We start from the raw sequence: 57,149 nt of genomic DNA, 5'->3' as shown, positions 1-57,149 counted from the left end.
CGATTTCGCCCCCGTTGGTGGTATTGCCGCCATCGCAGGGTTGATCTTTGTGGCGCTGGTAGGCTGGCGCCTGATCCCACAGCGCGACACCGGTGCAGGCAATTCCGAAGCCCAGCTGGCGGACTACATCGCCGAACTCACTGTGCCAGAAGGATCAGAGCTGATCGGTAAACGATTGGGCGCCTTCGACAAAGAGGCCGAACAGGCTGATATTGCCATTCTGGGGCTGATCCGCGATGGCAAACGCCGCTATGGCCGTGCTGCCGGCTCCCTGCTGAAGGCAGGCGATGCGCTGGTGATCGAAGCCACCCCTGAAGCCCTGGATGAATTCCGCACCGCTCTGAAGCTGGATTTTGCCGACGCCGCGCGCCAGGAAAAGCTGACAGCCGCAGGCGAAGGTCTTGAGCTGATCGAGGTGGTGGTGCCGGAAACCGCCCGCATCAATGGTCGCTCGGCGCAATCCTTGGGGCTGGCCTGGCGACAAAACACCGTTTTGCTGGGTTTGTCCCGCCAGGGGCGGCGCATGACAGACCATATCCGCCAGAGCGAAATCGAGGCCGGAGATATCCTGTTGCTGCTCTGCCCGCGCGACCACGGTGCCGATGTCACCGAATGGCTGGGCTGTCTGCCGCTGGCAGAACGCGGCCTTGCCGTTACTGCCAATGACAAGACCTGGGCCGCGATCGGGTTGTTCGCCTTGGCCGTATTGGCCGCCTCTCTGGGGCTTATCTATCTGCCGGTGGCGCTGGGACTGGTGGTGGTTGCCTATGTGTTGACCAAAATCCTGCCAGTCGCAGAAATCTATGACCACGTGGAATGGCCGGTGGTGGTGCTTTTGGGGTCGATGATCCCGCTGGGGGCTGCGCTGGATGCTTCGGGCGGCACGGCGTTGATTGCCACCGCCCTGATCGACCTTACGCAGGGGTTGCCCTCTTGGATGGTTCTCACAGTGCTGATGGTGGTGACGATGACGCTGTCGGATGTATTGAACAACACTGCCACTGCCATTGTCGCCGCCCCGGTCGGCATTCAGATGGCCAATACGCTTGGAGTGTCCCCGGACCCATTTCTGATGGCAGTGGCCGTTGCGGCCTCGGCGGCCTTCCTGACCCCAATTGGCCACAAGAACAACACGCTGGTACTTGGCCCCGGTGGCTATCACTTTGGCGATTATTGGCGGATTGGCCTGCCGCTGGAAATTCTGGTCATTGCGGTCTCGATCCCCTCGATCCTGTTGTTCTGGCCACTGTGAGCGCCCCTTCCGCCTGATGGCAGCACTGATGACCTGACGGCAGTGTGCTATCGGGGAGCGAAAGAATTGCCCCAAAGCACAACCTGCGCATAGGCTGTAGCTCACAGCAGGATTTGGAGGCACAAATGGCGGACGGTTCGCAAAACAGCGCAGATGTGATCATTGTCGGGGCCGGGCTCGCCGGCTTGACCGCCGCCTGCGAGCTTGGTGATCGCGGCAAGCAGGTTATCCTGCTGGATCAGGAACCCGAACAGTTTTTAGGCGGCCAAGCCCACTGGAGCCTTGGCGGCCTGTTCATGATTGACACACCCGAGCAACGGCGCATGGGGGTGACCGATTGCCATGATCTGGCCCGACGCGATTGGGAAGGCAGTGCCCAGTTTGATCGCGACGAGGACCACTGGCCCCGGCAATGGGCCCGCGCCTATCTTGATTTTGCTGCCGGAGAAATGCGGCCCTGGCTGCATGACATGGGGATGCGCTGGTTCCCGGTGGTAGGCTGGGCCGAACGCGGTGGCAGCACCGCCGAAGGCCACGGCAATTCCGTCCCGCGCTTTCACGTCACCTGGGGCACTGGTCCCGGTGTCGTTGCCCCTTTTGCCCGCCGCCTGCAGGCCCATATCAGTGCCGGGCGGGTCAAAACCCGGTTCCGTCATCAGGTCAGCCATATCATTATTCAGGCCGGTGAAGTCAAAGGTGTTTCCGGCGAAGTGCTGGCTGCGGATAGCGCGCCGCAGGGCGCACAGACCAACAGACAGGAGATCGGCGAATTCGAAGTCTACGCGCCCTCGGTGATCATCGCCTCTGGCGGCATCGGTGGCAATCTGGATCTGGTGCGCAAGAACTGGCCGCGCGACCGTCTGGGCGAGCCACCCGAAAACATGGTTGCGGGTGTGCCCTTCCATGTGGATGGGCGGATGATCCCTATCGCAGAAGCCGCAGGTGGCCATGTGATCAATGGCGACCGCATGTGGCATTATACAGAAGGGCTGCGCAATTGGGATCCGATCTGGCCCAACCACGGTATTCGCATCCTGCCAGGCCCTTCGTCGATGTGGTTCGACGCCCTGGGCGACCGGCTGCAGGCCCCCTGCCTGCCAGGGTTCGACACGCTGGCAACCCTGAAAGAGATCCTGAAAACCGGACATGACTACAGCTGGTTTGTGCTCAGCCAGAAGATCATCGAAAAAGAGTTTGCCCTGTCAGGATCGGAACAGAACCCCGATCTGACCTCTGGCAAATGGATGGAGGTGATCCGGTCCCGCCTGCTGTCACGCGGTGGTGCCCCGGCCCCGGTCGAAGCTTTCAAAAAGCATGGCGCCGATTTTGTTGTAGCTGAGACCCTGTCCGAGCTGGTCTCGGGCATGAACCGAATTGGCAAGGTGCCCCTAGATGAGACGCATCTGCGAAGCCAGATCGAGGCCCGCGATGCCCAGATGGACAATCCCTTTTCCAAAGACGCACAGGTCATCGCCATCAATGCCGCCCGCAATTATCGCGGCGACCGGCTGATCCGCACCGCCAAACCACATCGTATTCTGGACCGCAAAAACGGCCCGTTAATTGCGGTGCGCCTGAACATTCTGACACGCAAGACGCTGGGCGGCTTGCAGACCAATCTCGACAGTCAGATGGTTGGAGCAGATGGCGCAGCGGTTCCAGGCCTGTTTGCGATTGGCGAAGCTGCGGGGTTTGGCGGTGGCGGCTATCATGGCTACAATGCGCTGGAGGGTAGTTTTCTTGGCGGCTGCATATTCTCAGGCCGTCAGGCCGGACGATCAGATATCATCGCCTGAAAGTGAGGGCGTAGTTACTAGATCCGCTCCCAAGGCATCGCCTCCCTGTTCAAAAGCCAGTGGTTAACAGCGCACAAAGCCCTCCCACGCAGATGCGGCCATCTTGTTGAAAGGCTTTTCCCTTGGGCCCGGCGCCGTGCCGCTGCGCGGCGGCTAGCTTTTGCAGGCTGCGTCGTCTGCACACGCTCTCTTCAGCGATCGGTTTTTGGGTGTCAGTTTATCTGTGGGACGAGACGTACCAGGATATCAGCGTGATCCTTCATCTCGCCTTGCACCTTGGGCAGCACAGGCACCACAGTGTCGCTGACGAACACCAGCTTGCCTTGAACAGTTACCCGGGCGGAAACCGCATAGCTGTGCCCCGGTAAGATCTCCCGATCATGAAAGCTGAGATGATAGCGCGCAGGCACCCCCAACAGAGGGTATTCTGCCGCTGCAAGCAGCGGTGCAGGCGCATCCGCGATGGTTACATCGCGTAACTCCACCCGCAGACGGGCCTTGGGCGGAACGGCGATCCGCTCATGATAGGTGACGGAGCCTGACAGCTCTCCGGCCAAGACCCGTGACACCAGCGCTATGGTCAAAGCAAGCGCCAGAAGTCCCACCAGGAACCCACGTCTGAATGTCATGGAACTGCTCTCCCTCACTGACACGCCTCACGAACTGGCCTCTGCGGCAAGCTTATTTGTGGCAAAGCGTTTAAAATGATATGGGAACGGGGCTCGTCGTTTACACCCAGCACATTGAAATTTCGGCGAAGTTTTGCCCATAGGCAATCCATGCAACACGTTTAGCTACGGCGCTGGCTTACTGATAAGTCCCTTCCTACAACGGCCAGAGAAAGGGAATGATCGCCGAGGCCAAAAGCCCGATGCTGAAGTTCAACGGAATACCGACACGCAGGAAGTCGGTGAATTTGTAGCCGCCGGGGCCATAAACCAGCATATTGGTCTGATAGCCAATCGGGGTCGCAAAAGAGGCCGAGGCCGCAACCATGACCGCCACCACCAGCGGCCGGGGGTCCACCCCCATCGCCTGTGCCAGACCTACGGCAATAGGAGTCACCACCACCGCCACCGCGTTATTGGACACCAGCTCTGTCAGCACCGAGGTCAGAAGATAGATCGCCCAGATTAGAACGAAGGGTGGCAACCCCGTCAGGGACGGTGCGATGGCATTGGCAATCAGGCTCACCGCTCCGGAGCTTTGCAGAGCGGCACCAATGGCCAGCATGGAAAAGATAAGCGCCAGAAGTCTTCCATCAACAAAGGAAAACGCCTCGTCCGCATCGATGCAGCGGGTGATCAGCACCAGAGCAACCACAATGACCGAAAGCATCAAGATCGGCGCGACCCCCAGTGCTGCCAGCGCCACGATCGACAACAGGCCGACAATGGCCAGCGGCGCATGGCTGCGCCGATAGGCGCGCTGGGTCGGCTGTGAGACATCCGCCATATCCGTATCTGCCGCCAGACGCTGGATATCACCTGGCGCTCCTTCCAGCAGCAGCGTGTCACCAACGCGGACTACCAAATCATCGAGCTGCACACCAATATTCTGATTGCGCCGATGCACGGCCAGTACGTAAACCCCGTAACGACGGCGCAGACGCATCGCCCCTAGCGAGCGTCCCACCAGCCGACAACCCGGTGTGATCAAAACTTCAACCGTCTTGGTCTCGACCGCTGAAACCTGATCCACCCGCTTCAGCTCCTTGTTGGTCTGCAGGCTTAGAAGTTCGGTCATCTCAGTGCGCAAAACGACGCGGTCGCCAACCTGCAGCTCTACACCTTTCAGGTTACGCCGCAGCGAAATGTCACCGCGCACAAGGTCGATCAGGCGCACACCAGGGCGTTTGAACAGTTGCACCCCGGTGACTTCACGGCCAATCAGATTACTCTCCGGCGGGATCACCGCTTCGGTAAAGAACTTCATCTTTGACCGGTCACTCAGCAGGTTTGCCATACTGTCGCGATCCGGCAGCAGACGTGGCGCGATGAAACGCAGATAGATCATTCCCCAGACGACCAGCACCAGCCCCAGTGGCGTCACCTCAAAGATGGAAAACGGCGCCAACCCCTGCGCCCGTGCCACCCCATCCACCAACAGGTTGGTCGAGGTGCCGATCAGGGTCAGTGTGCCACCCAGAATGGCCGCGTAGCTGAGCGGGATCAGCATCTTCGAAGAGGAAACCCCAAGCGTGCGTGATATCTGTACAAACACCGGTATCATCACCACCACGACAGGTGTGTTCGAAACCACAGCCGAGGCGGTGACCACAAAGACCATCAACAAAGCAATCGCGCGTTTCGGGCTGACCTCTGCCTGTTTGCGCGCGCGCCGTAAAAGCATCCAACGCCCCGGTCCGCACCAGCGCGCCCATGATGATGAACATGGCGGCAATGGTCCACGGTGCCGGGTTTGCCAGCACCGCGAGGGCGTTTTCGTAAGGCAGTACACCGGTGATCAACATCAGCGAGACCCCGGCCATGGCGACCACTTCGGTGGGGTAGATCTCGCGCAGGAAGGCCACAAACATAAGGCTGACAATGGCCAAAGTCAGGATCGCACTGCCGTTTTGGGAAAAGTTGATCAGATCCATACGTGCCGACTGCCTTCAAATTGGTGCCGAAGCAAAGCACCGCTGGAAAACCAGCAGGCCGCTCCGACCAGCGATGAGTTTCCCCCATCGCCCAAGGCGGAGCAAGCGTTTCATGCCAGGACAGGCTCCCTGTCCCGGCATGAAGGACTTTTACAACAATTCCGGACTGTTCCAGGAAAGATCATCTCAAATTTTCGCCAGGTGAAGATCAGCTTTGCGGCCCGGATGGCTGCAACAGCCCCCCATTGCGCACCATATGAATTTCCTTGGCTTCGCCAGTGCGGTCATCTGTGACCACCAATGCGCCGGAAAGGGTTGCTTCGCCTTCAGCCGGGGTAAAGCGGCTTTTGGGCATGCCAGTCAAAAACCGGCGCATCGGCTCGGCCTTTTCCATGCCAATGACCGAATTGTAGTCACCGCACATACCCGCATCCGTCAGATAACCGGTGCCATTGGACAGGATCTGCGCGTCCCCCGTTGGAACATGAGTATGCGTGCCCACCACCAGCGAGGCGCGCCCATTGCAGAAATGCCCCATAGCCATTTTCTCCGAGGTCGCTTCGCAGTGCATGTCAACAATGATGGCCTGTGCCAGCCCGCCACGCGGATGTGATTTCAGCACCGATTCGACCGCACCAAAGGGATCATCAAAGGCGCGTTTCATGAAGACCTGCCCCAGCGCCTGTGTCACCAGCACCTTGCGTCCACCAGGCGCGTCAAATAGCCGATAGCCGCGTCCAGGCGCGCCCTTGGCAAAATTCAATGGTCGGATGATACGCGGCTCTTTCTCGATGAACTGCAGCATGTCCTTTTGGTCAAAGGCATGATCGCCCAGCGTCAGGCAATCAGCCCCCGCATTCAGCAACAGCTTGGCATGATCCGCGCTGAGCCCCATGCCATTGGAGGCATTTTCGCCATTGACCACAACAAAGTCGAGCCGCCATTCCTGCCGCAGACGGGGCAGGTTCTCGGTGATGGCGCGGCGCCCGGCGCGGCCCATCACATCGCCTAGAAACAGAATTCGCATCTGCGTTTCCTAGGCTGCGCAAGGCCGCAGAACAAGAGGTTGCCGCCAGTGCCACAACGCTTTTTGCAGCAATTGATGCGTTTTCCGCCGCCGCGAGCCAAGGATCGCCTAGTCTATCATCCTGTCTAGTGGCCAAATTGCAGGATACGGCTCTCAGTTATCACCATATCCAGCGGCTGGTCTGTCGCCTCCAGCGGCAGTGCTTCGGCCTCTTGTGCATCAAAGGCAAAACCGATCGCCAGCGTCGGGCGTTTGCTGCGCAGCAGCTCCAGCGTGCGGTCATAAAAGCCACCGCCGTATCCAAGTCGCCCCCCCTGAACATCAAAGGCCACCAGCGGCACGATCAGGATTTCCGGCTCAAAATAGTCATCGACCAGCGGCACCTTGGCGCCAAAGGGCCCGTCGCGCATCTCGCCCTCCGGTTGCCAGCGGCTGAATTTCAACGGCATGCCCTTGCCCTGAATGACGGGTACCCCGACAGGGCCGTGGGCTGCGGCTTCGGCCATGGCGGGCAGCGGCTCGATTTCGGTGCGGATCGGCACAAAGCCTGACAATGGCACGCCGCGATAGCCCGCAATGACCTCGGAGAGGTGCCCCGCCGCGCCGGGGATATTGAGATCAAAGGCAGTCTTGCGCCGTGCAAAAGCTGCCTTGCGGGCCGCTGACTTTATCTCGGTAAGGTCGCTCATGGTGGTCTCCTACAGCAGTACCAAGGCCGCGAGGCCCAGAAAGGCAAAGAAACCAACCACATCCGTCACTGTCGTCACAAAGGCGCCGGAGGCCAGCGCCGGATCGATCCCCATCTTCTCAAGTAGAACAGGGATCACCGTACCTGCCAGCCCAGCGACGACCAGATTGATCACCATTGCGGCAGCGAGCACCCCGCCCAGCGCGGGTGAGCCAAACCACATCACCCCTACAAGCCCCATAAAAAAAGCAAATATGAGCCCGTTGACCAACCCCACCAACACCTCACGCCGGATCACCCGCCAGACGTTCGATCCGGTAAGGTCACGAGTCGCCATGGCGCGAACCGCGACGGTCAGCGACTGGGTTCCCGCGTTCCCCCCCATGGAGGCAACGATCGGCATCAATACGGCAAGGGCCACAAAACTGGCAATTGTCGCCTCAAACTGGGCAATCACGGCAGAGGCCAGAATAGCTGTGAACAGATTGACCGCAAGCCAGGGAAAACGACGTTTGGTGGTCTCTATCACCCTGTCTGCCAGTGAGCTCTCTTCGCCCACACCGGCCAGGCGCAGGATGTCCTCTTCGTGGCCTTCATCCAGCACTGCCATGGCGTCATCAATGGTAATGACCCCGGCCAGACGCCCTTCGGCGTCGACCACCGGCGCAGAAATCAAGTGGTACTGATTGAAGGCATAAGCGACATCTTCTTCGTCCTGATCTGCGGGAATGACCTGAAAGGTCTCCTCCAACAGTTCCAACAGCGGCACCTCGCGCTTGGTACCCATGATCCGGCCAAGGGTCACATTACCAACCGGATGCAGGCGTGGGTCGACCAATATCATATGATAAAACTGTTCTGGAAGATGCTCGGACTCGCGCATGAAATCAATGGCTTGGCCAACATTCCAGTGATCCGGCGCCATCACCACTTCGCGTTGCATGAGACGGCCGGCGGAATTCTCCGGGTAGCTGAGAGATTGCTCTACCGCGACCCGGTCGGAGTCTTCCAGCGCATCAAGGATGACTTCCTGTTGCGGCTCTTCCAGATCTTCGAGCAGATCAACTACATCGTCGGTTTCCAGATCCCGCACAGCATCGGCAAGGACCGTCGGGTTGAGGGTCGAAATCACCTCTTCGCGGATGCTTTCATCCAGTTCAGATAGAATCTCACCGTCGAATTCGCGATCAAAAAGCCGGATCAGGCGGGTCCGGTCATGGCTATTGATCTGCTCCAGAAGGTCAGCGATATCCGCCGCGTGCAGATCCTCCATCAGTGCCGTAAGGCCCGCCTTGTCGTTGCGATCCACCGCAAACAGGATCCTGGCGACGAGTTTTCTGTCTAGGATATAGCCATCATCTTTGGACTGATCACTTCTGAGGGTATCGTCGCCTGTGCTCATTTGCTGCCCTTTGATAAGATTGGTTGCAAAATAGAAGAAGCAGTTACCGGAAAACAATGACAATGACATAATTTACCGACGTACCTGCGGCGCGTATCCTGAGCGGCGCGATTTGGCAAGAAAAGGAAACCCCGAATGCCCGGAATGCAGTGTGATTTCATCCTTCGCGGACATGTGCTGTCTTTTCAGGGCTCGCCATTTGCCAGCGCCCAGCCAGAGGCCGCCACGCGCCTGTACGAGGCCATGGCGATCAGCGACGGCAAGGTTGCAGGCCTTGGCACATTGGCTGAAATGCAGGCCCTTCTGCCGCAGGCAGACGTCATTGATCATGACACCAAACTGATCTTGGCCGGTTTTGTCGATGCCCATGTACATTTCCCCCAGACCGCGATCATCGCCAGCTGGGGCAAACGGCTGATCGATTGGCTGAACAGCTATACCTTCCCCGAAGAGATGCGCTTTGGAGATCCGGGCTATGCAGCTGAGATTGCCAATCGCTATCTGGATCTGACAACGGCCAATGGCACCACCACGACCTGTAGTTTCTGTACCATCCATCCCGAAAGCGTCGACGCCTTTTTCACTGCAGCCCAGGCGCGCGGCCAGCGCGTGGCGGCAGGCAAGACCTGTATGGATCGCAATGCCCCCGAAGGGCTGCGCGACACAGTGCAGTCCGCCTATGACGACAGCAAAGCCCTCATCGAACGCTGGCACGGTGTGGACCGTCTTGAATACGCCATCACGCCACGCTTTTCCCCCACTTCGACGCCAGATCAGCTGGCGGCTCTGGGCGCACTTTGGGCTGAACATCCCGATTGCCTGATGCAGACCCATCTGAGCGAGCAGGTTGATGAGATCGAATGGGTCAAATCGCTTTTCCCACAGGCCCGTGACTATCTGGATACCTACGAGGAATTCGGCCTCTTGGGGGCGCGCGGTCTTTATGGTCATGCCATCCACCTGGAAGAGCGCGAACGCCACCGGCTGCGCGACTTTGGCGCCGCGCTGATACATTGCCCGACCTCGAATACCTTCATCGGGTCCGGCCTGTTTGACATGGGGGGCCTCATGGCCGAGGGCCAGCGGATTGGTCTGGCCACAGATACCGGTGGTGGCTCCAGTTTTTCGATGCTGCGCACCATGGCCGCCGCCTATGAGGTCGGCCAGCTGCGCGGCAGGCCGCTACATGCGGCAGAGCTGATTTGGCTGGCAACACAGGGATCGGCCAGAGCACTGCGCATGGAAGACAAGATCGGCAATATCGCCCCTGGCATGGAGGCGGATCTGGTAGTTCTTGATCTGGCCTCCACCCCAGCAATTGCCCAGCGTGCGGCCCGCGCCGAGGATCTGTGGGAAGCCGTTTTTCCCACTCTGATGATGGGCGATGACCGCGCAATCACCGAGGTCTGGATCAACGGGCAGTGTGTCTGAGACTGAAAACTAGTCTCGGCCCCTAGCATTCGGCCTGTCGCTCAAACTGGCTGTTCAGCTTAGCAGCCAGGACGCGCCAGAACCATGACCCAGATATTGCCGACTTCGCGCACCAGCGCAAAGTCTGTGACCTCTGGATGCAACATGTTTCTGCGATGCCCCAGGGACTGCGCCCAGCTGGTCAGGACTTTGGCGAGGCTTGGCTGGCCTTTGGCGATGTTTTCAGCCGCGGCACACCAGCGATAGCGCGCCGCGCGTACCCGATCACCAATGCGGCTGCCATCGCTCCCTTGGTGAGAGAAAAAACCGCCCCGCGCCATATCCTTGGCGTGGCGGCGTGCTGCTTTTTCCAGTTTGCGCGAATAGCTGAGCGGTGCCAGCCCGTGCTTCACCCGCAGTGCATTCAGACCCGCCATGGCAGCGTCGCGGTTCGGCCCTGCCGCAAGGGCAGAACCGGCAAAGAGCAGCAGGCAGGGGATCAGGAGAATGATCGTCCGAATGGACTTCCGCATGTTATCCCCCTTCGGCCAGCTTTAGCGCCAGACGGTGATGATGCTCCAGCAGGCGCGGCGGATCCAGTGTGGTGACCTGCCCATCGCGAACCACCGAGCGGCCCTCGACGATCAGGTGACGCACCTGGTTTGGTCCTGCCAGCAGCAAGGCTGCGGGATCCCAGCTGCCACTGGAGGCAACACCTGTCACATCCCAGATCGCCAGATCGGCACGTTTTCCCGGGCTAAGCCGACCACAGTCGGGTCGCCCCAACACATCTGCCCCGCCCCGGGTAGCGATCTCCAGCGCCTCATAGGCGCTCATGGCGTCAGCGCCCTGAGCCACACGCTGCAACAGCATGGTCTGGCGCGCCTCACCGACCAGATTTGCCATGTCATTGCTGGCAGAGCCATCGACGCCCAGGCCCACCGGCACGCCCGCATCCCGCATCTGGCGCACCGGCGCAATGCCCGACCCCAACCGACAGTTGGAACAGGGGCAATGCGCCACACCGGTTCGGCTGCGGGCAAACAGATCGATCTCGCGCGGGTTCAATTTGACGCAATGGGCATGCCAGACGTCAGGCCCGGTCCAGCCGAGGTCTTCGGCGTATTGGCCGGGGCGACAGCCGAACTGTGCCTCGCTATAGGCGATGTCCTCGTCGTTTTCCGCCAGGTGAGTATGCAGCATCACGCCTTTGTCCCGCGCCAGCAGGGCCGTGTCGCGCATCAATTCACGGCTGACGGAAAATGGCGAACAGGGCGCCAGACCGACCCGGCACATGGATCCTTCTGAGGCGTCATGAAAGCCGTCAACCACCCGGATCATATCCTCAAGAATGGCGGCTTCCTCTTCAACCAGATGATCTGGTGGCAGACCGCCTTTGCTTTCGCCAATGCTCATGGCACCCCGTGTGGGGTGAAAGCGCAGGCCGACCTCGGCTGCCGCATGAATGGTGTCTTCGAGACGGGCCCCATTGGGATAGAGATACAGGTGATCGGAACTCAACGTGCAGCCAGACAGGGCCAGTTCCACCAGTCCCAGCTGGGCCGAAATAAACATTTCTTCCGGACCAAAACGGCTCCAAATCGGATAAAGCCGCTGCAACCAGCCAAACAGCAGTGCATCCTGCGCGCCCGGCACAGCGCGGGTAAGGTTCTGGTAAAGATGGTGATGGGTGTTCACCAGTCCCGGTGTCACCACACAACCTTCAGCGCGAATGACTTCTCCACTGGTCGTCAGCCCCTGCCCAATAGCGGCAATCTGGCCATCCCGGATCAGAACGTCCGTCTGGCGCAGGATCCGCTTGTCATCGTCCATAGTCAGGACGGTATCGGCATTTTGAATGAGGATTTCACCCATCACAGCACACTCCATTTAGGCCCGACTCGGTTCATGGAGGTGCAAAGAGGTCGACAGAGAACGGGCAAAGGACTCGACCTGAGATATCAAATATCCCAAATCGCCTTTGGGTCTCAAGCCCGTTTCATTTCGCTGAGTAAATCCGCGGAAACCTGCTGGCAGACTCCCATTTCAATCTGCGAGTTCGATCCTACCAGTTCAATCCCGCCAGTTCAGCAATTCCAGTGCGGCCGCGTGCAATTCTGGCGTGGCAGCAGCAAGGGCACGTCCGCCGTCATGAACGGGGCCACCTCGCCAGTCGGTGACGATGCCACCTGCCGCCTCGATCACCGCTATGGGCGCCTGAATGTCATAAGCGTTGAGCCCGGCCTCGATCACCAGATCAATCTGGCCTGCGGCCAGCAGGGCATAGGCGTAGCAATCCATTCCATAGCGGGTAAGCTTGACCTGATCCGCAACACAGCGAAACGCGGCCCCCTCTTCGGCGGTGCCTACCTCTGGGAAGGTGGAAAAAAGCACCGCCTCTGATAGCGAGCTCGTGGCGCGGCAGCTGAGCAACTTTGTCCCCAATGGACCAGTCATTTCTGCCCCATCCTGGCTGCCGGAAAACCGTTCGGCGATGTAGGGTTGATCAATAACACCGAGAACCGGGCCAGCAGCCTCTGACAGGGCAATCAGAACCCCCCAGGTCGGGGTGCCACTGATGAAGCCACGGGTGCCGTCAATCGGATCTAGTACCCAGGTGCGCCCAGATGTGCCTGCAAAGGGGGGGAATTCTTCGCCAAGAATACTGTCGCCTGGGCGCAGCTCAGCGAGAAGCTCGCGCATCACCTCTTCGGCGGCACGATCAGCGACGGTCACCGGATCAAAGCCAGCCTCCAGCTTGTTTTCAGCCCCGAGCCCCGCCTGGCGAAAATAGGGCAAGATCACTGCGCGCGCCGCATCCGCCAACTGATGCGCAACCTGCATGTCACTCAAAGCTGTTTCCGTCATGATACCCCACCGCAAAATGAATCCTGACGCCCGCACGCGCCACGAAAAAACCGGTGCCACTGTCGCAGCACCGGTTCAAGATAAATCAGATCTGTTTTCGATTTATGCCTTAAGCCGCGTCGCTCAGAACACGGGCCAGTTCGAACAAGCGACGACGCTGGTTCTCTGGGATGGCATAGTAGGACCGCACCAGATCCAAGGCTTCCTTGTCGCCCATGAGATCGTCTGGCACCGAGCTCTTGCCAGCGGCCTTGCCGTCCTCATCGAGCCCCTCGAAGAAGAAGCTGACAGGCACTTCAAGCGCGTCAGAAATGTCCCAGAGCCTAGAAGCGCTGACCCGGTTTGCTCCGGTTTCATATTTCTGGATCTGCTGGAATTTGATACCGACCTGTTCGGCCAGTTGCTGTTGGGTTTTACCGATCAGCCACCGACGGTGACGGATGCGTTTTCCTACGTGTACGTCTACAGGATGAGCCATGCGCTATCTCCTAGTTGTCCAAATGGTCCCTGCCCGGATTGCCGCGTCGCCATCTATGCCCAAAGGTATTTCGTCAATACCGACGTGTCACATGGATACTCAACTATCACGATCAGAGCTCAACCTCTGTCTTAACTGTACGATCTTGGCGGTTGAATTCAAGCCTGAGACCTCGCCCCCCCCCCTGGAATGGGGCAAACACATGATTTCCCCCATCATTTTAATGCGACTTATAGACCTTTTGACTAGCCATTTATGCCTCCCCATAAATAGCGAGGTGCAAAATCTGGCAATCAGGGATCAGGGTCCCTGTGCGAATCAGCAGACCAGTTGACAAGGAACGGACAAGAACATGCAGGCCTACCGGATCACGGAATTTGGAACACCCCCCAGTCTCAGCCAGATCGAGTGCCCGGCACCGGGCCCGTCAGAGGTCAAGGTAAGGATCCGCGCCTGCGGTTTGAACTTCGCAGATTTGCTAATGCAGAAAGGCACATACCAGGACACGCCGCCGCTACCTTTCACACCTGGCCTTGAGATCGCCGGCGAGGTGATCGAATGTGGAACCGACGTTGTGCATTTGGCCCTAGGCGACCGGGTTGCCGTGTTCTGCGGCCAGGGCGGATTGGCCGAAGAAGGAGTGTTTGACGCGGCCCGCGCCGTCAGGATCCCCGACAGCATGAGCTTCGAAGATGCCGCCGCTTTGCAGATCGCTTATGGCACCAGTCACGTGGCTCTGGAGCACTGCGCAAGACTGCAACCCGGTGAGACGCTTTTGGTCACCGGAGCCGCCGGAGGGGTCGGTCTGACAGCCGTCGAAATCGGCAAGTTGATGGGGGCTCGAGTGATCGCCCATGCACGTGGAGCGGGTAAATTGGAGGTGGCTCAGGCAGCCGGTGCCGACCACCTGATCGAGGCCGAAAAAGACCTGCGCGCGGAGGTCAAAGCACTGGGAGGCGCGGATGTGGTTTATGATGCGGTCGGCGGTGATGTCTGGAAGGCTGCCTTTCGTGCCACCAATCCCGGCGGACGTCTTTTGCCCATTGGATTTGCCAGCGGAGAGGTACCACAGATCCCCGCCAACCATCTGCTGGTCAAAAACCTGACCGTGATTGGCTTTTACATCGGTGGCTACATGAAGTCCCATCCGCAGGTGATCCGCGCTTCGCTCGAGACCTTGATGCAATGGCATACGGAGGGGCGCATCCACCCTCATATCAGCCATGTGCTGCCGCTGGAACGCCTCGCCGAAGGTCTGGAACTGCTGCGCAGTCGCGCAGCAACTGGCAAAGTGGTGATCACGCCCTAGCCTGAAAATGCGAACAAACGGAAGTGAACATAAAAAGGGGCACCGCAGCACCCCTGTTGACTTTGCCATGCGAGTTCCAGGGCCCTTAGGCCGAAATCCAGGATCCGGTCGGCGGTAATCTACCCGGCGGCGCGCAACTGAACCGGGCGCAGTGCTGAATAGCCCTGGCGAATGATCCCGGCGAGGTCCTCGACATATCCCGCACGCACAGTGTCGGCACCGTACAGATTGATATGCTGCACTGGTAGGTCCGGCAGTGAGCCTCCGTGGTCAATCGCTTCCTGATGATCCGGAATGGTGCCTTCGAGCAGGACGCCCACTGCCAAATCAGCGCTGATTGTCGCCTCGACGGTGCGATCCGATTCACTGTCCACCGCCATATCCCATTCCACGCCTGCGTCATCCAGCGCTGCAGTCGAAACCGCACGAAAGATGCAGGCGCGACAGAATCCCAACCGTAAGGGGCGTTGTCGCCAGGCCGACCCATCTGGTGCTCCGACCCAACGCAGTGGCATTTCGTGAATGGTTTCCCCCCCGGCCCCGGCGCCAGTTTCCGTGGTCAGGATCAGATCATAAGTGCCTTTGGCAAAGCCAGCCTTCAAATCACGGGTATTGGAAGTCACCAGATTGACATTGACCCGGGGAAAGCTGGCATTGAACCGCTGCAAGACCCGCGGAATGACCGGATAGACCACATCATGCGGCACCCCCAGCACCACCTCGCCTTCAAAGGCCTGATCCGTCAGGCGGCCAATCACCTCATCATTCAGGGCCACCATGCGCCGGGCATAGCCCAGCAGCTGTTCTCCTGAAGGGGTCAAGGCGATGCCACGCCCGGAGCGATCCAGCAGACCCAGCCCCAACAGCTCCTCCAGTCGCTTCAGCTGCATCGAGACAGCAGACTGCGTCAGATGTAAAAAACCGGCGGCGCGCGTGACCCCACCATGGTCTGCCACGGCAACAAAAGACCGCAACGTGGTGATATCCAAATTCCGTGCCATCACAACTCCTGATGTATTAGATCAAAAACATTCGTTTTGAAAATTAATCACAAGAGGGCATATACATCAACAGAAATGATGAAGACCTGAAAAAATATCAAATTTTAATGGAAGGACAAAAGAGATGACCTATATTGCAGCCAATCGGACCGCAGCCCCCTGTACGCATACGCATCGCCGCTTCGGCCTGCTGTCCTTGCTGGCAGACCGTGCAGCGCTCCTGCGCCAGCGCCGCGCTCTGAAAAAGATGGACGACCGCGCTTTGGACGACATCGGCCTCAGCCGTGCCCAGGCCGAGGCAGAAGCCAAGCGCCCCCTGTGGGATGCGCCTGAAAGCTGGCGGTGCTGATCATTTGAGCGCCCGCGCCACGCCAGCGCAAGCCTCCCAGGGACCTCCCAAGGATTTCCCATGCCCTGCCGGGCTAAGGCCTGCCCTAAATGTGGCAGGCCTTTTTACGTTTTTTAACGGCTTTCTTGGCTTACAGGCTTGAACGACAGCCGCATAAATCCGATATTTAGCGGGAACGCCGCCCAGAGAGTGACCTGCTCCTGGGGATCGGCGAGGGAGACATTTAGAACGGAGACCATGCTACATGGCACAGTTTGACACCATCAGATCCGCAGCAGGCACCCGCGCCGCGCAGATCGACGAGGGCCTGCGCGCCCATATGAACAAGGTATACGGCACGATGTCGTCTGGCCTGTTCATCACCTTTTTAGCCGCCTGGGCGATTTCCGGTCTGGCCGTGACGTCTGACCCTGCGGGCGCAACCGCTATGATCGGCGAAGGTAAATACCTGACGAGCATCGGCTCAGCGATTTACATGTCGCCGCTGAAATATGTGATCATGTTCGCGCCTTTGGCCTTTGTCTTTGGCTTTGGCGCTGCGGCCAACCGCATGCCCGCTGCCGGCGTTCAACTGCTGTTCTACGCGTTTGCCGCCGTCATGGGCCTGTCACTTAGCTCGATTTTTCTGGTCTTCACCGGCCAGTCAATCATTCAGGTCTTCTTGATCACCGCGATCTCTTTTGCCGGGCTCTCGCTGGTGGGGTACACTACCAAGAAAGATCTTTCGGCCATGGGCGCCTTCCTGATCATGGGCCTGATCGGCCTGATCGTAGCCTCGATCGTCAATATCTTCCTGGCCTCCGGTGCCATGGCATTTGCGATTTCGGTTGTCGGCGTGCTGATCTTTGCCGGTCTCACCGCCTATGACACCCAGCGCATCAAGACCACCTACCTTGAGATGGCCCATTCCGGCGATCAGGAATGGCTCGGCAAGGCCGCCATCATGGGCGCACTCAGCCTCTATCTGGACTTCATCAACCTCTTTATGATGCTGCTTCAGCTGCTTGGTAACCGCGAATAAGCGACACAGATAAAACCAAGATTACAGCGAGGGGCGGATCACAATGATCCGCCCCTCTTCTTTTGCGCCATGATTTTTAGCCCGAGACATTCGACAGCACTACGCTCCCAAGTATTCCAGAGCATTCTCAAGGATCATTCAGATGAAAATTATAGACCTCGCCGCCCCTGATGCAGCCCGCCTGGTGCCTCTGCTGCAGGACTTGCACGCGCTGCATGTCACCCATCAACCTGAGCGCCACCTGCCGGACCCTGCGGATGAAAGCCTGGAACACTGGTTGCGGGACTGGCTGGAACAAGACAGCGTAACCGCCTTGCTGGCCGAGAGCCCGCAGGGCGCGCCATTGGGCTACCTGATCTATGGGGTTGAGCGCCGCCCAGCCCTGCCAATCCGGGCAGCAGAAACGCGCCTCATGGTGCATCACCTAGCAGTGGCGGAACCCTTCCGCCGCATGGGCGTCGGACTGGCGCTGCTCAGCGAGGTGAAACGCCGCGCCAAGGTGCAGGACATCGGAGTGATCGCCACCAGCTATGCGCCCTTCAACACGGCCTCTGCAGGGCTGTTTCAAAGCCTGGGACTGTCTCCGGTACTGACCTGTGCGGAATGGCGCGCCTAGGGGCCGCCAGCGCAGCCTGCGGGCCGCCAGCACTGCGGCTGCCCCTTCTTCTTCTCCGTTTCACTCAGATAAAGAAAACGCATGGGGCCTGTTCGCTGTCAGCATTGTTGCCGAGCCCAAGGGGAGGAGCAGCCGGAGGTTTGGCCAGCGGGCCCGCCTAGCTGCAGGCAAGGCCTGTCGCCAAGGCCACAGCACCACGACGACTACCAACCACCTGCACGCGCCCAACGGCACGGCACCCTGTTTCCTCGACCACCATAGTGCGAAATTCTTCTGGCGCGATCTCGGGCAGGTTTCCAATCACGCTGCGCTTGGGCACGCTCAGCACCGCCAGCCCAGTCCGGTCAGCCCGCATCAATGACAAGGCCAAGGTGCGCCCCAGAAATTCGATCACTCTGAGCTGACTGCCCGGTGCCATCACCTCAGCCACATCTCTTCCCCCGGATAACTCGCCTTCAATCTCTCTGGGGGTTCCAAAAGCCATGATTTCTGATTTCACGGTCTCAGCCAGCGGAGTGCCAAGTGACCGTTCCGTTATCTGCGGCGGCAGAGGCACGCCATTCGCCAGAACCGGGACCGAACCAGGTCCCGAAACAAAAATCAACGCAGCACCAAAGATCATATACTTAAACAAGGCATCACCCACTTCACAGATCTACTCACCCTACAAGACTAGCGAATAAATGAGGCGATTCAGAGCCACATCCCATTGTAAGTATTGAACCTTTTCCTATCATTCCTATCAATTTTTAAGGTTTCTTGCGCCGTTGGCATGGTGGTGGCAACGCCTGATTTTGTCCGCTTCAGCCGACAATCACTTGAAGCCTAAAGGAATTTCCAGAGGCTAGTGTTGGCACCAATGCCTCCCTGCGGCCCGACAACAAAAAAGGGCCACGCAAAACGTGACCCTTTTAAACAATTCCGAGCAAGACTGGCTTACTTGATTTTGCCTTCTTTATATTCGACGTGCTTGCGTACAACGGGGTCGTACTTACGAATAACCATCTTTTCGGTCATGGTACGCGCGTTTTTCTTGGTCACGTAGAAGTGGCCGGTGCCCGCGGTCGAGTTCAGGCGGATCTTGATTGTGGTAGGCTTCGCCATGGTGCTTCTCCTGCGTCCGAAAAGGCAGGGAGCCTCTCGGTAAATTCCTATACGAGCGTGGCTTGTACCCGCCCCAGCCCCCAAGTCAATAGGATTCCCGTAGCTTTGCTGTGGAATTATAGCTCCGGAGCCGTTTTCCTGTTGCCTCGCCCTGCAAACGACGCCCCAATCAAACTGTTGGCCGATGTCGACTCGGAGCTAGCCTTTAACTTACGTCCACTTGTTTGCCTCCTATCGCTATTGCTACCTGCAAAGACCTTCCGTGGAATGCGATACTGGCCAGACACAGCTTTGTTTCTGGCGCGTGTTTTCAAATCATTCGTTGTGAGGTCCGTTCCCATGTCCGCCAAAACCCATATGGTGCTTTACGCCTTCATCACTTTTGCCCTGCTGCCCATCCCTGCGCTATCTGATGATTTCGCCAGGATCACCACCAAACAGCAGTACCTAGACCTGGTCGCCGGCAAACGGTGGTACCTAGGAGACGGCTATGCCGTTTCCAAACGCAATGGCAGGATGACCGGAGAATTTGGTGGCGAAAAACTCAAAGGCGCCTGGGCCTGGCGTGGTGATATGTGGTGTCGCACCCTGCAAACCCACGCCAAAAACACAGATTGCTTGATCCTGTCGATCAATGGCAACCAACTACGGTCGGTCCGCAAACAGGGTGAAGGTGACACACTCACCTTTACCAGCAATTAGTCAGGCAGCCAGCACCCTCCGTAGGAAAACCGTGAGAATCCGCGACAAGCCGCATCAGGCAATGCGCCATTACAATGAACAACGCAAAGAGGCGGTCGAAAATGCGCGCAGAAGGCCTGTAAGCCGGATTTTGTCCCAGGGCTTGCGCCCCTTGGACGACCATTCCTCTGCGGCGCATATTGCTATGCACCTCTAGCTGCCAACCCGGTCCCTCTCGGCTAAAGCAAGCCTAGCGGCGGTTTCGGCTTGCACCGACCTGCCCGCGCGGGGACCCTATTTGGCATTGCTCCCGGTGGGGCTTGCCGTGCCACCCCTGTTGCCAGCGGCGCGGTGGGCTCTTACTCCACCGTTTCACCCTTACCACGTCTGCTCCGTTTGCCTTGACGGCTCCCGGGACGTGGCGGTCTGTTTTCTGTGGCGCTATCCGTCGGGTCACCCCGCCCGGGCGTTACCCGGCACCGTTGCTTTAGGGAGTCCGGACTTTCCTCGCAAAAGGCGCACCTTCCGCGCGGCCGTCCAGCCTTCTGCGCGCCGACCAGTTAGGCTGAGTGGTGCAGCGCGTCAAGAGCAACCACGCCAGCACCAATCGAAAGCCGTCCTGTACTGATTTGGAATTGGTAAGGATCAGCTGGTCAGCGCCTGTAACAGCGCCATATCTGCCGCACAGAGTGGTCCGCGCCGCATTGGTGCATGGCGCAGCCGCAACGCCTGCAAAAGATCGTCCTGCGAGGCCGCAGCACTATAGCCTGCCGCAGCCACCAATGTGGAGAATTCAGCGCCCTCGGAGCTCTCGTCAGTCACCGCCGGTGTCGCCCGCGCCAAACCAAGGATGGCGAGCCGCGCCCAGTCGAAGCGCGGGCCCGGGTCCACCTTGCGCCCCGGCGCCATGTCGGAATGCCCAATTACAGCTGTAGCCGACAGGGACCAACGTTTCAAAATCCGGTGTAGCAGCGCCTCCAACACCACTATTTGTGGCTCCGAAAATGGATGATCGCCCGTATTATCCAACTCGATCCCGATCGAGCGGGAGTTGATATCATCCAGACCGCCCCATTCCCCGGCACCGGCATGCCAGGCGCGCTGGTCTTGTTCGACCATCTGCCAAAGCTGCCCCTGCTTGCCAATCAGATAATGCGCAGAAACTTCCGCCTGCGGATCACACAGCCGCGCAAGCGCTGCTTCGGCACTCTCCATTGCAGTATAGTGGATGACCACCAGTTCGGGTTTCAAACCGTCCCGCCGCGGGCCAAAATTGGGGCTAGGGCACCAGATAGCCTCAGGCACAGACATCAACTCAGGTGCAGACATCAGGAGTTGCTGCGCACCGCCAACCTGTAGGGGCTGGGATCCCAGCTGCAGGCAAAGCCGTCGCCATCAGGATCCAATGCTTGACGATCCCGCTGGGGACCGCCCTCTTGCAGAAAGGCAATCTGGGCCAGTTCCGGCGAGGAAAATCCAGCGCAGTTGCGGGCCGAACGGGACCGCAGATTGATGCCCGCCCGACTATAGAGCTTGGTCCCGCGGGCATGCGTGGTGCTCAACGCATATTGCACGATGTTTGGATCTCGCCTGCCGGTTTGCGCGGGCAAGGCCGTCGGCTCGATCTGCTGATACTGCGATCGCTGTCGCTGCAGGCGCTCCGCATCGCTTTCGATGGTTTGGCGGGCAGCGACAGCCTCAAAACTGTTTTCGTCAGACAGCCCCGGATTGCCCAGCAATTGCGGCGCCGGGTTCGAAGGGCTGGCCTCAAGCGGAGCCTGACCCGAATTGCTGCGCGAGGCCAGCAGAGCGGCCTGCGTTTCCGAGGCGATATCAGCACTGTTGGGCGTCGCACCATAGCTCGACGCGACGCTACTGGACCCCGGGCTGCGCGGCGCAGGCGGCAGTGGCGCATTGGTCAACGGCAGCGTCTCGCTCGACACGCGCACTGGTGGCACCAGAGGATCACCATTGATCGTTGTCCCCGCCGCCGGTGGCGGCGCAAAGGGATCACCATCGATGCCGACACCGGCGGCACTATCAGGCACCTGCGGGCTACAGGCCGCCAGGGCAAGGATACTGCCGGTGGCAGCAAGAGTAACGAGGACGCGCATTGGGACTACCTGCTTATCTGCTCTTCTTTGAGCAGAAGTTTACCACCAATTGCCCGGCTTTGCCACAAATCCTGTGGATTGTTCCAGCGCATAGGCGGTGTTCAGCAGATCCCCCTCTTCCCAGGGACGACCAATCAGCTGCAGCCCCAGTGGCAACCCCTGACTGTCGAGCCCGGCTGGTAGCGCAATGCCCGGAAGGCCAGCAAGGTTTACCGTAACGGTAAAGACGTCGAGCAGATACATAGCAACAGGATCGGCATCCGACATTTCACCCAGGCCAAAGGCTGCAGAAGGAGTGGCCGGGGTCAGGATCGCGTCAACACCCGCGGCAAAGACGTTTTCAAAGTCCTGCTTGATCAGGCTGCGCACCCGGCGCGCACGGTTATAATAGGCGTCATAAAAGCCGGCCGACAGCACATAGGTGCCAACCATGACCCGGCGCTTTACCTCATCGCCAAACCCGGCGGCGCGGGTTTTTTCATACATTTCAGTGATGCCATCACCTGCTTCAAGTGCCGCACGCATGCCGTAGCGCACGCCGTCATAGCGCGCCAGATTGGACGAAGCCTCGGCTGGGGCAATGACGTAGTAGGCCGGCAGGGCGTATTTGGTATGCGGCAGCGAAATATCTACGATCTCGGCACCTGCGGCCTTCAGCATCGCCGTGCCTTCGGACCAGAGCTTTTCGATCTCGGCGGGCATGCCCTCCATGTGGTATTCCTTGGGGATACCGATCTTTTTGCCGCGAATGTCGCCGGTCAGCATGGCCTCGAAATCTGGCACCGCCAGATCGGCGCTGGTGCTGTCCTTTGGGTCATGGCCCGACATTGCCTCGAGCATGATAGCCGCGTCGCGCACAGATTTGGTCATTGGCCCTGCCTGATCCAGCGAGGAGGCAAAGGCCACAACACCCCAGCGCGAACACCGCCCATATGTGGGCTTGATGCCAACCGTGCCGGTAAAGGCTGCTGGCTGGCGGATCGAGCCGCCCGTATCGGTGCCGGTTGCCGCAAGGCAAAGGTCTGCGGCCACAGCTGCGGCAGAACCACCAGAGGAGCCACCGGGGGTCAAGGGTGTTTCGTCATTGCCACGCCGCCAGGGACTGACGGCATTGCCATAGGCCGAGGTCTCGTTCGACGAGCCCATGGCGAATTCATCCATGTTCAGCTTGCCCAGCATCACAGCACCTGCATCGGCCAGCTGTTGCGACACGGTAGATTCGTACTCCGGCACAAAGCCTTGGAGAATGTTGGAGGCTGCCTGGCTGGCGACACCCTTGGTGCAGAACAGGTCCTTGATGCCCACGGGCAGACCACACATCGCAGGTGCTTCGCCCTGTTTCAGGCGTGCATCCGCTGCAGTAGCGCGCTCCAGCGCGATTTCCGGTGTTTTATGTACAAAAGCGTTCAGCGCATCGGCCTTGTCGATCGCCGCGAGGCAGGCCTCTGTCAGCTCTACCGAAGACGTTTCGCCCTTGCGCAGTGCATCGCGCGCCTCAGCCAGGCCCAGTTTGTTCAGATCGCTCATGTCTTACTCCACCACTTTGGGGACAGCGAAAAAGCCTTCGCGGGCATCGGGGGCATTGGCCAGGATTTTTTCCTGCTGATTGCCATCATTGACCACATCCGCGCGCCGTTTAAGCCGCTGCGGCGTGACAGAGGTCATAGGTTCAACCCCTTCCACATCGACTTCGTTCAGCTGTTCGATGAATTCCAGGATCGTGTTGAACTCGGCGGCCAGGGCTGGCAGCGCCTCGTCTTCAACCTTGATCCGGGCCAGTTTGGCAACTTTGGCGGCTGTATTTTGGTCAATCGACATGGAAACCCTCATCTCGTGTTCAAGGTGGCATTTACCGGGGCCTTGCGCGCGCTGCAAGTCTGACCGCTGCAAGCAATGCAGGTTTCTGTGGAATATACTCCAGTCGGAGCAGCTTTTGCGCCCTTGCCGAGCCCCAACCGGGACTGCCGCCACTTGTTTCCGAACTCCAGCCACCTCGCCCAGCTGCGTCCATCTGCACCCAGGACACCACGTCAGACAGATCTGTCATGGAAATGCTCCGGATCCCAGATAAGCTGTGCAAAAGTACGTAAATCGCGACCATCGCGACAAATGGGAGATGGAATCATGAAAGTTATCTGGCTGGGGCATGGCAGTTTCCGCATAGAAACCGGCGACAAGGTTATGCTGATCGACCCCTGGCTCTCCGGCAACCCCGCCCTAGGCGACGACCAACACGAGGCAGCACTGGCCGGTGCCACGCATATTGTCTTGACCCATACCCATTTCGACCATGTAGTCGATGTGCTGCCGCTGGCCAAGCAGCTTAAGATTCCGGTGGTTGGCCAATATGATCTGATGGGGTTTTGGGGCGAAAGCGAAGGCATTGAAACGGTGGGGTTCAACAAGGGCGGCACGGTGGATCTCGGCGGCGTCAGGCTTGCTATGGTTCCGGCCTCGCACAGCTCCACCTTCACCACCGAAGAGGGGCTGCGCGCCAGTGGATCCGAAGTTGGCTATATGCTGATGGCCGAAGGCAAAACCATCTACATTTCAGGCGATACTGGCATCATGGCCGACATGGACTGGATGGGCGACTATTTCAAACCCGACGTGGGGATCCTGAGTGCGGGCGGGCATTTCACCATGGACATGGCGCAGACGGCCTATGCGGCAAAGCGATATTTCGACTTTGAAATCGTCATCCCCTGCCACTACAAAACCTTTCCACTGCTGGAGCAGGATGCCAGGGCCCTCAAGGCGGGCCTTCCCGGCGTCAAAGTGATTGAGCCGGAAATCCTGACTGCGATCGAGATCTAAAAAGCAAAACTTTCCTGCCCGCCACGGCTGCTTTTGACACAGCAACGGTGGCCGTTGGGCGTCGCGCGCTTTGTGCCTGCAAGGCTCAAAGCGCGCGAGTCGCTTCGGGCAAAGCCCGAAGCGAAACACCTCTCCCAACAAGCTTCCTTAAGCCTTCTCACTCACGAGATGTTGCCATCAGAATACTTTATCCACCAACAACACGCGGCACTTTAAAAACGTGACGCGCCTCAACGGCCTTGGCCCGACAACAGCATCCAATGGCATGATCATTGATCAACCCCATTGCCTGCATGAAAGCAAAGGCAGTTGTGGGGCCAACAAATTTCCAGCCACGTTTCTTCAACGCCTTAGAAAGCGCCACAGATTCTAGGCTGGTAGTCTGGGTTTGCGGCTCGGCAAGATCATTGGCCTCTGGCTCAAAACTCCAAAAAAATGCCGCCAGAGATCCCGCCTCTGCCACGAGTTCCTGCGCGCGGCGGGCATTGTTGATTGTCGCCTCGATCTTGCCGCGATGGCGGATGATACCCGCATCCTGCAGCAAGCGCTGCACATCGGCCTCGTCAAAATCCGCGACTTTATTCCAGTCAAACCCACAAAATGCGGTACGAAAATTCTCACGCTTTACCAAAATGGTGCGCCAACTGAGGCCAGATTGAAAGCTCTCCAGGCAGATCTTCTCAAACAGGCGAATGTCGTCGCCAACAGGATAGCCCCATTCGGCATCGTGATAGGCATCAAACTCAGGTGCAGATGCGCTCCAGGCGCAGCGGGGCTGCCCATCAGCCCCTTCAATCAATTTCGTCATGCCCGATCTTCCATGCCGTTTCCTCCTTTGTTTCTTTGGGAAAACCTGTTGGTTGCTGGTCAGTCAACAAGGAACACATGACGAAAGCAACACGGAGAAAGCGTAAAACAGAAAGCCGCGAACCAGCTGATCGCGTTATTTCAAGCGCCGCGCGGCAAAAAAGTCTTTCAGGACCTTGGTCGCCTCATCTTCCGCAATAGCTTCATAGACCTCTGGGCTGTGATGCGCCTGGGGATGGGAGAACACGCAGGCCCCATGCGCGACACCGCCAGATTTAGGATCAGAGGCGCCATAGTAAACCCGCGCAATCCTTGCAGCAGCGATAGCGGCAGCACACATGGCGCAGGGCTCCAGGGTCACATAAAGGTCATAGCCCTGCAGCCGCTCCGACCCTTTTGCGGCACAGGCTTCGCGCAGCACCAGAATTTCGGCATGGGCCGTAGGATCAGACAGCTCGCGGGTGCGATTGCCAGCGCGGGCAGCGATGCTCCCATCGGGGGCAATAAGCACAGCCCCAACCGGCACTTCACCACGCAGTGCTGCAGCGCGCGCCTCTTCCAGGGCAATCTCCATATGTGATTTGAACATAGCGGGTTTTCTCTCCATGGCCTTTCCTGCCCCGGAATGGGCGCTTTCGCAAGGCGACGGAATGCTCTATGTCCCGGATCCATGAGCAAAGCACCCGGATCCCCCACAGGCAAAGCCTTTCCCAAGGCCAAAGCCTCCGCCAAACCCGCCGCCAAGGTCGCCGCTAAAGCCGCCCCGAAAGCGCCCGCCAAAGACGATGCCGCCCCGACCGGGGATCGCATCGCCAAAGTGCTGTCGCGCGCAGGTGTTGCCTCGCGTCGCGAAGCCGAGCGGATGATTGCTGAGGGCCGCGTAAAAGTGAACGGCACCCAGATCGACAGCCCGGCGCTGAATGTGACGGATCGCGACCGGATCATCGTGGACGGCAAGCCCCTGCCTCAGGCCGAGGCTCCCCGGTTATGGCTGTACAATAAGCCCGCAGGTCTTGTGACCAGCAACAGCGACGAAAAAGGGCGCCGCACCATCTTTGACGCCCTGCCCGAGGATCTGCCCCGGGTGATGACGGTTGGCCGACTTGATCTCAACTCCGAAGGGCTGCTGCTTCTGACCAATGATGGCGGCATCAAACGTCGGCTGGAACTGCCCTCGACCGGTTGGCTACGCCGCTACCGGGTGCGGATCAATGGCCGCCCCAAGGATGAAGATTTTGAGCCACTGCGTAAAGGTCTGGTGGTCGATGGCGAACGCTTTCAGCCAATGACCGTAGCGCTGGATCGCCAGCAGGGTGCCAATGCCTGGCTCACTATCGGTCTGCGCGAAGGCAAGAACCGTGAAATCCGCCGTGCGCTGGAAGATATCGGCTATACCGTCAACCGGCTGCTGCGGCTGTCTTACGGCCCTTTCCAGCTCGGCTCGCTTAAGCTGGGCGAAGTCGAAGAGCTGCGCCCACGTGTGGTGCGCGACCAACTGGGCCTTGAAGCTGAAGACATGGAAGAAAAACCTGCACCGCGCCCTCAGCGCGGCAAGCCCGGACACAAGGCTGGCGGAAAACCCGCCGGAAAGCCAAGTGGCAGGCCCGTTGGTAAGCCGAGTGGTAAGCCAGCCGGAAAATTCGGTGGCAGGTCTGAAGGGCGTTCTGACGACCGCTCCTCGGCACGCCCGTCAGCCCGTTCAGGGGAAAAGCCCGGATTCACCTCCAAGGCACGATCCGGTGGTAAACCCGGGCAAAATACGCGAAATGCTCAGAACGCTTCTGGCAACGGGCCTCGGCGTGATGGTGCAAAACCCGGATCCAAAGGGCCCAGCTCAAATTCGCGCCCAATCGGCAAAAATCCCCGCCGGTGAGGCGGTTCCGCCAGACTTCCCCCTAGCAAGTGCGTTCTGCATCCCCTAGTTTCTTTATGAAAAGTAAAATGAGCCCTGAAACGAGCTCGGTCGCTTATGCTAAAACTTGTCCTGGGGGGACCTACGTGCAGAAAATCGCCTTTGCCGCTCTGCTATTCCTGATGTTCGGTCTGAGTACCGGCTGGATTGTGGGAGGCTAAAGACATGGCACAACAGTTTGGTGGCAAATACAGCCCTAAAGGCAGCAGCCGCGACAGCGACAAGGCAGCTGCCTCTCGCACCCCCTCCCCCAATGCCGCGAGCCGCAATGCCACCGCAGACCCTGTAGGCCTGCGTGCGAACCTGATGTTCATCCCGGCAGGGCTTTTGCTGCTGCTGTCCATTGCGGACGGGGCCACTGGCCTGGCACTAGGCCTGGTGGCGGCAGCACTGTGGACCGGTGGCGCGCTCTTGTTGCGCGAAGGTCTGCGGGCCAAAGCCGCCTATGACCAGCGCCGGGTCGCGCGTCGACCAGCTCTGCCGCGCAAGATCCTCGCGGCTGTGCTGATCGGGGCTGGCGCGGCTCTGGCGGCCTGGAAAGCAGAACCCGGCCTTTTGATTGCAGCGATCTATGGTCTTGCGGCCTGTGGCTTGCATCTGGCGGCCTTTGGGATTGATCCGCTCAAGGACAAGGGCACCGAAGGCATTGACCAGTTTCAGCAAAACCGGGTTGCCCGCGCTGTTGAAGAAGCCGAATTCAGCCTGGATGCCATGACAGATGCCGCCCTGCGCGCCCGCGACCGCGAGGTCGAGGAACGCGTGGAACAGTTTCAGGCCGTGGCGCGTGAGCTGTTTCGCACTGTCGAAGAAGATCCGCGCGACCTGACCGCCGCCCGCAAATACCTGACGGTCTATTTGCAGGGCGCCAAAGATGCGACAGTGAAGTTTGCCGATATCTACAGCCGCAGTCAGGACTCAGATGCACGTTCAGACTACCTGACATTGCTCACCGATCTGGAGCAGAACTTTGCGGCCCGCACCCGCAAGATGCTGTTGGAAGATCGCAGTGATCTAACCATTGAAATCGATGTGCTGCGCGACCGGTTGCAGCGCGAAGGCGTCCATCTGGATCGCTCTTAACCCATTGCAAGGATAGCCTAGATGTCTGAGACCATTCAAAAGAAAGCCGCCGAAGCCGAAGCCCAGGTTGTCGCCGTAGCTGCACATACATTGCCAGAGCCTGTTGAAGCGGTGCAGCCGCTTGAGGCTGCTACGCCGGAAGTTGGCGCCGAAATCCTGACCCGGATGGGCGAGATCGACATGGGCGACAGCAATTCGATCATCAGCTTTGGCTCTGGTGCGCAGGCGGAACTGCAGACCATCAGCCAGGCGATGCTGGCGGATGTGCGCAACAAAGACGTCGGCCCGGCGGGTGATTCACTGCGCAACATCGTCACCACCATTCGCGGCTTTTCCGTCTCAGAACTTGACGTGCGCCGCAAGCCCAGCTTTTGGGAGCGCCTATTGGGGCGTGCCGCCCCTTTTGCGAAGTTCACCGCCCGATTTGAAACCATTCAGGGCCAGATCGACAAGATCACCGATGATCTGCTGGGGCATGAGCACACCCTGTTGAAAGACATCAAGTCGCTGGATCTTCTCTATGAAAAAACCCTGGATTTTTACAACGAGCTGGCGCTTTACATCGCTGCCGGGGAGGCAAAACTAGCTGATCTGGACTCCAAGGATATTCCGGCACTAGAAGCGGCAGTTGCCGCCGCGCCTGAGGCCGATCAGGTCATCCGCGCGCAGGAATTACGTGACATGCGCGCCGCCCGCGATGATCTGGAACGCCGGGTGCATGATCTCAAGCTCACGCGTCAAGTCACCATGCAGTCACTGCCCTCGATCCGGTTGGTTCAGGAAAACGACAAAAGCCTGGTCACCAAGATCAACTCGACCCTGGTCAACACCGTGCCGCTTTGGGAAACCCAGCTGGCACAGGCAGTTACAATTCAACGCTCTGCCGAGGCCGCCAAGGCCGTCAGTGCTGCCAATGATCTGACCAATGAGCTGCTGACCTCCAATGCGGCCAATCTGCGCCAGAGCAATAAGATGATCCGCGAAGAGATGGAGCGCGGTGTCTTTGACATCGAAGCCGTGAAACAGGCCAATGCCGACCTGGTCGGCACCATTCAGGAAAGTCTGCAGATCGCCGATGAAGGCAAGGCCCGCCGGGCCGCCGCCGAAGCCGAGCTGAAGAAGATGGAAGGCGAGCTGCGCGATACGCTGGCCTCGGCCAAGGCGCGTCGTGATGGTGTGGGTGACAACGCCGGCACCGCCGTTCCCGGCTAATCCAAGGGAGCTGGTTTTGACAGCCCAAGATGTGATGCAACGGATGACTAAGCCTCTGGCGGTGGCGGCCCTCGCGGTGGCCGCCCTTTCGGGGTGTCTGCCCAATGCACAACCTACATCCCTGGTGCCGGAATCACGCCCTGCGGTTGTTCCGGCCGTTGTTAAAGCCCCCTCTGCCGAAAGTGCAGAGCTGCGCAATTATTACCGCGTGCTGCAGCAGGATCTGCTGACGCGGGGCCTGTTGCGTACCGATGGAGGCGGGCCTGAAACGCCCTACAACGCTGACAAACTAGCGGCACATTTCGAAGAGATCGCCTTTTACAATGAATATGCCGGGCGCAGCGGCAGTGCTCTTACCGGCGGGTTGAGCCGGTGGTCAGGCCCGGTGCGGCTGGTCGCCGATTTTGGCCCTTCGGTGCCAGAAAGCCAACGCACCCGTGACGCGCAGGTTCTCAGCAACTATGGCGCCCGTTTGTCGCGCATCACCGGGCATCCGATTTCGGCGACGCAACAACGCGGCAATTTCCACGTGATCTTTGCCGGGGCCGATGATCGCGCCTTTGTGGCCGAAAAGGTCCGCGCCCTGCTGCCCAACCTAAGCGCTGGCGATCTGCAGCTATTTGTGAACCCACCGCGCACCCACTATTGTTTTGTCTTGGCCGGAGGACCACAGGGCGCGCCCTTTGACTATATCCGCGGGGTCGCGCTGATCCGGGCAGAACATCCCGATCTGGTGCGCGATAGCTGCATCCACGAAGAGGTAGCGCAGGGCCTGGGATTGCTGAATGACAGCCCACGCGCGCGGCCCTCGATTTTTAACGATGATGACGAGTTTGCGTTTTTGACCAGCCATGATGAGCTGCTGTTAAAAATGCTTTATGATCCGCGACTGCGCACCGGCATGAGCGCCGACGAAGCGCGACCGATCATTCGCATCCTCGCCCGAGACGTCATGGGTCAGTCGCTGTAACGCAGCCTCAACACCTGATTTAACACCCGATTTGAACGACACAGAAAAAGGACCGGAAAACATGGGCATATTCGACTTTCTCAAAGGCGAATTCATCGATGTCATCCATTGGACCGATGATACCCGCGACACCATGGTCTGGCGGTTCGAGCGCGAGGCGCATGAGATCAAATATGGCGCCAAGCTGACTGTACGCGAAGGCCAGGCTGCAGTTTTTGTCCATGAAGGCCAACTGGCGGATGTCTTTACGCCCGGTCTTTATATGCTTGAAACCAACAACATGCCCGTGATGACAACGCTGCAGCACTGGGATCATGGCTTCCAGTCACCGTTCAAATCAGAGATCTATTACGTCAACACCACTCGTTTCAACAATCTGAAATGGGGGACTAAAAATCCGATCATCTGTCGCGACCCCGAGTTTGGCCCGGTGCGCCTGCGCGCCTTTGGCAGCTATTCGATACGGGTGGTGGATGCCGCGCGCTTTCTGACAGAAATCGTCGGTACCGATGGTGAATTCACCATGGATGAGATCTCCTTTCAGATCCGCAATATCATCGTGCAGGAGTTTTCGCGCGCGGTCGCTGGTTCTGGCATTCCGGTGCTGGATATGGCGGCCAATACCGCAGACCTAGGCAAACTGGTTGCGGCAGAGATTGCGCCAACGCTGGCCGAATACGGGCTGATGATCCCCGAGCTCTATATCGAAAACATCTCGTTGCCACCCGCCGTGGAACAGGCAATGGACAAGCGCACCCAGATGGGCATTGTCGGCGATCTGGGCCGCTACACCCAATTCGCCGCCGCCGAGGCGATGGAGGCTGCCGCCAAAACCCCAAACAGTGGCATGGGGGCCGGCCTTGGCATGGGAATGGGCATGGCCATGGCGCAGCAGATGGGTCAGCAGATGCAGCCCAATGCAGCGGGGCATGCCTCCGGTCCTTGGGGCGCGCGTCCCGCGCCCGCTGCATCAGCCCCGGCACCGCAAGCCGCACCGGCGCAGGTGGCCCCCGTCGCACCACCTCCGCCACCGGTCGAACATGTCTGGCATACCGCCGAAAACGGTGAAACCTCTGGCCCGTTCTCAAAGGCGCGGCTGGGACGCATGGCACAGGAGGGCACACTGACCCGCGAAACCCATGTCTGGACACCTGGCCAAGACGGCTGGAAACGAGCAGAAGACGTGCTGGAGTTGGCGCAGCTGTTCACGATCCTGCCACCGCCACCTCCACCGCCAGCGTCCTGAGCGTTTCTAAATCGTGACCAAACCGGCGTTCATCATCACGGCAGATGTACAGAACCGGGAAGTTGGTTTCCGCCTTGATCTCCGTAGTGTCGAGAATTGACTCCCACTGCGGCGAACAGTCTGCGAGACGATAAAAACCAATAAATTTCAAATAGCTTAGCTTCGGCATTTACCACACACGCCTCTGGGCAAAGAAGGACGACAAGACCGAAATGCCCTGTTATAAGACGACCAAATTGTTTGAAATTCTCCCGGATCTCTCTCTGTGACTGATACGCCGCCGCCCGCCCCCTCATCCGACCTGGAAACACCGCTGGAAACCAACCGGTTTCCTTGCGAACAATGCGGTGCAGACTACCGGTATGACCCGCGTAACGGCAGCCTGACCTGCGCCCATTGCGGTCACACACAGGAGGTCGCGGGCGGACCTTGGCGCAGCGGTGCGCTGCGCGAGCTGGATTTTCAGACCGCACTCTCCGAAGCCCTGCCCGAGGCGGAAATGGAGACTACGCGGGTTTCGACCTGCCCCAATTGTGCGGCGCAAGTAGAGTTCACGGATGAAACCCACGCCCTGGAATGCCCGTTTTGCGCCACACCGGTTGTTGCCGATACCGGTGAGAACCGCCATATCAAGCCCAAGGGTGTTGTGCCCTTTGCCCTGGAAGAACGCGCCGCTCAACAGTCGATGAACGACTGGCTTGGGCGACTTTGGTTCGCCCCCAACGGATTGCAGGCCTATGCCCGCAAAGGCCGTCGGCTGGAGGGAATCTATGTGCCCTACTGGACCTATGACGCCCAAAGCCACAGCAGCTATACTGGCGCACGCGGCACTATCTATTATGTCAGCGAAACTGTCACGGTGGATGGCAAACCGCAGATCCGGCAGGTGGCCAAGACCCGCTGGACCTCCGTCACCGGTCGGGTACAGCGGTTTTTTGACGATGTATTGGTGCTGGCCTCCAAAAGCCTGCCCAAACGCTACACCGATGCGCTGGAGCCCTGGGATCTTTCCGCGCTACAACCCTATCAGCCGCAGTATCTGGCGGGCTTTCGCGCCGAAGCCTATGCTGTTGATCTCGAGGCCGGTTTTCACGAAGCCCGCGCCCATATGGACCGGGTGATTGAGCGCGACGTGCGGTTTGATATCGGTGGCGACAAGCAGCGTATTTCAGATATCGACACCCGGATTTCGAAGGTGACCTTTAAACATGTTCTGCTGCCGGTCTGGATGGCTGCCTACAAATACCGTGGCAAAACCTACCGGTTTGTAGTCAATGGTCAGACCGGACGGGTCCAGGGGGAACGCCCCTATTCTACCTGGAAGATCACCGGGGCTGTGATCCTCGGCCTGATCCTTTTGGGCGTCGCCGCCTATTTTGGATCCCAAAACTAGCTGCTTCATAGTCCAAATCAAGGCACAGCTCCTGCACTCCTTGCCTAGATGGCCACTTCGCCGCCGCCCACAGGAATACACCAAATGACCAATACTCTGCCTACGCTCGACGCGCTGAACCAGCTGTTCGCCACCCGCCACAGCTGCCGCGCCTTTTTGCCAACCGACGTGCCGCAACAGACCATCAAGGATATCCTTGCCTGCGCCCAAAAAGTGCCCTCCTGGTGCAATGCCCAACCCTGGAAATTGACTGTAACCAGCGGCGAAGAGACCAAACGCCTGCGCGAGGCGCTGATGGCGGCAGCGCTCGGTGGCGGGCATGATCCAGACCTACCCTTTCCGACCGCCTATGAAAATGAATACAAATCCCGTCGTCGCGACTGCGGCTGGGCGCTTTATGAAGCAGTTGGAGTCAAAAAGGGCGACCGCGCCGGTTCTGCCCGCCAGATGATGGAGAACTTCTCTTTGTTTGGGGCACCGCATTGCGCCGTTCTGTCCAGTCCTGCGGAACTAGGTGGTTATGGCGCGATGGATTGCGGCGGTTTCGTTGCGGGCTTTACTCTGGCTGCGCAGGCGGCGGGTGTCGCCAGCATTCCGCAGGCAGCTGTCGCCTCCTTTGCGCCGCTGCTGCATGACATGCTGGAAATCCCGGCTGACCGCCAGATCCTGTGCGCCATTTCCTTTGGCTACAGCGATCCTGGCCACCCTGCCAACGGGTTCCGCACCAGCCGCGCTGCGCTTGAAGAATTCACCGACTGGCGCGGCTAGCCTCCGTTTTGAACTCCCTCGGCGCGGTTTTGCAAAAAGGACGAAAACATGCGTGCTCTCATTCAACGTGTCACAGAGGCCTCGGTCAGCGTCGACGGTGACGAAACCGGCGCGATCGGTCCCGGCCTGCTGGTGCTGATCTGTGCGATGCAGGGCGACAGCGCAGCCGAGGCCGACTATCTGGTTCGCAAGATTTCCAAGCTGCGCATTTTTCAGGACAGTGCAGGCAAGATGAACCGCTCTGTTCAGGACATCGATGGCTCGGTTCTGGTGGTCAGTCAATTCACCCTCGCAGCAGACACCCGCAGTGGCAATCGTCCCGGGTTTTCAGCTGCCGCGCCCCCCGCCGAGGGCAAGGTGCTGTACCAGTATTTTGCAGATCAGCTGGCCAAGCTTGACCTGCCTGTGGCCCGTGGATCCTTTGGCGCCGATATGAAGGTTCGCCTGCTGAACGACGGGCCCGTCACCATCTGGATGGACAGCGCAGACCGCTGATCCTGCCCCTTGTAGCTGGCCATATTTCGGGCCATCGATTAGCGATCCGGGACAGGAATCTCTCCCTTTTGAGTGGTCGTTTTCCGCTCAATTTAAGTACAGGGATTCTCTTTACATTTCTGGAATACGCCCACTCTCTGCCCCAGAATGGCTCACCTTTCTGCGCCGCAGCGTCAGAAGTCACAAAAACTTATCCTGAACGAAACATGGGGCCAAAAAGCCGGTTTACCTCACAAATGCGGCATGACACCTTGAGAAGGCGACACCATTCAGAATTCGAGACTTTGCAGAAGTTTCGTCAAACAGGGGGTGTCGTTTTTAAAGCTTGCGAGGTCGCGGCAAATGCGCAAATCTTGGTGCATCATACAAGAATTAGCCGCCGAGATCGCAGATCTGCGATTGCAAGCTGCAGGAACGTCAACTGGGAGACATCGATGAACGATCAACTTCATTATCTGGCACGCCACGCCGCAGCCGGCAAACTGAGCCGCCGCGATTTCATGGCAAAAGCCGCCGCTCTGGGGTTCACCGCCGCTGCTGCCAGCACATTGCTGACCAGCGAAGCGCGCGCCGCAGGTCCTCAAAAAGGCGGCACCATCCGCATGGGTCTGCAGGGTGGCAGCACCACCGACAGCCTTGACCCAGCCCTGTCCACCAATCAGGTTACTCTGATGCTTGTGCGTCTCTGGGGTGAGCCGCTGGTTGAGCTGAACGACGACGGCGGTCTCGACGGCAAAGTTGCCGAAAGCTACGAAGCCTCGGCAGACGCCCGCATCTGGACCTTCAAGATCCGCAAAGGCATCACCTTCTCCAACGGCAAAGCAGTGACCGCAGAAGATGTGGCTGCAACGATGGAACGCCACTCGGGTGAGGATACAAAGTCCGGTGCTCTGGGTATCATGCGCGGCATCAAGAATGTTTCCACCGATGGCGACAATGTTGTCGTTGAGCTGGAGACCCCTAACGCTGACCTTCCCTATCTGATGGCAGACTATCACCTGGTGATCCAGCCCGGTGGCGGCATGGATGACCCGGCTGCTGCAATCGGTACCGGCCCCTACATCATCAAAGATGTCGACATGGGTGTGCGTATCGTCGCCGAAAAGAACCCCAACTACTGGGGCGACATTGGCCACGCCGAAACCATCGAACTGATTGTCATCAACGACAACACAGCACGTGTAGCCGCGCTGCAATCGGGTCAGGTTGACATGATCGACCGGGTTCCCCCACGGACCGCCAAACTGGTTGCCCGCGCGCCCAACATCAACGTGCATTCCACATCCGGCCCTGGCCACTATGTGTTCATCATGCACGCCAACACTGCCCCGTTTGACAACAAAGACGTGCGGATGGCGCTGAAATACGGCATCAACCGTCAGGAAATGGTCGACAAAGTTCTGAACGGCTATGGCTCGATTGGTAATGACAGCCCGATCAACTCGTCCTACCCGATGTTCACCCCATCCGAGCAGCGTGAATATGATCCAGACAAAGCCATGTTCCACATGAAGAAGTCGGGTCACGACGGCGAAATCCTTCTGCGCACCTCCGACAACTCCTTCCCTGGAGCGCCGGATGCATCCGCATTGTTCCAGCAGTCATGTGCCTCGGCTGGTATCAACCTGAACGTCAAGCGTGAGCCAAATGATGGCTACTGGTCCGAAGTCTGGAATACTCAGCCCTTCTGCACCAGCTACTGGGGTGGGCGTCCAACCCAGGACCAGATGTTCACGACTGCCTATCTGTCTACTGCTGACTGGAACGATACGCGCTTCAACAATGAACAGTTCGACCAGTTGCTACTGGCAGCACGTGCCGAGCTGGACACCGCCAAGCGGACCCAGATGTATGCCGACATGGGTGAAATCCAGCGTGATGAGGGCGGTTTGATCTGCCCAATGTTCAACGACTTTGTTGACGCAACATCCGATCGTCTGGACGGCTGGGTCGAGAACGCAAAAGGCTTTGCCCTGATGAACAGCTACTCGCCGATCAGAATGTGGGTAAAGGCATAAGATGCCTCTTATTATCAAACTGTTGGCCCAGCGCATTGCGCTGGGCCTCATCCTGCTACTCCTCGTGTCCGGGCTGATCTTTGCCGGTACGATGATCCTGCCGGGTGATGTCGCGCAGTCGATCCTGGGCCAGTCGGCCACCCCAGAAGCGCTGGCAAACCTGCGCGCTGAGCTGGGGCTGAATGATCCACCGCTGCAGCGCTATATTCAATGGCTCGGCGGTGCGATGACCGGCGATCTGGGCACCGCTTTGACCAGCGGTAGCGACATTACCGAAAGCATCGGCAAACGCCCGTCAAACACGCTTTTCCTGGCGTTTTGGGCTGCCATTATTGCCGTTCCTTTGGCGATTTTTCTTGGCCTTCTGGCGGTACGCTACAAAGATCGCTGGCCTGACAAGCTGATCTCGGCTGTGACACTGGCTTCGATTTCCATTCCTGAATTCCTCATCGGCTACGTGCTGATGTATCTGATCGCGGTAAAACTGCGGTGGTTTCCGTCGGTTGCAATGATCAATGACGGCATGTCACTCGGGGAAAAACTGGGGGCGATTGCCCTGCCGGTAACCGTGCTGACGCTGGTGGTTCTCGCACATATGATGCGCATGACGCGTGCTGCGATCCTGAACGTGATGCAGTCGGCCTATATCGAGACGGCCGAACTGAAGGGCCTCAATGGCTTTCAGGTGATCTTTCGCCATGCGTTCCCGAATGCCATCGCCCCGATCGTAAATGTGGTGATGCTGAACCTGGCCTATCTGGTGGTCGGTGTCGTCGTGATCGAAGTGGTCTTTGTCTATCCGGGCATGGGGCAGTATCTGGTCGACCACGTATCCAAACGCGATGTACCAGTGGTGCAGGCCTGTGGTCTGATCTTTGCCGCGGTCTATATCGGTCTCAACATGATCGCTGATATTGTTGCCATCCTGTCGAACCCACGTCTGAGGCATCCGAAATGAAGAATATCCCCATTTCCGCTATGATCGGGTTGTTCTTCACGGCCCTCTATTTTCTGGTGGCGATCTTTGCGCCACTGATCTCGCCCTATGGTATGGCTGAAATCGTCGGCGACGTCTGGGAGCCAGCTTCGGCAGAGTTTCTGCTCGGCACTGATAATATTGGCCGCGATCTGCTCAGCCGGATGATCTACGGTGGCCGGACCACCATCTTTATCGCCACAGCAGCAACCGTATTGTCCTTCACTCTGGGATCGGTTCTTGGCTTTTTCGCGGCTGTTGCAGGGGGTTGGGTTGATCAGGTGCTGTCGCGTTTTGTTGATCTGATCATGTCGATCCCAACGCTGATTTTCGCACTGGTGGTTTTGTCGGTCACTCCGGTCACCGTACCGATGCTGATCATCGTCATGGGTCTGCTGGATTCAACCCGCGTCTATCGTCTGGCGCGCGCTGTCGCGGTGGATATCGAAGTCATGGACTACGTCGAAGCCGCGCGTCTGCGTGGGGAAAAGACCGCCTGGATCATCTTTCGTGAAATCCTGCCCAATGCGCTGTCACCACTGGTGGCCGAAATGGGTTTGCGGTTTATCTTCATGGTTCTCTTCGTCTCGACCCTCTCGTTCCTGGGTCTGGGCGTCCAGCCCCCCGAAGCAGACTGGGGCGGCATCGTGAAAGAGAATAAGGACGGTATCGTCTACGGTATCCCCGCGGCTCTGGCGCCTGCCTTTGCCATCGCTACCCTGGCGATCTCGGTCAATCTGGTGGCTGACTGGGTGCTGAACCGAACCACATCGCTGAAAGGAGGCCGCGGATGAGCGATCCACAATTGAAAGTCCGCGATCTCAAAATCGGTGCAACGGTCTATCCTCCGGGCGAAAAACCCCATGATATCGAAATCGTGCATGGGGTCAGCTTTGATCTGGAAAAAGGCAAAGTTCTCGGCCTGATTGGTGAATCCGGTGCCGGTAAATCCACCATCGGTCTTGCCGCCATGGCCTACGGTCGTGGTGGGGTGAAAATCACCGGTGGTGAGGTCTGGATCAACGGGCGTGATGTGCTCAAATCGGGCACTGGCGATATCCGAAAACTGCGCGGCGGTGAGGTGACATATGTCTCGCAATCCGCAGCAGCCTCCTTCAACCCCGCCAAAAAGATCCTGGATCAGGTGGTCGAGGCGGCAGTCGAACAAAAGAAGTTCAGTCGCAAGGATGCAGAGGCCCGGGCAAAGGTGCTGTTTGACAAGCTCGGCCTGCCGGACCCGGAAAACATCGGCGATCGTTTCCCGCATCAGGTCTCTGGCGGTCAGCTGCAGCGCTGCATGACGGCGCTGGCGCTCTGCCCAGAACCGGATCTGGTGGTCTTTGACGAGCCGACAACGGCCTTGGATGTGACCACCCAGATTGATGTTCTGATGGCGATCAAGGAAGCCATTCGTGAAACCGGCGTTGCAGCGCTATATATCACCCATGATCTGGCCGTTGTGGCCCAGGTCAGCGACGATATCATGGTGCTGCGTCACGGCAATACTGTGGAATACGGCTCTGTGGATCAGATCATCAATGATCCACAAGAGGAGTACACCCAGGCGCTGGTCTCTGTGCGCTCGATTGAGCACGAAGAGAAAGAACCAACGGCTGAGCCGGTGCTCAGCGTGCGCAATATCACCGCGCGTTACAAAGGCACCCAGTTCGATGTGTTGCACAATGTGAATGTCGACCTCTACCCCGGCCAGACCCTGGCCGTTGTGGGAGAATCCGGGTCGGGAAAATCCACGCTTGCCCGTGTCATCACCGGTCTGCTGCCGCCGCGCGAAGGCGAGATCGAATTCGCCGGTCGTGTTCTGTCACCAGATCTGGACGGCCGTTCGCGCGAGGATCTGCGCGAGCTGCAGATGATCTACCAGATGGCAGATGTGGCGATGAACCCGCGTCAGACCGTCGGCACCATCATCGGTCGCCCGCTGGAGTTCTACTTTGGCATGAAGGGCGCGGAAAAGCGCAAACGGATCATCGAGCTTTTGGATGAGATAGAACTGGGCGAAGGCTTCATTGATCGCTATCCGGCGGAACTGTCCGGCGGCCAAAAGCAGCGTGTCTGTATTGCCCGTGCCCTGGCCGCCAAACCCAAGATGATCATCTGCGATGAGGTCACCTCGGCGTTGGACCCGCTTGTGGCAGACGGCATTCTCAAGCTGCTGCTGGAGCTGCAAAAGATCGAGGATGTTGCCTTCCTCTTCATCACCCATGATCTGGCCACCGTGCGCGCCATTTCCGACAATATTGCGGTGATGTATCAGGGCAAGGTACAGCGCTATGGTGGCAAGACCAAGGTTCTGAGCCCCCCCTTTGACGACTATACCGATCTTCTTCTCAGCTCTGTGCCCGAGATGCGTCTCGGTTGGCTCGAAGAGGTCATCGCCAACCGCAAAATGGAGAGCGCGGGCAACTAGCCGCACCGCTTTTCCACCATGAAACAGACCAGGCCCGCGCATTTCGCGCGGGCCTGCGTCGTTTTGGACCTATACATTCCACAGTTAGCAGGTATCATATTCCACAATTGGAATGTTACTTTCTGGTACATGTAAAGGGGATGCCCCATGTCTACGCTTCGCACCACTTCCCAATCATCGGTCCAACCGGCAGCCGTACAGCATTACTCTCCGCTTTATTTCCTTGCATCACTGGGTGCAGGCGGGCTGGCGGTTACCTTTTTTATGTATCTCATGTTCTGGGTCCCACATCCCAATCAGCCCGTTCCCGTCTTTGAGGATCTGATGGCAGCCTTTGGGTCAGGCAACCCTGCGTTGAAACTGGCCATCGCCACGGCCATGCTTGGCATCGCCTTTTTTGTCTTCCTGAACGTGAAGATGCTTTTGTGGAACTTTGCAGCCCTGTCACGTTTCAAACAGACCGAGGGCTATACTGCGTTGCGCAAGACCAATGGTGAGACCACCCTGCTGGCCGCGCCGCTGGCCACCGCGATGACAATCAACGGCGGCTTCATTGTCGGTCTGGTCTTTGTCCCACAGCTTTGGAGCATTGTAGAATACCTCTTTCCGGCTGCCATGGTCGCCTTTGTCCTGGTTGGTCTTTGGGCTTTTCGCCTGATCGGACATTTCCTGGGCCGGGTTCTCGCTGAGGGTGGCGCGTTTGACATGACGGCGCATAACTCCTTTGCCCAGCTGCTGCCCGCCTTTGCCCTGTCGATGGTTGCCGTGGGTCTGTCGGCCCCGGCTGCCATGAGTGGCAACACCGTTGTTGTTGGCGTATCATTGGTGCTTTCCACCTTCTTTGGCGTCACTGCCATGCTTTATGCCGCCTATGCCTCGGTGACGGCCTTTTCCTCTATGCTGATGCATGGCACCGCCCGCGAGGCCGGCCCTACCCTAATGGTGATTGTTCCCTTGCTCACCGTGTTGGGTATCATGATGCTGCGCCAGAACCATGGGCTGCATGCTGCATTTGATGTCCATGGAGCCCCTGCCGAAACCCTGATCCTGCTGGCGCGGATCCTCACGATCCAGATCGTCTTCTCTCTGCTGGGCCTTCTGGTGATGTCGCGGCAGAAATACTTCTCGGACTTTGTTTTTGGGGACAAGCTTTCTCCCGGCTCCTACGCGCTGATCTGCCCCGGTGTGGCTCTGTCGGTGATGCTGCACTTCTTTATCAACAAAGGTCTGGCTGGCGCCCATGTCATCGACAAATTCAGCCTCGCCTATTGGGCCCTCACGGCCCTGGCACTGGCGTTCCAATGGGCGATGATTGTCTTGGTGCTACGTCTCAACCGCCAGCATTTCAAAGCCAACCCCGTTGCGAGAGCAGCCGTTCCAGCAGAATGACCCCGGGCTAAGCTGACGAAACCGAAAAAAGTGACGGATGGCGACATCGCCGTCCGTTTTTTGAATGGCAATTCAAGTTTCTGTCGCAATGATGAGGTCAAAGAGCCCAAAGGGATAAAAGGATTCGGGTCATGGACAATAAATTGCTTCTCATCATTCTGGACGGGGTGCCTTATCGCAACTTCCGCCGTCTGTTTGGCAATCTGGAAGGCTGGGTCGATAGTGGTGACGCCCGCGTCTGGAAACTGCGTGCTGTGCTGCCATCGATCTCAGCCAGCTGCTATGCCTCGATCCACACAGGTGTCGCCCCAGCTGAACATGGCTGCACTGGCAATGGCAATGTTTTCAAGCTAGGCCACAAGGATGTTTTCAGCCAAGTTCGCGAAGCCGGTGGCACCACCGGTGCGGTGGCGCATAGCTTCTGGTCGCAGTTCTTCAACCGTCATCCCTTCGACTATGTACGCGACATAGAATATGATGAACCGGAAAGCACAACCATCAACCATGGCCGCTTTCATTCGATGACCGGCTATGGGCATGACAACCAGATGACGCCTTCGGATGTGGACCTGTTTGGCACCCTGACCAACCTGTGCCTGCGCTTTGGACTGGATTACGGCATGCTGCACACCTGTACGCTGGACAGCATGGGGCATCGGTTCTTTCACGACTGCCAGCAGATGGATCACGCCTGCTTTGTAATGGATGAAATGCTTGCCCCCTTCATCACCAAATGGCGGCAGTTGGGCTATGAGGTCATCGTCACGGCGGATCACGGACAGGACGAGCGCGGCCATCACGGCGGACGCGGCGCACTGCAGCAGGAAACCGCGCTCTACTACTTTGGTGAGGCCGAAGGCCCGGCTCAGGATGATGTCATCGATCAGCGCCAACTCGCGCCGACCATTCTCAGCCGTCTCGGTGCGCCAATAGCTGACACCATGAAGGCAAAGCCATTTTTGAAGTGATTGTGGTCAGCGGCCACAGATCACAGGATCTTGGGGGCGCTGACAGCCAAATAGCGCCATGCCTTGCAGGCTTTATACAGCGCCTGCAGGGCATGGCATTGTTAGTCGTAGGGCCAAACCCCCTGGCCCAGCCCCTCTACGGCAACCGAGATACGTTCGAAACTGTCCCGGGCACGGACCACCGAATGGCGTGCACGCAGATAACCATGCACCAGCCCCGGCTCGTTGATCCAATGCGCGCGCCCTCCAGCGGCGACCACGCGATCACGGTAGTCGCGACTGTCGTCACGCACCGGGTCACAATCGGCTGAAATCAGAACCGTGGGTGGCAGACCGGTGAAGTCATCGTCCTGTAGCGGAGCATAGGTCGGGTCCGGCTCTGTCAGGCCACCCGGTTTGCGAATATCCATGTAGAACAGGATTTCATCGCGGGTCAGCATCGGAGCCTGCGCATGTTCGATATAGGACCCCGCATTGATGTCACCGCCAAAAGCGCCATAGATCAGAACCTGCCCGAGAATACGTGCAGCCATTTCGCTATCCGCTCGCACCGCATGGGCCAGGGCCGCACAGAGATTGGCACCGGCACTATCGCCCAGAAACACAACATCATCTTCGAACCGATCCAGCACCCAGGACAGCACGGACCAGGCGTCGTCAAACATCGCCGGGTGCTGATGCTCCGGTGCCAGACGGTAGTCGACCGCCACCACGCGATAGCCGGTCTGGGCGCAGATCTCGGCACAGACATCATCATGGCTCTCTAGCCCGCCGACGACAAAACCACCGCCGTGACAGAACAGGACGGTTCGGGTCGGATCCCCTGCGGAATAGATCCGTATAGGAACACCATTGGCCGCTCTATCTTCTGTACGCACCATACCGGGGCGTGGGGCACGAAACTCCTGCGCCATTTCGTTGTAGACCGCGCGCTGTTCGGCAATGGTCAGCGCTACCGCGTCTTCGGGGTAGCATTCGCCGGTCTTGCGGATGAAGGCCCAGGTTTCTTCATCGATCAGCCGTTCATAGTCCATGGCGCACCCTCATCGTCCTGTTGTTGCCGCCTAGCCTAGGCCAGCCTTTGGGGTCGAGGGAATGGCAAAAACACAAAAAGCGCCTCATCCCTGAGGCGCTTTTGTTGTCTCATCGAGGTTTGTCAGATCTGCCCGAAATGTCAGGCAGTCGGCATGTGCTCCCAGGGGCGGGTATAGGCACCGAGCGCGCTGGAAATATCGGCATCCTTGGCCCCATTGGCCTCTACCTGGGCAACCAGACCGCGTTTCTTGTCATCAATCACCGCCTCGACCCGTGCAGGCGAAGCAGCTTTCAGCAGTGCTTCGTTGTAGATGCGCGTGATTGCCTGTTTGCGCAGATCCGGCTTAAAAACCTTGCCGACAGCAGTTTTGGGCAGCTCATCCAGCACTGTCAGATGCTTTGGAATCGCGGCGCGCTCATGCACATGAATTTTGCAGTATTCCAACAGCTCATCCGCTGTGGCCGTGGCCCCGTCCACTAGTTCTACAAAAGCGCAGGGCAATTCACCAGCATGGGCATCAGGCTGACCAATAGCTCCGGCAAAGGCGACGGCTTCATGGCCCAAAAGCGCCTCTTCGATATCGGCGGGGTCGATATTATGACCGCCGCGAATGATCAGATCCTTGGCCCGCCCGGTGATCCACAGGTAGCTGTCGCTATCGAAACGCCCCAGATCGCCGGTGCGCAGATATTCATCCTTGTAGTACAGATCGACGTTTTTATCAGCCTCGGTATAGGTGTTGCCGGCATAAACGCCCGGGTTGGAGATGCAGATCTCACCGACCTCATCGGTGCCGCACTCCACCAGCCCATCTGCCGTTCCTTTGACGATTTTTACATCCGTATAGGGGAAGGTGATGCCGATGGATCCGATCTTCTTTTCACCGTCTACCGGATTGCAGGACACAAGACAGGTCGCTTCGGTCAGGCCGTAGCCCTCGATGATATTGATCCCGGTGGCCTGTTCAAACCGGCGGTACAGTTCAACCGGCAGTGGGGCGGAACCCGAAAACGCGGTCTTCACGGTCGAAATATCCGCATCCACCGGACGCTGCATCTTGGCCGAGATCGCGGTGGGGACTGTGATGATAAACGAGATTTTCCAGCGTTCGATCAGCTTCCAGAAGTTGTCAAACACACCATCACCGCGATAGCCCTGCGGTGTCGGGAAAACCACATGAGCGCCGGATGTCAGCGAAGCCATCATGATCACATGACAGGCAAAGACATGGAACAATGGCAGCGGGCACATGATATTGTCGTTTTCGGTGAACAGCAGTGTGTTGCCGATCCAGCCGTTGTAGATCAGGCCGGAATATTTGTGCTGGGCAACCTTTGGCATACCGGTGGTGCCGCCCGTGTGGAAGTAGCAGGCGACCCGATCACAGGTGCTATCAGCAAAGCTCAGCGTTTTGGGTTGTTTCAGCATTTCGCGGCGGAAAGATTTGTAATCCGCATGTGCCACTTTGTCTTTGTTTTCCAGCTTGGGCCGTACAAGCGGTACAATCCAGGATTTCGGCGGCGTCAGGTAGCGATTGAGATCGACCTCAAGAACTGTATTCACCCCAGGTGCATGGCGAACCGCTTCAGCTACCTTTTGCGCCACATCCGTCTTTGGGAAAGGCTTCAGGGTGACAACAACCTTTGCCTTGGTCTCGCGCAGGATCGAGGCGATCTGTTCAGGTTCCAGCAGCGGGTTGATCGGGTTGACGATCCCCGCCACGGCACCGGCCAGCATTGTCACCAAGGTCTCGTTACAGTTGGGCAGCACATAGGCCACCACGTCCTTTTCACCGATGCCCATTTCGCGCAGCATATTGGCGGCCTGGGTGACCTGATCCTTGAGCTGGCTCCAGGTCAGGGTTTCCGCCTTGTCGGTCGGTCCGGAAAAGATCTGATAGCTGACCGCATTGTTGTTGGGAAACTTCGCCGTGGTGCGCGACAATAGCTGGTAAAGCGTGACCGGGTTGTCCCGTTCCTCCCAACTGGCTTCCTGTTCCATCGCGATGCAGTCTTCTACCGTGGCAAATGCCATTCCATTCCTCCCCTAATCCCGGTCCAGCGCCGGGTTGATCACTTAGCGCTCAATTTGGGTGCAAAACAGAAAACGTGCAAGCGCATGGTCGGGATCACGTCAAGGCAAGGTCAGAATATGACGCTGCGAAACGAGCGGCTGCCCCGTGGGCAACCGCTCGACGGTCGGCTATTCAGCCGCCAGACCATCCGTGAATTGCAGCCGCGCCAATCGCGCATAGAGACCACCTTCGGCGACCAGGTCATCATGGGTGCCTGTGGCAACCACCCGTCCCTCTTCCATCACCACGATACGGTCTGCCTTTTTCACCGTTGCCAGACGGTGCGCCACGATTAATGTCGTGCGGCTCTGGCTCAGCTCGTCTACGGCGGCCTGAACCAAGCGTTCGCTTTCCGCGTCCAGCGCCGAGGTCGCCTCGTCCAGCAACAGCACCGGAGCATCGCGCAGGATCGCACGGGCAATTGCAATCCGCTGCTTTTGCCCACCAGACAGCATCACGCCGCGTTCGCCAACAAAGCTGTCATAGCCTTCTGGCAGCGCACTGATGAAATCATGTGCAGCGGCGGCGGCGGCGGCGGCTTCGACCTCTGCGTCCGTGGCATCTGGTCGGCCAAAGCGGATGTTTTCCCGCGCTGAGGCGGCAAAAATGATCGGGTCTTGTGGTACCAGCGCGATATGCTTGCGGAAATGATCGCGCTGCAGGTCTGGCAAGGCAATACCATCGAGGCGCACAGCCCCCGTGTCGGGGTCGTAAAACCGCTGGATCATCTGAATGATGGTAGTTTTTCCCGCCCCGGACGGCCCGACAAAGGCCACGGTTTCACCGGGCTTCACAGTCAGCGAGACCCCATCAAGTGCTTGCACACCTGGTCGCGACGGATAGGCAAAAGAGACCGCGTCAAAGCTGATCTCGCCTTTCACAGGGCTCGACAACGTTTGGGCCCCTTGGGGATCCTTGACCGTATCGGTCGCATTCAACAGCTCGATCAGACGCTCGGTCGCGCCAGCTGCACGCTGCAGCTCGCTCCAGATTTCCGATAGCGCAGCAACCGATCCGGCAACCAGCACCGCATAGATCACAAACTGGATCAGCGTGCCTTCACTCATATGACCGGCGCGGACATCTATCGCCCCCATCCAAAGCACGCCAACAATGCCCGAGAACACCAAAAAGATAACAATCACAGTCAGGTAGGCGCGTGTTTTGATGCGCTTGACTGAGACATCAAAGGCCGTCTCCGTCATCTGGGCGAATTGTGCGCGACTGGCGGCCTCATGGGTAAAGGCTTGCACCGTTTGGACCGCCCCCAGCGCTTCACCGGCATTGCCGGACGAAGCCGCGATCCAGTCCTGGTTTTCACGGCTGATGACCCGCAGGCGCCGCCCTAGAACCAGGATTGGCACAATCACGGCCGGTACGATCAGTAGCACCAGCCCAGTGAGCTTGGCCGAGGTCAGCAGCATCAGCACCATGCCGCCAAGGAAGATCAGCAAGTTGCGCAACGCAATCGACACAGACGAGCCCAGAACCGACTGGATCAGCGTGGTATCGGTGGTGATCCGGCTCAGCACCTCACCGGTCATGATTTTCTCAAAGAACGCCGGACTCATGCCGATGACGCGATCAAAAACCGCCTTGCGGATATCTGACACCACACGCTCGCCCAGCCGCGTGACTAGCGCATAGCGCAGGCCAGTGCCAACCGCGAGAAGGGCTGCGATGGCTAGCGCCGCGATGAAATACTGGTTGAGAAGAGCGTTTTCAGAGATCCGGAAGTTATCCACGACACGTCGCACGGCCAATGGCAGGGTCAGGGACAGCCCTGCTGTCAGCACTAGCGCACAGGTCGCGGCGAACATCAGAACCCGATAGGGGCGCATAAAGGGCCAGAGCGCCCCAAGTACACCGATTTTACGCGAGCTTTCCCGCTCTTCTTCCGTTGTCGGAGCTGCCTGATTGCGCGCCATACCGGTTCCTTTTGCTGTTTCCTTCGCGGGCGATGATACCCGCACGGTCCAGAAAGGTTCATGGCCCCGCAGGCCCTGCAGGTCAAGCACGACCCGATCCAGTGGGTGGGGCAAATCGCCCGCCAGCCCCGTTTCGTGTCCCGTCTTGCAGCCAGTTTCGGCCGCAGCTCCTTTGCCGCCAGACATGAATTCGAATAAGGCAACACTGAGGTTCCAATTCGCAATGCAACGCTGCAATCCCGCCCTGCAATGAATGATGCGCCAGTCAAAAACGCACGCTAGGCTCAGAACCCATTGATTTCCACAGGGCGGCGTGTTTCACGGCTCGAAAACCGAGCGGTGAACATGACAGATCTAATCTGGTTACCCGACGCGCAGATGCCGCGACTTGAGCCCCACTTTCCCAAACCCCACAGCAAGCCTCGTGTGGACGGCCGATGTGTCCTTTCCGGGATTATCTTTATCAATCGCATAGACTTAAGGGGGTGTGACGCGGACTGATTCAGAAAAATCTTTGAAAGGCAAAGGGATACGCCCGTGCACCCCAGACCGAAAGCAACGCAAGACCACCGTCAAATACGACAAGCGCTGCTACAAACGCCGCAACCGGATTGAGATCATATTTGGTCGATTGAAAGACTGGCGGCGTGTTGCAACCCGTTATGACCACTGTCCCAAGGTCTTCTTGTCCGCAATCGCCCTCGTGGCACCCTCGTGACAATCGTCACTTACTGGCTATGAGACCTGAACCTAGAACGTCTTGCAAAAATTCAACATGTAACCAAGTCTGGAAATAGACAGGTAAACTCCGAATCGGCTCGCTTATTTCATTTCTAGTACAGCATGAAAGCACCGCATTATGTCTGATTTCTCGAAGATCAAATTCCCAACCGCCTTTACCATCTTGTTTATTCTGATCGCTGTTGTCGCCGTTCTCACCTGGATCGTCCCTGCAGGCGAATACCAACGTGAGATGAACGAGGCCTTGGGGAGTGAAGCCCCAATCCCAGGAACATACCACCAAGTTGAAGCAAGCCCTCAGGGCCTCACCGCCGTTATTTTGGCGCCCATTGCCGGGATGTACGATCCAGGTCTTTTGGGCTCATCCTCCAGTGCTGCTATCGACGTAGCGCTGTTTGTTTTGATCATTGGCGGCTTTTTGATGGTCCTGACAAAAACAGGTGCGATCAATGCCGGTATCGGTTGGCTTTTGCAGAAATTGCAGGGACGTGAGATCATGCTGATCCCGATCCTGATGATTGCCTTTGCTTTTGGCGGAACCAGCTACGGAATGGCCGAGGAAACTCTGGCCTTTTATGCGCTGATCATTCCGGTATTTGTCCGCGCCGGCTATGACTCCCTAACCGGAGTTGCGGTCATTATGCTCGGTGCCGGTATCGGCACTCTGGGTTCCACCTTCAACGCATTTGCGACAGTGGTCGCCTCCCAAGGCGCAGGCATCCCTTTTACTTCCGGCATTGCCCTGCGCTTTGTCATTCTTGCAGGCTGTCTGGCGGCGGGCATTGGCTTTGTGATGCGCTACGCCAAACGAGTGAAGGCTGATCCGGCGGCCTCGCTTGTGGCGGACCAGGCCGAAGACAATCGCGCCCATTTTCTCAAAGGCAGTGAGGGGCAGGACGGCTTCCCCCAGTTTACCACGGTGCGCTCCCTCATTCTGGCGCTGTTTGGCCTGACCTTTGTGGTGATGATCTACGGAGTTGTCGCCCTGGAATGGTGGATGGGGGAAATGGCGGGCCTCTTTCTGGTGATGTCCATCGTGGTCTGGTGGGTTGGAAAATTTGATGCCAGTTCCCGCATGGATGAGCACACCTTTGTAGAGACCTTTGTCGAAGGCGCCCGCGACCTATTAGGCGTGGCTCTGATCATTGGCGTGGCCCGCGGCGTTGTGGTCATCATGGACGCCGGGAAAATCACGGATACGATCCTGGCGGGGGCCGAGGGCTATGTTTCAGGGCTCACCGAGTTCATGTTCATCAACGTGATGTTTGGCATTCAGATTTTGATGTCCTTTCTGGTTCCTTCCTCTTCAGGATTGGCGACATTGACCATGCCAATCATGGCACCAATGGCTGATTTCGCAGGCGTTGGACGCGATTTGGTGGTGACCGCCTATCAATCCGCCAATGGTTTGGTGAATCTGTTCAACCCAACCTTTGCTGTGGTGATGGGAGGTCTGGCTATTGGGCGGGTCTCGTATGACCGTTGGTTGCGATTTGTCGCGCCTCTGCTGTTCATCTTGGCTGGCATCATCATTGTTGCCCTCAGCCTCGGCGCGGCGCTCGGCTGATTTCGAACGCCCTCTATTAAAAAACTCGATGGCTGCACTGTGGCCATCCCTGTTTAAACTGGAGAAATCGATGCAATTTGGTGTGCATTCGGAAGTGGGAAAACTGCGCAAGGTCATGGTCTCTCGCCCGTCCCTGGCGCATGATCGCCTGACCCCGAAGAACTGTGAAGAGCTGCTGTTTGATGATGTGCTTTGGGTCGAAAAGGCCCGCGCAGACCATGCAGAATTTGTGCAGATGATGGTTGGTCGCGGCGTGGAAGTCTATGATATCCAGGACCTTCTGGCAGAAGCCATTGATCAAACTGAAGCCACACGCGGCTTTATGCTTGACCGTTTGATCACAGCCAATTCTGTGGGGCCCGGCATGGCCAAGGCAATGCGCCCTTGGATAAACGACATGGACGGCAAGACCCTGGCCCGTCAGCTGATGGGGGGCATAACTGTCTCAGACGTCCCCGCCGGAGAGCTGACCCAGTTGATGAAAGCAGAGTTGCCTGGCAGTGAATTTGTTTTGCCAGCTGTACCCAACGCCTTGTTTCAGCGAGATCCCTCTTGTTGGATTTACGGTGGCGTGACTTGCAACCCCATGTACTGGCCAGCCCGTCGTCCAGAAACGCTGTTTCAGCGTGCAGTCTACAATTTCCACCCGATGTTCCAGAACGCGGACTTCGAATTCTGGTGGGGCAACAGTGATGACAATTTCCAAGCTGCCTCCATTGAAGGTGGTGATGTCATGCCCATTGGCAACGGAACCGTTTTCATTGGCATGGGAGAGCGCACCACACGTCAGGCTGTTGCTCAGGTTGCCCAATCGCTGTTTGACAAAGGTGGCGCGGAACGCGTGGTCGCCTGTGTGATGCCAAAATCGCGTGCGGCCATGCATTTGGACACGGTTTTCACTTGTTTAGAACAAGATAAGGTCACCGCCTTCCTGGAAGTGGCGAACGAGATCACCTGTTTTTCACTGCGCCCAGACGGCAAGGGGGGGATCGACACGCGCAAAGATGTGGGGTCAATTTTTGATGTCTACAAAGAGGTTCAGAACCTGTCCGAGCTGATCGTAATCAGCACAGGTGGAAATGAATTCCAAGCAGAACGGGAACAGTGGGACGATGGCAACAACGTTGTCGCGTTGGAGCCTGGTGTTGTCGTCGGATATGCCCGCAATACTCATACCAACGGCCTAATGCGGGCTGCAGGTGTCGAAGTCATCGAGATCAGTGGGCAAGAGCTCGGTCGCGGTCGCGGTGGCGGACACTGCATGACCTGTCCAATCCTACGTGATCCAGTCTATTAATCTGTATTAGGGAGAAGCCAAAATGGCGTTTAACCTCAAAAGCCGTAGTTTTCTAAAAATCGCTGATTTTTCCCAGCGCGAAATGTTGTTCATGCTCGATCTCGCCCGCGATCTGAAGCGCGCAAAATACTCGGGCGCCGAGAAACAAATGCTCACCGGCAAAAATATCTGTCTGATTTTTGAGAAAACCTCGACACGTACTCGCTGCGCCTTTGAGGTGGCGGCTTACGATCAAGGTGCCAATATCACCTACCTTGACCCGTCGGGCTCGCAGATTGGTCACAAGGAATCGATGAAGGACACTGCCCGAGTATTGGGCCGGATGTTTGATGCCATCGAGTTTCGCGGCTCAGGCCACGACATGGTTGAAGAGCTGTCGGACTATGCCGGTGTACCTGTTTACAATGGTTTGACCGACGATTGGCACCCAACCCAGATGCTGGCGGATATGCTGACCATGCTGGAACATGCCGACAAACCACGCCGGGATATCGTGTTTGCCTATTCGGGCGACTGCCATTCCAATATGGGCAACTCGCTTTTGATGCTGGGAGCGATCATGGGCTGTGACGTGCGGATGATTTCACCCAAAGCCACACAGCCAGAAGAGGCCGTCCGGGCATTGGCGATGGAACGGGCCGAAAAATCCGGTGCGCGCATCACAATCACAGACGACTTGGATGCGGTTAAGGGTGCCGATTTCATCCACACAGATGTCTGGGTCTCGATGGGTGAACCCAAAGAGGTCTGGGCCGAACGTATCGCGCTTCTTTCCCCCTATCAGGTCAACATGGATTTGATGAAGCGCACCGGCAATCCTGGCGTGAAGTTCATGCACTGCCTCCCCGCGTTCCACAACACAGAGACGGCCGTCGGCCAAGACATTCAAGAAAAATTCGGGCTCTCTGAAATGGAAGTCACCGAAGAGGTCTTTGAAAGCGAGATGAACATCGCCTTTGAACAGGCTGAAAACCGCATGCACACCATCAAGGCGATCCTGGTCGCCACATTGGGGGCCTGAGCCATGCGCATTGTCGTCGCCCTTGGGGGCAATGCGCTGCTGCGCCGCGGGCAAGAGCTCTCGGCGCAGAACCAGCGTGAAAACATCCGCATTGCTGCTTCGGTCCTCTCCCCTCTTGCTGAAGACAACGACCTGGTCGTGACCCATGGCAATGGGCCTCAGGTGGGCCTTCTGGCTTTGCAAGAGGCGGCATATACAGATGTCGAAGAATACCCGTTGGATGTGCTGGTTGGTGAAACCATGGGCATGATCGGCTATATGATTGAACAAGAGATGGGCAATCTATTGCCGGTTGAAAAACCGCTTTCCACCATCCTCACCATGGTGGAAGTTGATCCCAAAGACCCCGCCTTTGCAGATCCCACAAAATTCATCGGGCCGGTCTATTCCGAATCCGAGGCGCGCGAGAATGCGCAGCAAAAGGGCTGGGCGATCAAACCCGATGGCGACAAATGGCGCCGCGTGGTGCCCTCCCCTGCCCCCAAACGCATCTTTCAGGTACGCCCCATCCGTTGGCTTTTGGATCACGGATCGGTGGTTATCGCTGCCGGCGGTGGTGGTATCCCCCCCAAATATAGCGAAGACGGCAAGCTGGAGGGCGTCGAATGTGTCATCGACAAGGACCATTGCTCGTCAATGCTGGCACAAGAAATCAACGCGGATGTGTTTGTAGTCGCCACCGAGGCAGAAGCGGTTTTCCTTGACTGGAACACTCCCAAACAGCGCGGCATCAGATCTGCTTCACCGGACGCGCTGGATCAGTTTGAATTCCCTGCAGGATCGATGGGCCCCAAGGTGCAATCCGCGCAAGACTTTGCCCGTGCCACAGGCGCAAAGGCGGTAATCTGTGCATTGGCAGACATTCCTGCGGCCCTGCGCGGGGAAAAAGGCACCACTATTGATCCCAACGCCAAAAGCATCTCTTTTCACGACTGAACTGCAAGAAAGACCTAGAAATGTCGGACAAAACGCCCAGCTCAGCCTCTGCAGACCAAACCCAAACCGATGCGGCCTGGGAGATCTCAGCCGATGAAATGGCCACCCGGTTGGACACCAATCTGGAGACCGGCCTAGACGGGACATCGGCAGCGCAAAAACTGGCCCAGGTGGGGCGCAACAAACTGGTTGAAGCGGAACAGGTGTAGGCATTTTGGTTGTTTGTAGAACAGTTCAAGAACCAGCCGCTGATCATCTTGATGGTTGGCGCGGCTTTGTAGCACAAATCGGCTGAGGGGTTTCACTGTGAGAAACCAGCATGATAGCTGGAAGAAATGAGCAGTTGGCCCCTACAAATTATAAGACGACGAACTGGTCTTCCTACAATAATGCATTGAGGCAGCGAGGATCGCTCTCGATCCATTGACCGGCAGTGCATCGCGTAGCGATGTCCCGAAAGATTGGTTTGATCCGGACACGATTTAGATCCAGCCACCGTCCGGAAAACGTGGCCGCCAGCAGCGTTTCAGCGACACCGCAATCCAAGCCTGTCTGACGTCGAAGGTGCTGTTCGGCTTGCCGCTGCGGCAAACAACCGGGGGCGTTGAAAGCCTGCTGCGGCTCGTCGATCTGGACTGGGCGATTCCCGACTTCAGCACCCTGTGCCGCCGCCAGAGAATGCTGAACGTGAACCTGCCGTATCGTGGCGGCTTTGGCCCGCTGAACCTGCTCATCGATAGCACAGGCATCAAGTCAGAGGGCGAAGGCGAGTGGTATGCCCGCAAGCATGGCGGTCCCAAGCGCCGGGTTTGGCGCAAGATACATATAGGGATCGACGAAGAAACGCTTGAGGTGCGAGCTGTCGAGGTCACGACCAGCAATGTCGGTGATGCATCCATGTTACCTGAGTTGCTGAACCAAATCCCAGACGATCAGGACATCGGCTCGGTCACCGTTGATGGCGCCTACGACACGCGCAAGTGCCATGACGCGATTGCCACCCGCAATGCCCAGGCAGTCATCCCACCACGCAAAAACGCCGAACCCTGGAAACCCACGAGCGCTGGAGGCATTGCCCGTAACGAAGCGGTCAATGCATCGCGATACCTGGGCCGCGCTTTATGGCGAAAATGGAGCGGATGTCACCGTCGAAGCCGCGTCGAGACCACCCTCTCGGGATCATGCTTCGCATACCCCTGCCGGGCAAAGGATGCATTGCGTGAAACTGATGGGCCAGAGCCTCATGGCGAAGGACTTCGACCGGCAAGTCGCAGAGATCGAAACCCGCATCGCTGTCCTCAACCGCTACACCGTTCTTGGCATCCCTGTCATAGAGGCTGTGGGGTAAGTCTGTCCTGGTATAGGGGAAGTCCGGACCTCTTCGGATTTGTGCAACAAAGTCGGCCACAACGGTTAAGGTCGTTGTCAGTCGCCACTCCCATGGCAGCGGTTCTTTTCGTCTACTTGGATGCCCGCCGCAATGGTCTCCCATCTCGCCTTTTTCCCGCTAAAACAGAGCACTGAATCGCTCCAAAATCGCCACCACAAAGCCCGGCAGTTGCGGAATTTGTGAGAGTAGTCAATTCACGGTAGGTTTAAAGGTTTGACGCCTAAGCACATTGAGTTTTGGGATGCGTTCTGAGGGTTCTCTAATGGAGCGGGCGGCGGGAATCGAACCCGCGTCATTAGCTTGGAAGGCTAAGGTCTTACCACTACACAACGCCCGCTCATCTATTGCCTGTGATTATGGGAAGCAGGATCGAAGGTCAACCACCTTCTCCGGTGAAAATTTCAAAATTGCTCCGCCCTGGCAGCGACACGTCTGCGCGCGGCAAAGTCCGAAAAAATCGCATGGTCGTTGACCTGCTTTACCTGCCATGACAATAGAAAGCGCAGCCTGATTTGCATCCTACCTTGCAATGGCGTGTCAGCATGATGTATTTTCTAAAACAATCGCATCTGTGCAAAAATGAACGGCGAACCGGCCAGGGTTTCGCGGGAATGGAATACTGGATGACTGAAACCACGTAACTGGGCTTAATTCTGTTATAGTATACTAGGTAAAACATACTGAGCAAAACCAGTTGCCTTGCTAAGGCCCCTGAAAGAGCGGAGCTTCACCAAGGGTTCCGCCCCCCCCCTGTCCGCCCCCTGCCCCTAGCCATCTACCCACAGCCCCAAGATAGGTCCCGATTTCGTGACGGTTCCAGCACCAAAAACCGCAGTCCTTACCGCCCATGGTCAACCCTCCGCGCCAGAGCAGCCTGAACGTTCACTTGCACATTTGACCACGCAGGTTGCCGCTTTCCTACCAGACTGGGACCTGCGTTCGGCAACTTTGGCACAAGAAGGTCAACTGGAGAAGGTGATGGAGGATGGGGCCTTGGTCTATCCGTTTTTCATGGCCAGAGGCTGGTTTACGACCGCCGTTCTGCCAAAACGCCTAGCCGGGTTCTCCTATCGGATGGCCATCCCCTTTGGACTGGACCCACACTTACCGGCGCTGGCTGCACAGGATATACGCGGTCGAATATTGGCAAACGGTGCTAGGAACCTGACAACTCCGCCACGCCTTCTGCTCGCAGCACACGGATCTGCGCGCGGTCCCAAGGCTGCGGAAGCGACGGAAGATTTTGCCGCCCACCTGCAAAAAGCACTCCCCGAGGTTTCAGTCCTTGTCGGCTATGTTGAACAAGCTCCTTTCCTTTCAACCGCTGCGCAAGATCTGCCGGAGAACAGCTTGTGCCTGCCATTTTTTGCACAAACAGGCGATCATGTGCGCGATGATATCCCTAGCGCGCTCGCAACAGCCGACTTTCGCGGGACAACCCTGCCAGTGTTGGGCGCAAACCCCAATGTTCCCCGACTTGTGGCGCACGCCCTTCAGACGGCATTGGAACACCCCCACTGATCAAGGCGCCGGTGATTGGACGAAACAATTGCCCATCAAGGCCTCAATCCCGGCCTGTTCAAATCCAAATGATACACCTGTGCTATCACTCGAGCGGCAACGCTCAAGCGATTGAGCTTCCCCCTTTAAAAGGAACCGTTCTTATCTTTAGGGAAGAGAAGGACCAGAGATGGCCATGAAAAGACCCAAGCCCGAAGAGAGTGTCGCGAAGGTGCAGCAGCTTTAAGTTCTAATGGGGCAAGGCAGGCTTAGGACATTGGGACTGGCCAGCGGATTGCGGACGTCCTGAAAATGAAATGGGGCGATATCGAGGATGGCGGAATCGTTCTGCGGCAGAACAAGACCAAGAAAGACCTATAGGTTCCCCTCACCTCGCACCTGAGCACCGCACTGGCAACCACGGAGAAACGCAGCGTTTTCATACTGACAAATCACATTGCCACCGGTCCCTGGTCATACCGAGGCGCATCCGACGCCGTGATGAAAATCAGAAAGCAGATCGGAGCCGTGGGCTATGATATTCACGCGCTCCGCCACACCACCGCGACCGAGCTTTGCATAGCTGGCGCTGATGATGAAACGATCGCTGCAGTAACCGGGCAGAGCGCCAAAATGGTACAGCATTACACCCGCACAGTTCGCCAAAGAGTGCATGCCCTGCGATCGAAAGACTTTCGAGATTAATTGTCGCTTTGCCCCTTGCGAACAAAAGGGAACATAAATAGAAGGTGTGGCAGACTGTGTGGCAGGACACCACCCGCCACAGCTAAGTCATTAAAAAGGCGAGTTGGCGGAGTGGTGACGCAGCGGATTGCAAATCCGTGTACACCGGTTCGATTCCGGTACTCGCCTCCAAGTGCCTATAAATCAATGACATAGCTTCACGGTTATCAAGTGGGACACAACAGTGGAACACAAACCATGAAGTTGTCAGCCTACCTAAGCCCTTCTAGACACGGTATATATTACTTTCGTTGGCCATTGCCTACAATTCCGGGCCGAAAGAGACACACGCTTAAACTGTCGTTGAAAACACGTTGCCCACACAAAGCTGGTGACTTGGCAAGGCATCTGGCATCTTGTGGTAAATAATCGAAGGGCACACAGAATTGGCCAAACTGAACCGTGCAGAGTTAAGACCAAAGGTCAAAGCGTACTTTGAAGGCCAACTTGAACACTACTTGGGTCGGCTGAACCTGAATGATCCTATGCAGGAGACACTTGATGCACTCGAAGCTGAGGTTCTGAGGCATGAAGAACTCTTGAAGGAACGGTCAACGGATGCGTTTCGCCTCTATGTCGAAAAATTCAAGGTGGACGCGGGGATTTCAGATCATGATTGGGGCGAGAGGGCTTTGTTGCACAAATCGGTTTCTGAGGGGACTTCCCCTTTCCCCGGACGGAATTATCCTACGGGCTCGGTAACGGGTATGCCAAGAGC

At 57.8% G+C, this 57,149-nt stretch carries 52 protein-coding genes, 2 tRNA genes, 1 other RNA gene and 3 pseudogenes (1 of these 58 running past the window's edge); 34 read left to right on the top strand and 24 right to left on the bottom strand.

From position 1 onward, the window contains the following. Both PH5382_RS05655 and PH5382_RS05650 read left to right on the top strand, forming a co-directional pair. On the top strand, positions 1-1,252 hold the 3' portion of the coding sequence (locus tag PH5382_RS05655) for an SLC13 family permease (protein WP_058333393.1). It extends 524 nt beyond the left edge of the window; the window shows 1,252 of its 1,776 coding nt (coding positions 525-1,776); its start codon lies off the left edge, out of view; the stop codon is at positions 1,250-1,252. A gap of 125 nt (positions 1,253-1,377) precedes the next feature. Beyond that, complete coding sequence (locus PH5382_RS05650; RefSeq protein ID WP_058333392.1) at positions 1,378-3,048, top strand: FAD-binding dehydrogenase; 1,671 nt, start codon at positions 1,378-1,380, stop codon at positions 3,046-3,048. 212 nt (positions 3,049-3,260) lie between these two features. On the opposite strand, the gene PH5382_RS05645 is transcribed toward PH5382_RS05650, so the two are convergent. The 5 genes and pseudogenes from PH5382_RS05645 to mgtE form a co-directional block, all read right to left on the bottom strand. After that, positions 3,261-3,677: a YbaY family lipoprotein gene (locus PH5382_RS05645; protein ID WP_058333391.1), complete on the bottom strand. Its 417-nt coding sequence runs from the start codon at positions 3,675-3,677 to the stop codon at positions 3,261-3,263. Positions 3,678-3,873: 196 nt separating this feature from the next. Then, positions 3,874-5,650, bottom strand: a pseudogene (locus PH5382_RS05640) (SLC13 family permease). A 208-nt stretch (positions 5,651-5,858) separates the two neighbouring features. Beyond that, a complete protein-coding gene (locus PH5382_RS05635; protein ID WP_058333390.1) occupies positions 5,859-6,677 on the bottom strand; it encodes a TIGR00282 family metallophosphoesterase in 819 nt (272 codons plus the stop codon). A 125-nt stretch (positions 6,678-6,802) separates the two neighbouring features. Continuing rightward, entirely contained in the window at positions 6,803-7,366 is a 564-nt protein-coding gene (locus PH5382_RS05630) for a 5-formyltetrahydrofolate cyclo-ligase (protein WP_058333389.1), read from the bottom strand. A 9-nt stretch (positions 7,367-7,375) separates the two neighbouring features. Beyond that, positions 7,376-8,767, bottom strand: coding sequence for a magnesium transporter (gene mgtE / locus PH5382_RS05625; RefSeq protein ID WP_058333628.1), 1,392 nt, complete (start codon positions 8,765-8,767; stop codon positions 7,376-7,378). 144 nt (positions 8,768-8,911) lie between these two features. Here mgtE and guaD point away from each other — a divergent pair, with 144 nt between their 5' ends. After that, complete coding sequence (guaD, locus tag PH5382_RS05620) at positions 8,912-10,198, top strand: guanine deaminase (RefSeq protein WP_058333627.1); 1,287 nt, start codon at positions 8,912-8,914, stop codon at positions 10,196-10,198. Between the two features lie 59 nt (positions 10,199-10,257). Here guaD and PH5382_RS05615 read toward each other — a convergent pair whose 3' ends face one another. The 4 genes from PH5382_RS05615 to PH5382_RS05600 form a co-directional block, all read right to left on the bottom strand. Beyond that, positions 10,258-10,710, bottom strand: coding sequence for a CAP domain-containing protein (locus tag PH5382_RS05615; RefSeq protein ID WP_058333388.1), 453 nt, complete (start codon positions 10,708-10,710; stop codon positions 10,258-10,260). Position 10,711: 1 nt separating this feature from the next. Beyond that, on the bottom strand, positions 10,712-12,052 hold the full coding sequence (locus tag PH5382_RS05610) for an 8-oxoguanine deaminase (RefSeq protein ID WP_058333387.1): 1,341 nt from the start codon (positions 12,050-12,052) through the stop codon (positions 10,712-10,714). Positions 12,053-12,250: 198 nt separating this feature from the next. Then, positions 12,251-13,045 carry a histidinol-phosphatase gene (gene hisN / locus PH5382_RS05605; RefSeq protein ID WP_058333386.1) on the bottom strand — a complete coding sequence of 265 codons (795 nt, stop codon included), beginning with the start codon at positions 13,043-13,045 and terminating at the stop codon, positions 12,251-12,253. 109 nt (positions 13,046-13,154) lie between these two features. Beyond that, on the bottom strand, positions 13,155-13,523 hold the full coding sequence (locus PH5382_RS05600) for a helix-turn-helix domain-containing protein (protein WP_058333385.1): 369 nt from the start codon (positions 13,521-13,523) through the stop codon (positions 13,155-13,157). Between the two features lie 352 nt (positions 13,524-13,875). Here PH5382_RS05600 and PH5382_RS05595 point away from each other — a divergent pair, with 352 nt between their 5' ends. Then, positions 13,876-14,832, top strand: coding sequence for an NADPH:quinone oxidoreductase family protein (locus tag PH5382_RS05595; RefSeq protein WP_058333384.1), 957 nt, complete (start codon positions 13,876-13,878; stop codon positions 14,830-14,832). A 119-nt stretch (positions 14,833-14,951) separates the two neighbouring features. Here PH5382_RS05595 and PH5382_RS05590 read toward each other — a convergent pair whose 3' ends face one another. Further along, a complete protein-coding gene (locus tag PH5382_RS05590) occupies positions 14,952-15,833 on the bottom strand; it encodes a LysR family transcriptional regulator (protein WP_058333383.1) in 882 nt (293 codons plus the stop codon). 124 nt (positions 15,834-15,957) lie between these two features. On the opposite strand from PH5382_RS05590, the gene PH5382_RS05585 reads away from it, so the two are divergent. From PH5382_RS05585 to PH5382_RS05575, 3 genes are all read left to right on the top strand, one after another. Beyond that, on the top strand, positions 15,958-16,182 hold the full coding sequence (locus tag PH5382_RS05585; protein WP_058333382.1) for a DUF1127 domain-containing protein: 225 nt from the start codon (positions 15,958-15,960) through the stop codon (positions 16,180-16,182). A gap of 244 nt (positions 16,183-16,426) precedes the next feature. Beyond that, positions 16,427-17,203 (top strand): Bax inhibitor-1/YccA family protein, encoded by a 777-nt coding sequence (locus PH5382_RS05580; RefSeq protein ID WP_058333381.1) that lies wholly within the window; start codon positions 16,427-16,429, stop codon positions 17,201-17,203. Between the two features lie 142 nt (positions 17,204-17,345). Next, positions 17,346-17,819 (top strand): GNAT family N-acetyltransferase, encoded by a 474-nt coding sequence (locus tag PH5382_RS05575; protein ID WP_058333380.1) that lies wholly within the window; start codon positions 17,346-17,348, stop codon positions 17,817-17,819. A gap of 157 nt (positions 17,820-17,976) precedes the next feature. Here PH5382_RS05575 and PH5382_RS05570 read toward each other — a convergent pair whose 3' ends face one another. Continuing rightward, positions 17,977-18,453, bottom strand: a complete 477-nt coding sequence (locus tag PH5382_RS05570) for a hypothetical protein (RefSeq protein WP_231751805.1) — start codon at positions 18,451-18,453, stop codon at positions 17,977-17,979. A gap of 302 nt (positions 18,454-18,755) precedes the next feature. Continuing rightward, positions 18,756-18,923 (bottom strand): 50S ribosomal protein L33, encoded by a 168-nt coding sequence (gene rpmG, locus PH5382_RS05565; RefSeq protein ID WP_008206879.1) that lies wholly within the window; start codon positions 18,921-18,923, stop codon positions 18,756-18,758. A gap of 339 nt (positions 18,924-19,262) precedes the next feature. Between rpmG and PH5382_RS05560 the strand changes: the two genes are divergently transcribed. Next, a complete protein-coding gene (locus PH5382_RS05560; RefSeq protein ID WP_058333378.1) occupies positions 19,263-19,625 on the top strand; it encodes a hypothetical protein in 363 nt (120 codons plus the stop codon). A gap of 103 nt (positions 19,626-19,728) precedes the next feature. On the opposite strand, the gene rnpB is transcribed toward PH5382_RS05560, so the two are convergent. The 5 genes from rnpB to gatC all read right to left on the bottom strand — a co-directional run bounded on the left by rnpB (position 19,729) and on the right by gatC (position 23,536). Next, positions 19,729-20,153: RNase P RNA component class A (rnpB, locus tag PH5382_RS06980), an RNA gene on the bottom strand. 96 nt (positions 20,154-20,249) lie between these two features. Continuing rightward, positions 20,250-20,915, bottom strand: a complete 666-nt coding sequence (locus PH5382_RS05555; protein ID WP_156414852.1) for an N-acetylmuramoyl-L-alanine amidase — start codon at positions 20,913-20,915, stop codon at positions 20,250-20,252. Between the two features lie 17 nt (positions 20,916-20,932). Further along, entirely contained in the window at positions 20,933-21,718 is a 786-nt protein-coding gene (locus tag PH5382_RS05550) for a hypothetical protein (protein WP_058333376.1), read from the bottom strand. Positions 21,719-21,757: 39 nt separating this feature from the next. Next, the gene (gatA, locus tag PH5382_RS05545; protein ID WP_058333375.1) at positions 21,758-23,245 is read right to left on the bottom strand and encodes an Asp-tRNA(Asn)/Glu-tRNA(Gln) amidotransferase subunit GatA; all 1,488 of its coding nucleotides are present in this window, start codon (positions 23,243-23,245) and stop codon (positions 21,758-21,760) included. Between the two features lie 3 nt (positions 23,246-23,248). Then, entirely contained in the window at positions 23,249-23,536 is a 288-nt protein-coding gene (gene gatC / locus PH5382_RS05540) for an Asp-tRNA(Asn)/Glu-tRNA(Gln) amidotransferase subunit GatC (protein WP_058333374.1), read from the bottom strand. 306 nt (positions 23,537-23,842) lie between these two features. Here gatC and PH5382_RS05535 point away from each other — a divergent pair, with 306 nt between their 5' ends. Beyond that, positions 23,843-24,535 (top strand): metal-dependent hydrolase, encoded by a 693-nt coding sequence (locus PH5382_RS05535; RefSeq protein ID WP_058333373.1) that lies wholly within the window; start codon positions 23,843-23,845, stop codon positions 24,533-24,535. A 187-nt stretch (positions 24,536-24,722) separates the two neighbouring features. Here the strand turns inward: PH5382_RS05535 and PH5382_RS05530 are convergent, their stop codons facing one another. After that, positions 24,723-25,343 (bottom strand): DNA-3-methyladenine glycosylase I, encoded by a 621-nt coding sequence (locus PH5382_RS05530; protein ID WP_058333372.1) that lies wholly within the window; start codon positions 25,341-25,343, stop codon positions 24,723-24,725. Between the two features lie 135 nt (positions 25,344-25,478). Beyond that, positions 25,479-25,949: a nucleoside deaminase gene (locus PH5382_RS05525; protein WP_231751804.1), complete on the bottom strand. Its 471-nt coding sequence runs from the start codon at positions 25,947-25,949 to the stop codon at positions 25,479-25,481. Between the two features lie 63 nt (positions 25,950-26,012). Here PH5382_RS05525 and PH5382_RS05520 point away from each other — a divergent pair, with 63 nt between their 5' ends. From PH5382_RS05520 to PH5382_RS05500, 5 genes are all read left to right on the top strand, one after another. Next, on the top strand, positions 26,013-27,215 hold the full coding sequence (locus PH5382_RS05520; RefSeq protein WP_058333370.1) for a pseudouridine synthase: 1,203 nt from the start codon (positions 26,013-26,015) through the stop codon (positions 27,213-27,215). Between the two features lie 204 nt (positions 27,216-27,419). After that, on the top strand, positions 27,420-28,334 hold the full coding sequence (locus PH5382_RS05515) for a 5-bromo-4-chloroindolyl phosphate hydrolysis family protein (protein WP_058333369.1): 915 nt from the start codon (positions 27,420-27,422) through the stop codon (positions 28,332-28,334). 21 nt (positions 28,335-28,355) lie between these two features. Next, positions 28,356-29,546 (top strand): toxic anion resistance protein, encoded by a 1,191-nt coding sequence (locus tag PH5382_RS05510; protein WP_058333368.1) that lies wholly within the window; start codon positions 28,356-28,358, stop codon positions 29,544-29,546. Positions 29,547-29,589: 43 nt separating this feature from the next. Further along, complete coding sequence (locus tag PH5382_RS05505) at positions 29,590-30,516, top strand: DUF2927 domain-containing protein (RefSeq protein WP_058333367.1); 927 nt, start codon at positions 29,590-29,592, stop codon at positions 30,514-30,516. 61 nt (positions 30,517-30,577) lie between these two features. Further along, complete coding sequence (locus PH5382_RS05500) at positions 30,578-31,762, top strand: SPFH domain-containing protein (protein ID WP_058333366.1); 1,185 nt, start codon at positions 30,578-30,580, stop codon at positions 31,760-31,762. Here the strand turns inward: PH5382_RS05500 and PH5382_RS19700 are convergent. Continuing rightward, positions 31,722-31,931 carry a hypothetical protein gene (locus PH5382_RS19700; RefSeq protein ID WP_156414840.1) on the bottom strand — a complete coding sequence of 70 codons (210 nt, stop codon included), beginning with the start codon at positions 31,929-31,931 and terminating at the stop codon, positions 31,722-31,724. The two genes, PH5382_RS05500 and PH5382_RS19700, sit on opposite strands and share 41 nt — an antisense overlap. 96 nt (positions 31,932-32,027) lie before the next feature. Between PH5382_RS19700 and PH5382_RS05495 the strand changes: the two genes are divergently transcribed. The 9 genes from PH5382_RS05495 to PH5382_RS05455 all read left to right on the top strand — a co-directional run bounded on the left by PH5382_RS05495 (position 32,028) and on the right by PH5382_RS05455 (position 42,197). Then, positions 32,028-33,155 (top strand): TFIIB-type zinc finger domain-containing protein, encoded by a 1,128-nt coding sequence (locus PH5382_RS05495; RefSeq protein WP_058333365.1) that lies wholly within the window; start codon positions 32,028-32,030, stop codon positions 33,153-33,155. An 84-nt stretch (positions 33,156-33,239) separates the two neighbouring features. Beyond that, positions 33,240-33,923 carry a nitroreductase gene (locus PH5382_RS05490; protein WP_058333364.1) on the top strand — a complete coding sequence of 228 codons (684 nt, stop codon included), beginning with the start codon at positions 33,240-33,242 and terminating at the stop codon, positions 33,921-33,923. A 48-nt stretch (positions 33,924-33,971) separates the two neighbouring features. Then, positions 33,972-34,418, top strand: coding sequence for a D-aminoacyl-tRNA deacylase (gene dtd / locus PH5382_RS05485; RefSeq protein WP_058333363.1), 447 nt, complete (start codon positions 33,972-33,974; stop codon positions 34,416-34,418). Between the two features lie 434 nt (positions 34,419-34,852). Then, positions 34,853-36,436 carry an ABC transporter substrate-binding protein gene (locus PH5382_RS05480; RefSeq protein WP_058333362.1) on the top strand — a complete coding sequence of 528 codons (1,584 nt, stop codon included), beginning with the start codon at positions 34,853-34,855 and terminating at the stop codon, positions 36,434-36,436. Position 36,437: 1 nt separating this feature from the next. Then, complete coding sequence (locus PH5382_RS05475) at positions 36,438-37,394, top strand: ABC transporter permease (protein WP_058333361.1); 957 nt, start codon at positions 36,438-36,440, stop codon at positions 37,392-37,394. Further along, the gene (locus PH5382_RS05470; protein ID WP_058333360.1) at positions 37,391-38,206 is read left to right on the top strand and encodes an ABC transporter permease; all 816 of its coding nucleotides are present in this window, start codon (positions 37,391-37,393) and stop codon (positions 38,204-38,206) included. The genes PH5382_RS05475 and PH5382_RS05470 overlap by 4 nt, the downstream gene beginning before the upstream one ends. Beyond that, entirely contained in the window at positions 38,203-39,840 is a 1,638-nt protein-coding gene (locus PH5382_RS05465) for an ABC transporter ATP-binding protein (protein WP_058333359.1), read from the top strand. The genes PH5382_RS05470 and PH5382_RS05465 overlap by 4 nt, the downstream gene beginning before the upstream one ends. 147 nt (positions 39,841-39,987) lie before the next feature. Beyond that, on the top strand, positions 39,988-41,229 hold the full coding sequence (locus PH5382_RS05460) for a TsoY family (seleno)protein (protein ID WP_058333358.1): 1,242 nt from the start codon (positions 39,988-39,990) through the stop codon (positions 41,227-41,229). A 131-nt stretch (positions 41,230-41,360) separates the two neighbouring features. After that, on the top strand, positions 41,361-42,197 hold the full coding sequence (locus tag PH5382_RS05455; protein WP_058333357.1) for an alkaline phosphatase family protein: 837 nt from the start codon (positions 41,361-41,363) through the stop codon (positions 42,195-42,197). Positions 42,198-42,298: 101 nt separating this feature from the next. Here the strand turns inward: PH5382_RS05455 and PH5382_RS05450 are convergent, their stop codons facing one another. From PH5382_RS05450 to PH5382_RS05440, 3 genes are all read right to left on the bottom strand, one after another. After that, positions 42,299-43,231 carry an alpha/beta hydrolase gene (locus PH5382_RS05450; protein ID WP_058333356.1) on the bottom strand — a complete coding sequence of 311 codons (933 nt, stop codon included), beginning with the start codon at positions 43,229-43,231 and terminating at the stop codon, positions 42,299-42,301. Between the two features lie 140 nt (positions 43,232-43,371). Next, the gene (locus tag PH5382_RS05445; protein WP_058333355.1) at positions 43,372-45,267 is read right to left on the bottom strand and encodes an acyl-CoA synthetase; all 1,896 of its coding nucleotides are present in this window, start codon (positions 45,265-45,267) and stop codon (positions 43,372-43,374) included. Positions 45,268-45,435: 168 nt separating this feature from the next. Then, positions 45,436-47,235, bottom strand: coding sequence for an ABC transporter transmembrane domain-containing protein (locus PH5382_RS05440; RefSeq protein WP_058333626.1), 1,800 nt, complete (start codon positions 47,233-47,235; stop codon positions 45,436-45,438). 345 nt (positions 47,236-47,580) lie between these two features. On the opposite strand from PH5382_RS05440, the pseudogene PH5382_RS19395 reads away from it, so the two are divergent. The 7 genes and pseudogenes from PH5382_RS19395 to PH5382_RS19390 all read left to right on the top strand — a co-directional run bounded on the left by PH5382_RS19395 (position 47,581) and on the right by PH5382_RS19390 (position 54,145). Then, positions 47,581-47,953 (top strand): annotated as a pseudogene (locus PH5382_RS19395) (transposase). 141 nt (positions 47,954-48,094) lie between these two features. Next, complete coding sequence (locus PH5382_RS05435) at positions 48,095-49,543, top strand: YfcC family protein (protein WP_058333354.1); 1,449 nt, start codon at positions 48,095-48,097, stop codon at positions 49,541-49,543. 70 nt (positions 49,544-49,613) lie between these two features. Continuing rightward, on the top strand, positions 49,614-50,840 hold the full coding sequence (locus PH5382_RS05430; RefSeq protein WP_058333353.1) for an arginine deiminase: 1,227 nt from the start codon (positions 49,614-49,616) through the stop codon (positions 50,838-50,840). A 22-nt stretch (positions 50,841-50,862) separates the two neighbouring features. Beyond that, positions 50,863-51,861, top strand: coding sequence for an ornithine carbamoyltransferase (locus tag PH5382_RS05425; protein ID WP_058333352.1), 999 nt, complete (start codon positions 50,863-50,865; stop codon positions 51,859-51,861). A gap of 3 nt (positions 51,862-51,864) precedes the next feature. Then, the gene (arcC, locus tag PH5382_RS05420) at positions 51,865-52,797 is read left to right on the top strand and encodes a carbamate kinase (protein WP_058333351.1); all 933 of its coding nucleotides are present in this window, start codon (positions 51,865-51,867) and stop codon (positions 52,795-52,797) included. Between the two features lie 20 nt (positions 52,798-52,817). Next, entirely contained in the window at positions 52,818-53,006 is a 189-nt protein-coding gene (locus PH5382_RS05415; protein ID WP_058333350.1) for a cation-transporting P-type ATPase, read from the top strand. Positions 53,007-53,116: 110 nt separating this feature from the next. Beyond that, positions 53,117-54,145, top strand: a pseudogene (locus PH5382_RS19390) (IS5 family transposase). A gap of 305 nt (positions 54,146-54,450) precedes the next feature. Here the strand turns inward: PH5382_RS19390 and PH5382_RS05405 are convergent. Next, a tRNA-Gly gene (locus tag PH5382_RS05405) sits at positions 54,451-54,524 on the bottom strand. Between the two features lie 737 nt (positions 54,525-55,261). Here PH5382_RS05405 and PH5382_RS20340 point away from each other — a divergent pair. From PH5382_RS20340 to PH5382_RS20095, 4 genes are all read left to right on the top strand, one after another. Next, positions 55,262-55,708, top strand: coding sequence for a sirohydrochlorin chelatase (locus PH5382_RS20340; protein ID WP_306341243.1), 447 nt, complete (start codon positions 55,262-55,264; stop codon positions 55,706-55,708). 378 nt (positions 55,709-56,086) lie between these two features. After that, positions 56,087-56,392, top strand: a complete 306-nt coding sequence (locus PH5382_RS20350) for a tyrosine-type recombinase/integrase (protein WP_082645569.1) — start codon at positions 56,087-56,089, stop codon at positions 56,390-56,392. 97 nt (positions 56,393-56,489) lie between these two features. After that, positions 56,490-56,563, top strand: a tRNA-Cys gene (locus tag PH5382_RS05395). Positions 56,564-56,817: 254 nt separating this feature from the next. After that, positions 56,818-57,149, top strand: a 332-nt coding sequence (locus PH5382_RS20095; RefSeq protein WP_231751802.1) for an MAGE domain-containing protein, incomplete at its 3' end; no start/stop codon positions are given.

This window comes from Phaeobacter sp. CECT 5382, from assembly GCF_001457775.1.
Lineage (GTDB): Bacteria > Pseudomonadota > Alphaproteobacteria > Rhodobacterales > Rhodobacteraceae > Pseudophaeobacter.
This window is presented reverse-complemented; position numbering and strand designations above follow the sequence as displayed.

Excerpts from the sequence above, each read along its gene's own strand:
- PH5382_RS05650 (WP_058333392.1), top strand. The coding sequence starts at position 1,378 with ATGGCGGACGGTTCGCAAAACAGCGCAGATGTGATCATTGTCGGGGCC.
- PH5382_RS05645 (WP_058333391.1), bottom strand. The coding sequence starts at position 3,677 with ATGACATTCAGACGTGGGTTCCTGGTGGGACTTCTGGCGCTTGCTTTG.
- PH5382_RS05635 (WP_058333390.1), bottom strand. The coding sequence starts at position 6,677 with ATGCGAATTCTGTTTCTAGGCGATGTGATGGGCCGCGCCGGGCGCCGC.
- PH5382_RS05630 (WP_058333389.1), bottom strand. The coding sequence starts at position 7,366 with ATGAGCGACCTTACCGAGATAAAGTCAGCGGCCCGCAAGGCAGCTTTT.
- mgtE (WP_058333628.1), bottom strand. The coding sequence starts at position 8,767 with ATGAGCACAGGCGACGATACCCTCAGAAGTGATCAGTCCAAAGATGAT.
- guaD (WP_058333627.1), top strand. The coding sequence starts at position 8,912 with ATGCAGTGTGATTTCATCCTTCGCGGACATGTGCTGTCTTTTCAGGGC.
- PH5382_RS05615 (WP_058333388.1), bottom strand. The coding sequence starts at position 10,710 with ATGCGGAAGTCCATTCGGACGATCATTCTCCTGATCCCCTGCCTGCTG.
- PH5382_RS05610 (WP_058333387.1), bottom strand. The coding sequence starts at position 12,052 with ATGGGTGAAATCCTCATTCAAAATGCCGATACCGTCCTGACTATGGAC.
- hisN (WP_058333386.1), bottom strand. The coding sequence starts at position 13,045 with ATGACGGAAACAGCTTTGAGTGACATGCAGGTTGCGCATCAGTTGGCG.
- PH5382_RS05600 (WP_058333385.1), bottom strand. The coding sequence starts at position 13,523 with ATGGCTCATCCTGTAGACGTACACGTAGGAAAACGCATCCGTCACCGT.
- PH5382_RS05595 (WP_058333384.1), top strand. The coding sequence starts at position 13,876 with ATGCAGGCCTACCGGATCACGGAATTTGGAACACCCCCCAGTCTCAGC.
- PH5382_RS05590 (WP_058333383.1), bottom strand. The coding sequence starts at position 15,833 with ATGGCACGGAATTTGGATATCACCACGTTGCGGTCTTTTGTTGCCGTG.
- PH5382_RS05585 (WP_058333382.1), top strand. The coding sequence starts at position 15,958 with ATGACCTATATTGCAGCCAATCGGACCGCAGCCCCCTGTACGCATACG.
- PH5382_RS05580 (WP_058333381.1), top strand. The coding sequence starts at position 16,427 with ATGGCACAGTTTGACACCATCAGATCCGCAGCAGGCACCCGCGCCGCG.
- PH5382_RS05575 (WP_058333380.1), top strand. The coding sequence starts at position 17,346 with ATGAAAATTATAGACCTCGCCGCCCCTGATGCAGCCCGCCTGGTGCCT.
- rpmG (WP_008206879.1), bottom strand. The coding sequence starts at position 18,923 with ATGGCGAAGCCTACCACAATCAAGATCCGCCTGAACTCGACCGCGGGC.
- PH5382_RS05560 (WP_058333378.1), top strand. The coding sequence starts at position 19,263 with ATGTCCGCCAAAACCCATATGGTGCTTTACGCCTTCATCACTTTTGCC.
- PH5382_RS05555 (WP_156414852.1), bottom strand. The coding sequence starts at position 20,915 with ATGTCTGTGCCTGAGGCTATCTGGTGCCCTAGCCCCAATTTTGGCCCG.
- PH5382_RS05550 (WP_058333376.1), bottom strand. The coding sequence starts at position 21,718 with ATGCGCGTCCTCGTTACTCTTGCTGCCACCGGCAGTATCCTTGCCCTG.
- gatA (WP_058333375.1), bottom strand. The coding sequence starts at position 23,245 with ATGAGCGATCTGAACAAACTGGGCCTGGCTGAGGCGCGCGATGCACTG.
- gatC (WP_058333374.1), bottom strand. The coding sequence starts at position 23,536 with ATGTCGATTGACCAAAATACAGCCGCCAAAGTTGCCAAACTGGCCCGG.
- PH5382_RS05535 (WP_058333373.1), top strand. The coding sequence starts at position 23,843 with ATGAAAGTTATCTGGCTGGGGCATGGCAGTTTCCGCATAGAAACCGGC.
- PH5382_RS05530 (WP_058333372.1), bottom strand. The coding sequence starts at position 25,343 with ATGACGAAATTGATTGAAGGGGCTGATGGGCAGCCCCGCTGCGCCTGG.
- PH5382_RS05525 (WP_231751804.1), bottom strand. The coding sequence starts at position 25,949 with ATGGAGAGAAAACCCGCTATGTTCAAATCACATATGGAGATTGCCCTG.
- PH5382_RS05520 (WP_058333370.1), top strand. The coding sequence starts at position 26,013 with ATGAGCAAAGCACCCGGATCCCCCACAGGCAAAGCCTTTCCCAAGGCC.
- PH5382_RS05515 (WP_058333369.1), top strand. The coding sequence starts at position 27,420 with ATGGCACAACAGTTTGGTGGCAAATACAGCCCTAAAGGCAGCAGCCGC.
- PH5382_RS05510 (WP_058333368.1), top strand. The coding sequence starts at position 28,356 with ATGTCTGAGACCATTCAAAAGAAAGCCGCCGAAGCCGAAGCCCAGGTT.
- PH5382_RS05505 (WP_058333367.1), top strand. The coding sequence starts at position 29,590 with ATGACTAAGCCTCTGGCGGTGGCGGCCCTCGCGGTGGCCGCCCTTTCG.
- PH5382_RS05500 (WP_058333366.1), top strand. The coding sequence starts at position 30,578 with ATGGGCATATTCGACTTTCTCAAAGGCGAATTCATCGATGTCATCCAT.
- PH5382_RS19700 (WP_156414840.1), bottom strand. The coding sequence starts at position 31,931 with ATGCCGAAGCTAAGCTATTTGAAATTTATTGGTTTTTATCGTCTCGCA.
- PH5382_RS05490 (WP_058333364.1), top strand. The coding sequence starts at position 33,240 with ATGACCAATACTCTGCCTACGCTCGACGCGCTGAACCAGCTGTTCGCC.
- dtd (WP_058333363.1), top strand. The coding sequence starts at position 33,972 with ATGCGTGCTCTCATTCAACGTGTCACAGAGGCCTCGGTCAGCGTCGAC.
- PH5382_RS05480 (WP_058333362.1), top strand. The coding sequence starts at position 34,853 with ATGAACGATCAACTTCATTATCTGGCACGCCACGCCGCAGCCGGCAAA.
- PH5382_RS05475 (WP_058333361.1), top strand. The coding sequence starts at position 36,438 with ATGCCTCTTATTATCAAACTGTTGGCCCAGCGCATTGCGCTGGGCCTC.
- PH5382_RS05470 (WP_058333360.1), top strand. The coding sequence starts at position 37,391 with ATGAAGAATATCCCCATTTCCGCTATGATCGGGTTGTTCTTCACGGCC.
- PH5382_RS05465 (WP_058333359.1), top strand. The coding sequence starts at position 38,203 with ATGAGCGATCCACAATTGAAAGTCCGCGATCTCAAAATCGGTGCAACG.
- PH5382_RS05460 (WP_058333358.1), top strand. The coding sequence starts at position 39,988 with ATGTCTACGCTTCGCACCACTTCCCAATCATCGGTCCAACCGGCAGCC.
- PH5382_RS05455 (WP_058333357.1), top strand. The coding sequence starts at position 41,361 with ATGGACAATAAATTGCTTCTCATCATTCTGGACGGGGTGCCTTATCGC.
- PH5382_RS05450 (WP_058333356.1), bottom strand. The coding sequence starts at position 43,231 with ATGGACTATGAACGGCTGATCGATGAAGAAACCTGGGCCTTCATCCGC.
- PH5382_RS05445 (WP_058333355.1), bottom strand. The coding sequence starts at position 45,267 with ATGGCATTTGCCACGGTAGAAGACTGCATCGCGATGGAACAGGAAGCC.
- PH5382_RS05440 (WP_058333626.1), bottom strand. The coding sequence starts at position 47,235 with ATGGCGCGCAATCAGGCAGCTCCGACAACGGAAGAAGAGCGGGAAAGC.
- PH5382_RS05435 (WP_058333354.1), top strand. The coding sequence starts at position 48,095 with ATGTCTGATTTCTCGAAGATCAAATTCCCAACCGCCTTTACCATCTTG.
- PH5382_RS05430 (WP_058333353.1), top strand. The coding sequence starts at position 49,614 with ATGCAATTTGGTGTGCATTCGGAAGTGGGAAAACTGCGCAAGGTCATG.
- PH5382_RS05425 (WP_058333352.1), top strand. The coding sequence starts at position 50,863 with ATGGCGTTTAACCTCAAAAGCCGTAGTTTTCTAAAAATCGCTGATTTT.
- arcC (WP_058333351.1), top strand. The coding sequence starts at position 51,865 with ATGCGCATTGTCGTCGCCCTTGGGGGCAATGCGCTGCTGCGCCGCGGG.
- PH5382_RS05415 (WP_058333350.1), top strand. The coding sequence starts at position 52,818 with ATGTCGGACAAAACGCCCAGCTCAGCCTCTGCAGACCAAACCCAAACC.
- PH5382_RS20340 (WP_306341243.1), top strand. The coding sequence starts at position 55,262 with ATGGCCATCCCCTTTGGACTGGACCCACACTTACCGGCGCTGGCTGCA.